51 protein-coding genes (1 of these 51 cut by a window edge) are annotated in these 57671 nt (G+C 30.7%); 24 read left to right on the forward strand and 27 right to left on the reverse strand.

From position 1 onward, the window contains the following. Positions 1-107 carry the end of a type IA DNA topoisomerase gene (locus BXY80_RS07795; RefSeq protein ID WP_120200701.1) on the forward strand. Its footprint begins 2206 nt before the window's first position, so the window shows 107 of its 2313 coding nt (coding positions 2207-2313); the start codon falls outside the window, past its left edge; the stop codon is at positions 105-107. Next, positions 94-681, forward strand: a complete 588-nt coding sequence (locus BXY80_RS07800; RefSeq protein WP_245977209.1) for a pseudouridine synthase — start codon at positions 94-96, stop codon at positions 679-681. The genes BXY80_RS07795 and BXY80_RS07800 overlap by 14 nt, the downstream gene beginning before the upstream one ends. Before the next feature lie 6 nt (positions 682-687). On the opposite strand, the gene BXY80_RS07805 is transcribed toward BXY80_RS07800, so the two are convergent. The 3 genes from BXY80_RS07805 to BXY80_RS07815 form a co-directional block, all read right to left on the reverse strand. Further along, a complete protein-coding gene (locus tag BXY80_RS07805) occupies positions 688-1146 on the reverse strand; it encodes a cold-shock protein (RefSeq protein WP_120200702.1) in 459 nt (152 codons plus the stop codon). Between the two features lie 177 nt (positions 1147-1323). Then, positions 1324-2016 (reverse strand): hypothetical protein, encoded by a 693-nt coding sequence (locus tag BXY80_RS07810; RefSeq protein ID WP_147376111.1) that lies wholly within the window; start codon positions 2014-2016, stop codon positions 1324-1326. 242 nt (positions 2017-2258) lie between these two features. Further along, positions 2259-3773, reverse strand: coding sequence for a DEAD/DEAH box helicase (locus BXY80_RS07815; protein WP_120200704.1), 1515 nt, complete (start codon positions 3771-3773; stop codon positions 2259-2261). 536 nt (positions 3774-4309) lie between these two features. On the opposite strand from BXY80_RS07815, the gene BXY80_RS07820 reads away from it, so the two are divergent. Further along, positions 4310-4873 (forward strand): ExbD/TolR family protein, encoded by a 564-nt coding sequence (locus BXY80_RS07820; protein ID WP_120200705.1) that lies wholly within the window; start codon positions 4310-4312, stop codon positions 4871-4873. On the opposite strand, the gene BXY80_RS07825 is transcribed toward BXY80_RS07820, so the two are convergent. The 3 genes from BXY80_RS07825 to BXY80_RS07835 are packed head-to-tail and all read right to left on the reverse strand — an operon-like array spanning position 4870 to position 7606. Then, positions 4870-5280, reverse strand: a complete 411-nt coding sequence (locus BXY80_RS07825) for a 3D domain-containing protein (protein WP_120200706.1) — start codon at positions 5278-5280, stop codon at positions 4870-4872. The two genes, BXY80_RS07820 and BXY80_RS07825, sit on opposite strands and share 4 nt — an antisense overlap. Positions 5281-5292: 12 nt before the next feature. After that, complete coding sequence (locus BXY80_RS07830) at positions 5293-5613, reverse strand: hypothetical protein (protein WP_120200707.1); 321 nt, start codon at positions 5611-5613, stop codon at positions 5293-5295. A gap of 4 nt (positions 5614-5617) precedes the next feature. Further along, positions 5618-7606: an alpha-ketoacid dehydrogenase subunit alpha/beta gene (locus BXY80_RS07835; RefSeq protein ID WP_245977212.1), complete on the reverse strand. Its 1989-nt coding sequence runs from the start codon at positions 7604-7606 to the stop codon at positions 5618-5620. Positions 7607-7775: 169 nt separating this feature from the next. Between BXY80_RS07835 and BXY80_RS07840 the strand changes: the two genes are divergently transcribed. The 5 genes from BXY80_RS07840 to BXY80_RS07860 are packed head-to-tail and all read left to right on the forward strand — an operon-like array spanning position 7776 to position 11726. Next, positions 7776-8726 carry an isopenicillin N synthase family dioxygenase gene (locus tag BXY80_RS07840; protein ID WP_120200709.1) on the forward strand — a complete coding sequence of 317 codons (951 nt, stop codon included), beginning with the start codon at positions 7776-7778 and terminating at the stop codon, positions 8724-8726. A gap of 7 nt (positions 8727-8733) precedes the next feature. Beyond that, on the forward strand, positions 8734-9063 hold the full coding sequence (locus BXY80_RS07845; protein ID WP_120200710.1) for a translation initiation factor: 330 nt from the start codon (positions 8734-8736) through the stop codon (positions 9061-9063). After that, positions 9064-10002, forward strand: coding sequence for a DUF1835 domain-containing protein (locus BXY80_RS07850; RefSeq protein WP_120200711.1), 939 nt, complete (start codon positions 9064-9066; stop codon positions 10000-10002). It abuts the gene before it with no gap. After that, the gene (locus tag BXY80_RS07855) at positions 9992-10861 is read left to right on the forward strand and encodes a nucleoside phosphorylase (RefSeq protein WP_120200712.1); all 870 of its coding nucleotides are present in this window, start codon (positions 9992-9994) and stop codon (positions 10859-10861) included. The genes BXY80_RS07850 and BXY80_RS07855 overlap by 11 nt, the downstream gene beginning before the upstream one ends. A 10-nt stretch (positions 10862-10871) precedes the next feature. Then, positions 10872-11726 carry a substrate-binding domain-containing protein gene (locus tag BXY80_RS07860; RefSeq protein ID WP_120200713.1) on the forward strand — a complete coding sequence of 285 codons (855 nt, stop codon included), beginning with the start codon at positions 10872-10874 and terminating at the stop codon, positions 11724-11726. A 310-nt stretch (positions 11727-12036) separates the two neighbouring features. Here BXY80_RS07860 and BXY80_RS07865 read toward each other — a convergent pair whose 3' ends face one another. Beyond that, positions 12037-12702, reverse strand: a complete 666-nt coding sequence (locus tag BXY80_RS07865; RefSeq protein ID WP_120200714.1) for a uracil-DNA glycosylase — start codon at positions 12700-12702, stop codon at positions 12037-12039. Positions 12703-12916: 214 nt separating this feature from the next. Here BXY80_RS07865 and BXY80_RS07870 point away from each other — a divergent pair, with 214 nt between their 5' ends. From BXY80_RS07870 to BXY80_RS07885, 4 genes are all read left to right on the forward strand, one after another. After that, on the forward strand, positions 12917-13357 hold the full coding sequence (locus BXY80_RS07870; RefSeq protein WP_120200715.1) for a DUF7000 family protein: 441 nt from the start codon (positions 12917-12919) through the stop codon (positions 13355-13357). Positions 13358-13647: 290 nt separating this feature from the next. Then, a complete protein-coding gene (locus BXY80_RS07875; RefSeq protein ID WP_120200716.1) occupies positions 13648-15813 on the forward strand; it encodes an endonuclease MutS2 in 2166 nt (721 codons plus the stop codon). Continuing rightward, a complete protein-coding gene (locus tag BXY80_RS07880) occupies positions 15810-16226 on the forward strand; it encodes a thiol-disulfide oxidoreductase DCC family protein (protein WP_120200717.1) in 417 nt (138 codons plus the stop codon). Before BXY80_RS07875 ends, BXY80_RS07880 begins: the two co-directional genes overlap by 4 nt. A gap of 384 nt (positions 16227-16610) precedes the next feature. Continuing rightward, positions 16611-18467 (forward strand): mucoidy inhibitor MuiA family protein, encoded by a 1857-nt coding sequence (locus BXY80_RS07885; RefSeq protein WP_120200718.1) that lies wholly within the window; start codon positions 16611-16613, stop codon positions 18465-18467. A 199-nt stretch (positions 18468-18666) separates the two neighbouring features. On the opposite strand, the gene BXY80_RS07890 is transcribed toward BXY80_RS07885, so the two are convergent. From BXY80_RS07890 to BXY80_RS07915, 6 genes are all read right to left on the reverse strand, one after another. Continuing rightward, the gene (locus tag BXY80_RS07890) at positions 18667-19824 is read right to left on the reverse strand and encodes a flavohemoglobin expression-modulating QEGLA motif protein (RefSeq protein ID WP_120200719.1); all 1158 of its coding nucleotides are present in this window, start codon (positions 19822-19824) and stop codon (positions 18667-18669) included. Positions 19825-19833: 9 nt separating this feature from the next. Next, positions 19834-20661 carry an N-formylglutamate amidohydrolase gene (locus BXY80_RS07895; RefSeq protein ID WP_120200720.1) on the reverse strand — a complete coding sequence of 276 codons (828 nt, stop codon included), beginning with the start codon at positions 20659-20661 and terminating at the stop codon, positions 19834-19836. Positions 20662-20665: 4 nt separating this feature from the next. Next, on the reverse strand, positions 20666-21496 hold the full coding sequence (locus tag BXY80_RS07900) for a sulfurtransferase (protein WP_120200721.1): 831 nt from the start codon (positions 21494-21496) through the stop codon (positions 20666-20668). Next, positions 21496-22533: a glutathione synthase gene (gshB, locus tag BXY80_RS07905; protein ID WP_120200722.1), complete on the reverse strand. Its 1038-nt coding sequence runs from the start codon at positions 22531-22533 to the stop codon at positions 21496-21498. Before gshB ends, BXY80_RS07900 begins: the two co-directional genes overlap by 1 nt. A 90-nt stretch (positions 22534-22623) precedes the next feature. Then, positions 22624-23688 carry a chorismate synthase gene (gene aroC / locus BXY80_RS07910; RefSeq protein ID WP_120200723.1) on the reverse strand — a complete coding sequence of 355 codons (1065 nt, stop codon included), beginning with the start codon at positions 23686-23688 and terminating at the stop codon, positions 22624-22626. 304 nt (positions 23689-23992) lie between these two features. Further along, on the reverse strand, positions 23993-26938 hold the full coding sequence (locus BXY80_RS07915) for an FAD-binding and (Fe-S)-binding domain-containing protein (protein WP_120200724.1): 2946 nt from the start codon (positions 26936-26938) through the stop codon (positions 23993-23995). A gap of 147 nt (positions 26939-27085) precedes the next feature. Here BXY80_RS07915 and BXY80_RS07920 point away from each other — a divergent pair, with 147 nt between their 5' ends. The 3 genes from BXY80_RS07920 to BXY80_RS07930 all read left to right on the forward strand — a co-directional run bounded on the left by BXY80_RS07920 (position 27086) and on the right by BXY80_RS07930 (position 31889). Further along, a complete protein-coding gene (locus BXY80_RS07920; protein WP_120200726.1) occupies positions 27086-27571 on the forward strand; it encodes a hypothetical protein in 486 nt (161 codons plus the stop codon). A 290-nt stretch (positions 27572-27861) separates the two neighbouring features. Continuing rightward, positions 27862-31509, forward strand: a complete 3648-nt coding sequence (locus BXY80_RS07925; RefSeq protein WP_120200728.1) for a DUF7149 domain-containing protein — start codon at positions 27862-27864, stop codon at positions 31507-31509. Positions 31510-31565: 56 nt separating this feature from the next. After that, the gene (locus BXY80_RS07930; RefSeq protein ID WP_120200730.1) at positions 31566-31889 is read left to right on the forward strand and encodes a hypothetical protein; all 324 of its coding nucleotides are present in this window, start codon (positions 31566-31568) and stop codon (positions 31887-31889) included. Positions 31890-31894: 5 nt separating this feature from the next. Here BXY80_RS07930 and bshA read toward each other — a convergent pair whose 3' ends face one another. The 13 genes from bshA to BXY80_RS07995 form a co-directional block, all read right to left on the reverse strand. Beyond that, the gene (bshA, locus tag BXY80_RS07935; RefSeq protein WP_120200732.1) at positions 31895-33031 is read right to left on the reverse strand and encodes an N-acetyl-alpha-D-glucosaminyl L-malate synthase BshA; all 1137 of its coding nucleotides are present in this window, start codon (positions 33029-33031) and stop codon (positions 31895-31897) included. Between the two features lie 113 nt (positions 33032-33144). After that, positions 33145-36063, reverse strand: a complete 2919-nt coding sequence (locus tag BXY80_RS07940) for a glycoside hydrolase family 3 N-terminal domain-containing protein (RefSeq protein ID WP_120200734.1) — start codon at positions 36061-36063, stop codon at positions 33145-33147. Positions 36064-36184: 121 nt separating this feature from the next. Then, entirely contained in the window at positions 36185-37519 is a 1335-nt protein-coding gene (locus BXY80_RS07945) for an HTTM domain-containing protein (RefSeq protein WP_120200736.1), read from the reverse strand. After that, positions 37506-38627, reverse strand: coding sequence for an imelysin family protein (locus tag BXY80_RS07950; protein WP_120200737.1), 1122 nt, complete (start codon positions 38625-38627; stop codon positions 37506-37508). The genes BXY80_RS07945 and BXY80_RS07950 overlap by 14 nt, the downstream gene beginning before the upstream one ends. Beyond that, on the reverse strand, positions 38627-40036 hold the full coding sequence (locus tag BXY80_RS07955) for a di-heme oxidoreductase family protein (protein WP_120200739.1): 1410 nt from the start codon (positions 40034-40036) through the stop codon (positions 38627-38629). Before BXY80_RS07955 ends, BXY80_RS07950 begins: the two co-directional genes overlap by 1 nt. 89 nt (positions 40037-40125) lie before the next feature. Continuing rightward, positions 40126-41292: an imelysin family protein gene (locus tag BXY80_RS07960; protein ID WP_120200741.1), complete on the reverse strand. Its 1167-nt coding sequence runs from the start codon at positions 41290-41292 to the stop codon at positions 40126-40128. Positions 41293-41525: 233 nt separating this feature from the next. Next, positions 41526-42749 carry a phosphoserine phosphatase SerB gene (serB, locus tag BXY80_RS07965; protein ID WP_120200743.1) on the reverse strand — a complete coding sequence of 408 codons (1224 nt, stop codon included), beginning with the start codon at positions 42747-42749 and terminating at the stop codon, positions 41526-41528. Positions 42750-42835: 86 nt separating this feature from the next. Beyond that, positions 42836-43321, reverse strand: coding sequence for an ABC transporter ATPase (locus tag BXY80_RS07970; protein ID WP_120200745.1), 486 nt, complete (start codon positions 43319-43321; stop codon positions 42836-42838). Positions 43322-43414: 93 nt separating this feature from the next. After that, entirely contained in the window at positions 43415-43630 is a 216-nt protein-coding gene (locus tag BXY80_RS07975) for a hypothetical protein (protein WP_120200747.1), read from the reverse strand. Continuing rightward, positions 43614-44405, reverse strand: a complete 792-nt coding sequence (locus BXY80_RS07980) for a (Fe-S)-binding protein (RefSeq protein WP_120200749.1) — start codon at positions 44403-44405, stop codon at positions 43614-43616. The genes BXY80_RS07975 and BXY80_RS07980 overlap by 17 nt, the downstream gene beginning before the upstream one ends. 24 nt (positions 44406-44429) lie before the next feature. Then, the gene (locus tag BXY80_RS07985) at positions 44430-45740 is read right to left on the reverse strand and encodes a 4Fe-4S dicluster domain-containing protein (protein WP_120200751.1); all 1311 of its coding nucleotides are present in this window, start codon (positions 45738-45740) and stop codon (positions 44430-44432) included. A gap of 13 nt (positions 45741-45753) precedes the next feature. Further along, positions 45754-46683 (reverse strand): MlaD family protein, encoded by a 930-nt coding sequence (locus tag BXY80_RS07990; protein WP_120200752.1) that lies wholly within the window; start codon positions 46681-46683, stop codon positions 45754-45756. A gap of 60 nt (positions 46684-46743) precedes the next feature. Beyond that, positions 46744-47868 (reverse strand): N-acetylmuramoyl-L-alanine amidase family protein, encoded by a 1125-nt coding sequence (locus tag BXY80_RS07995; RefSeq protein WP_120200754.1) that lies wholly within the window; start codon positions 47866-47868, stop codon positions 46744-46746. 111 nt (positions 47869-47979) lie between these two features. Here BXY80_RS07995 and BXY80_RS08000 point away from each other — a divergent pair, with 111 nt between their 5' ends. The 9 genes from BXY80_RS08000 (at position 47980) to BXY80_RS08040 (ending at position 57168) form a co-directional block, all read left to right on the forward strand. Then, positions 47980-50736, forward strand: a complete 2757-nt coding sequence (locus tag BXY80_RS08000; RefSeq protein WP_120200756.1) for a putative LPS assembly protein LptD — start codon at positions 47980-47982, stop codon at positions 50734-50736. Between the two features lie 11 nt (positions 50737-50747). Further along, the gene (locus BXY80_RS08005; protein WP_120200758.1) at positions 50748-51128 is read left to right on the forward strand and encodes a Rid family detoxifying hydrolase; all 381 of its coding nucleotides are present in this window, start codon (positions 50748-50750) and stop codon (positions 51126-51128) included. A gap of 108 nt (positions 51129-51236) precedes the next feature. Continuing rightward, positions 51237-52277, forward strand: a complete 1041-nt coding sequence (locus tag BXY80_RS08010; protein WP_120200759.1) for a GMP reductase — start codon at positions 51237-51239, stop codon at positions 52275-52277. 98 nt (positions 52278-52375) lie between these two features. Next, positions 52376-53011, forward strand: a complete 636-nt coding sequence (locus BXY80_RS08015; RefSeq protein WP_120200761.1) for a peptidylprolyl isomerase — start codon at positions 52376-52378, stop codon at positions 53009-53011. Continuing rightward, positions 53011-53715: a 16S rRNA (uracil(1498)-N(3))-methyltransferase gene (locus BXY80_RS08020; RefSeq protein WP_120200763.1), complete on the forward strand. Its 705-nt coding sequence runs from the start codon at positions 53011-53013 to the stop codon at positions 53713-53715. Before BXY80_RS08015 ends, BXY80_RS08020 begins: the two co-directional genes overlap by 1 nt. 3 nt (positions 53716-53718) lie before the next feature. Further along, a complete protein-coding gene (locus tag BXY80_RS08025) occupies positions 53719-54360 on the forward strand; it encodes a DUF4159 domain-containing protein (protein ID WP_120200765.1) in 642 nt (213 codons plus the stop codon). After that, positions 54357-54860 carry a TrmH family RNA methyltransferase gene (locus BXY80_RS08030; protein ID WP_120200767.1) on the forward strand — a complete coding sequence of 168 codons (504 nt, stop codon included), beginning with the start codon at positions 54357-54359 and terminating at the stop codon, positions 54858-54860. The genes BXY80_RS08025 and BXY80_RS08030 overlap by 4 nt, the downstream gene beginning before the upstream one ends. 21 nt (positions 54861-54881) lie before the next feature. Further along, positions 54882-55970, forward strand: coding sequence for an AI-2E family transporter (locus BXY80_RS08035; protein ID WP_120200769.1), 1089 nt, complete (start codon positions 54882-54884; stop codon positions 55968-55970). A gap of 7 nt (positions 55971-55977) precedes the next feature. Further along, positions 55978-57168 (forward strand): THUMP-like domain-containing protein, encoded by a 1191-nt coding sequence (locus BXY80_RS08040; RefSeq protein ID WP_120200771.1) that lies wholly within the window; start codon positions 55978-55980, stop codon positions 57166-57168. Here the strand turns inward: BXY80_RS08040 and BXY80_RS08045 are convergent. After that, positions 57149-57568: a hypothetical protein gene (locus tag BXY80_RS08045; RefSeq protein ID WP_120200773.1), complete on the reverse strand. Its 420-nt coding sequence runs from the start codon at positions 57566-57568 to the stop codon at positions 57149-57151. The two genes, BXY80_RS08040 and BXY80_RS08045, sit on opposite strands and share 20 nt — an antisense overlap. Positions 57569-57671: the final 103 nt, after the last annotated feature.

Consider the following 57671-nt stretch of genomic DNA (forward strand, 5'->3'; position numbering starts at 1 on the left):
AAAGCGGATGTGATTTTAAAGTTTCATTTAATGACATCAAGACTAAAGCAAATAATAAAAAACTTACTAAAGAATTAGTATATAAGATTTTAAGTGAATCCATCTAAAACAATACATCAACACTTTAAACTCTACAAACCTTATGGTTATTTAAGTCAGTTTAAGAGTAATGCTAAACATGAACTTAAAAAAAAGTTCTTGGGCGAGTTATATAATTTTCCTAAAAATACAATGGCAATTGGTAGGCTTGATAAAGATTCTGAAGGCTTATTGCTATTAACTACAAATGGAAAAGTAAGTTATGCTATATGTAATACATCTGTTGAAAAAGAATACTATGTTCAAGTTGATGGAGAAATCACAAAAGATGCTATTAACCAATTACAAGGTGGTGTTGTTTTAAGTTATGGCAAAACCAAATACACAACAAAACCTTCAAAAGTTCATAAACTAACAACTATTCCAGATTTTCCTAAACGTGGCCAAAAAATTAGAGACGATAGACATGGCGCTACATCTTGGGTCTCTATTACAATCAATGAAGGCAAATTTAGACAAGTGCGCAAAATGACAGCTGTTGTGGGTTTCCCTACATTGCGATTAGTAAGAGTAAGAGTTGGAACTATTACACTTGATGGATTAAATTCTGGAAATGTTATTGAAGTCAATAACTTAATCTAGTCGATGCTAGATAAGTTTAACGCGAACAGCATTCATACCTCTTTGCCCTTTTTCAAGTTCAAACTGTACTTTGTCATTTTCTTGAATCTCGTCAAGTAAACCACTTACATGGCAGAAATACTTTTCATTATCTTCTGTATCAATAATAAAACCAAATCCTTTTGAGTTATCATAAAATGACACTTTCCCTTTTCTGATAGGATCTATTTCTTCAATATTGCTATCATCACGTTTAGGAATGCCTATTTCTATAGATTCTGCTTTAACTTTAATTTTGTCTTCTGGATTTGGAGGTGTATCTGTTAAGTTTCCGTTATGGTCTACATAAGCAAATTGTATGCCTTGACCTCCAGATTCTTTAGCTTCAGCTTTACGAGCTTCTTTTTTCTTCTTTTTTTCTTCACGTTTTTTAGCACGTGCTTTTTCTTTTTCAATTTTGTTAAAAGTCTGTTGCGATTTTGCCATTAGGTAATTTAATGTGTTTTTATTTAATTTTTATGATGTACTAAACTAATGAATTGTAAAGGCAATTTTTAAAATTGAATTGTCGAAAGCTTGATTTAGTAGCTATATTTAATACAAATATAGACTTATAGATTATAATATAAAGAAAAAAATGAAATGCTGTTAGATTTACTTTAATTATTCTTTCTCAGGTTCTGTTTCTTTAGTGACTATTATTGTAGCTCTAACGCCTGTTAATAAGTTCCAACGTTTTGAAGATACTAAGTTGCCTTTATCATCATAAACCTGAAACTCAGCAGTGTTTGGTCCAGATTCACCTTGGTTTAATGCAATGAACTCTATTTTATTTATGCCTTCAGCAAGTGTAATATTAAACGACTTGTAGCCTCCAGTTAAAAGTAGCCTTGGTATTATAATATCTTCGTTAACACGAACTTGAACGATATCTCCATCTGGAAACTCATGGTCTCTACAAGAAATATTGACAAACTCTCCATTATTTTTATAACTACCAAGAAATTGGTCAGGCATTGATTCTAGCTTTAAACCTTGTTCTACAGCTTGTTTGTTTATCCTGTCTTCAAATAATTTTCCTGGATCTAAAAGCTTACTTTTATCAAACATAGAAAAACCTTCTTTTTCTTCTCTAATTTCTACTTTATTTTTATAGGAAATACCACTATAAGTGTTTTCATTCTTTTTTGTAATGCCTATGTTGCTTTTAGATTTAATTTGAAGTTTAGAAGGCGTAGAATCTTTTTCTTTTTTCTCTACTGCTGGAATTTTTAAACTTTTACTTTCAGAATCTGGTTGTGCATACATTTGAAATGTTGCAAAAAAGAAAATGAGATATAAATATTTAAAATTCATTAGTTGTAAATTTGTTTTTTGCCCTAATATTGTTTTGAGACGTCATTCTGAATTTATTTCAGAATCTCATCACTCAATAAATCAAATAATTACGATGAGAACCTGAAACAAGTTCAGGTTGACGAATACTTTTATGACTTATTAAGAAAAATCAACTTATTAATAATTGTCAATTTGAAAGCAAAAACTGTTCCTAAACTCGAAATAAACGTCATTTAATTTAAGAAATTTTAAATATTAAGTTAAAATTTGCCATTAAAACTGAGTCGTAGTTTACGTGTATACTCTTCAAACAGCCAATCTTTGTAGTTTTGAGTGCTATTCATTATACAATAACAGTATTGTTTTATTCTGTAACCTATATCATCTTGTAGCAGCTTTGCTAACTCTCTAGCTTCAAAAACATCTTCACTATTGTCTATACACATTTGTGAGTGTTGAGCAATTGAAACCTCAATAGCTTTCATAGATTTCTGACCTTGCCTTATGACGTCTTTATAGGTTTGTTTAATATCAAAATCTACATCTTTAGCTTTTTTAAATTTTTGACGCAATTTGTCTGGCATTACATAAACAAAATCGCGTTCTATATCTTCATCATTTCGCATATTCTCCAAATAATAATCTGGATTTTTAAATATATGCTGCCAATCTGTAGGTTGGCTCCAAGGTCCAAAACGTATAACATTGTTTCCTAAATCTACAACTAAAAAACTCTTTTTGTTATCTAGTATTCTAGAACCTCTTCCTATCATTTGAAAATAAAGTGTTAACGATCTAGTTGCTCTATTTAATATTATAGATTCTACTGTAGGCTCGTCGAAACCAGTAGTAAGAATACTAACCGATGTTAAAATTCCGTCAGGTGTATTTTTAAACCATTTTAAGATCTCTTTTCGTTCTTGCTTATTGCATGTGTTATCTAGATGCCTAACATTATAACCAGCTTTCTTAAAGGTATAGTATACTTCTTTTGAGGTGTTAATACCATTATTAAAAATTAAAGTTTTCTTTCCTTTAGATAGCTCTTCATAGGCATACAATAATTTGCCTTGCATTATTGAATTAGTATATAAAGCTTCAGAAGATTTTACAGTATAATCGCCATTAATACCAACTTTAAGTGTATTAAGTGATACATCATAATTATAAATTTCGGCAGTTGCTAAAAATCCATTTTTAATTAGTGTAGAAATATCATCACCAACTATTAGTTCTTTATAGTTGTCTTTCATTGGCAACTTAATGTTTGAACTTAAAGGTGTTGCTGTTACACCTAAAATAAAACATTTGTCAAAAAACTTAAATAACTTTCTAAAAGAATTATAATGTGCTTCATCAATAATAACAAGACCGATATCTTCTAGCTTAAGTTTATCATCATTAAGTCTATTGTTAAGCGTCTCTACCATTGCAACAAAACATTTGTATTGATCCTGGTCGGGCAACTCCTTAACTTTACTATTTATGATTTTATTTTTTACACCAAAACCAGAAAGCATTTTAGAGGTTTGCTTACACAACTCAATTCTATGCGTAAGAATAACAACTTTTTTTTGGTGTTTCTCGATATAACGTCTAACAATTTCAGAGAAAATAACAGTTTTTCCTCCACCAGTTGGTAACTGATATAATAAATTATAATCTTTAGGAGCCGTTTCTAATACATCAAATATGCGGTTTAGATCCGCAATTTGATAATCATACAAACGCTTTTTTGTGTGTTGTAAATTATCTATTTCAGTAATTTCCTGCATAGTGTTATAATCTGAAAAAAAAATTCTTACAAAATTAACCTTTTATTGAGTTATACATCACTAATGTTAAAAACATTTGAAAACTACACCCAAAATTGTTAAAGTCTGTTAAATTACTACTATGCAATACAAAGTACTGTAACAAATTTAATTTTATGTCGTCTACTTAGTAAACAGAAACATCAATCAAATTAAAAATCAAAAAATTATGAGAACTTTAAACAACAATCAATTAACAGGAACTTTAACAAATACGAAAAGTAACTCTTGGAACAGTAAAAGACGCTTTAGATAAAATATATTTAAAGTCATTCATCAATCAAATCAAAAAAAACAAATCATGAAAGCATTAACTAAAATTATCGACACGTCTCACAGTGTAAATGATGACTTAGACACTTTGAGATAAAAATTTTAATTCATCAATTAAAACAATCATTTGGAAGAAAAACCAATGTGTAAACCGCATTGGTTTTTTTGTTTATATATGGTATCATTTTTGTAACTACTTGCTAAACTATAAATATTCTTTTATTATGAAAACAAAACGTAACAGTGCTCCAGAAGTTAATGCAGGTTCAATGGCAGATATTGCATTTTTACTATTATTGTTTTTTCTAGTTTCAACAACCATTTCAATGGATACGGGAATTAACAGAAAGTTACCAGAACCTTGCCCAAAGAATGTTGATTGTTTTACAGAGATTAACGAACGTAACATTTTAAGAATAACTTTAAATGCTGAAAACAAAATTTATGTTGAAGACCAAGTGGTTTCGCTTGAAGATTTAAAGTTAATTGCAAAAGATTTTTTAGATAATAATGGCGATGCTACTTGCACATATTGCAATGGAGAAAAACAAGCTTCATCATCAGATAATCCATTAGATGCAGTTATATCATTACAAAATAACAGATTAACATCGTATAATTTTTATATTAAAGTACAAGATAAGTTAACCAAAGCGTATTATGAATTAAGAGCTAATTATGCGCATGAAGTACTAAAAAAGGATATAAATAGCTTAACTGAAGAAGAATTAAAGGACGTTAAAAAAGCATACCCTTTTATTTTATCTGAAGCTGAAACTAAAGATTAATCTTTAATTTCTGGCTTGACTTCTACTCTATATGTGATGGTTACTTTTTGGCGACCCCATTTTTTGGCTGCTTTAACATCTGTTCCCATATAGATATCTATGCGATTTTTCCAACGTTTATTCATTTTATCTTTAACAAGATAAATACCATCGAAACCTTCAATTTTTACTTGAGTGTTATGTTTTAAACCTAAGCTAAGTAAATCTCTAGATACAGCAATATATTTAAGACCAGGTTTTAAACTGTCACCAAAAGCTGTGATATGTGGGTTAGAACTGGTTTGATACGCTAAGGAATTATAAGCAGTGGCTGTAACTTCTATTGTCTCCCATTCAAAAATGTTTTCTTCTTTCTTGCAAGATATTATAAGAAGAATTATTGCTACAATAAAAATCTTCTTACTCATATGCAATTAGTTTTAGTTAAGGGATTTAGTTATATCCAAAATATTTGTGACTATTGTTATAATAAGCAGTATAATTAAAATGGAATTAACAACTAAACCAATTCCCTTTTTATAACTATTAGGGTCTTTTATTCCTTTTATACTGAAAATAAAACCAGCAATAGAGAAAAAGAAAATTAGCAAAATACAAACACCGCTAATTACTGAATATAAATTAAGACCAATAACTTCAGAATTTGCTAAACTTTGTAAAATAATAAACATCAAAATAAGTGCTAAACATAGTATAGCATATTTGAATCCTTTATTTGATTTTACTTGAGTTACACTCATAATATTAATATTCTAAAAGTGCTTTTAAAGCCTTTTCAAATTTCCCTTTAGCAAGATACTGATCTTCTAATTGATTTATAAACGGAATTGGAGTTTCCATACTAGCCACTCGTTTTACAGGAGCGTCTAAATGTTCAAAACAATGTTCCATTATTAAAGCAGAAATATCACTAGCAATACCTCCAAACAATGAGTCTTCTTGTAAAATAATTGCTTTCCCTGTTTTCTTTACAGAATTATAAATAGCTTCAGTATCTAATGGTTGTAAAGACCTTAAATCTATTAGATCTGCATTAATTTCTTTATTATTTTCAAGTGTATGTAATGCCCAATGTACACCAGCTCCATAAGTAATTATTGTAATGTCTGTTCCTTCTTTTAAAAGTGATGCTTTACCAAGAGGTAGTGTATAATAATCTGTTGGTACTTCTTGACGAATACTTCTGTACAATGCTTTATGTTCAAAAAACAGTACTGGGTTTGGGTCTTCAATTGCTGTTGCTAATAATCCTTTTGCATCGTATGGAAATGCAGGATAAATTACCTTTAAGCCTGGTGTTTTTGTAAACCAAGCTTCGTTTGTTTGAGAATGAAATGGTCCTGCAGCAACGCCTGCACCACAAGGCATTCTTACCACAACGTCGGCTTGTTGGTTCCAACGGTAATGCGATTTTGCTAAATAATTTACTACTGGATTAAATCCTGAAGTCACAAAGTCTGCAAATTGCATTTCTACAACAGCTTTCATTCCAGCTATAGATAAACCCATTGCAGCTTCAACAATAGCAGATTCACAAATTGGTGTATTTCTAACGCGTTCTTTACCAAATGCTTTAACAAAGCCTTCGGTGATTTTAAAAACACCACCATATTCAGCAATGTCTTGCCCCATAATTACCAAGTCATTATGTTTTTGCATAGACTGCTTTAAGCCTAAAGAAATAGCATCAATAAGTCTTAACTCTTGAGTTTTAGAATTTGCCTCTACATGTTTGTACTCAAATTGCTTATATACATCGCTCAACTCTGTAGCTTCATTTGCTGTTATTGCTTCTTCATCATAAGCGAGTTTTAAATTCTCATTTATTTCATGAACAATATCTTCTTTAATAGCTACTTCCTGTTTTTCAGTTAAAACATTTTCTTTTCTCAAATACTCTTGAAAATTTACAACAGGATCTTTTAAACTCCATGCATTTAGCAATTCTTTAGGCACATATTTTGTTCCGCTTGCTTCTTCATGACCACGCATTCTAAAAGTTTTAAACTCAACTAAAATTGGTCTTGGGCGTTTTCTAACACTCTCGGCTAATTTTGAAATTTTACTATAAACTTCAAGAATATTGTTTCCGTCTAAAATAAAAGATTCCATACCATAGCCTTTACCTCTATCTGCAATATCTTTACATCTGTATTGTTCTTTGGTTGGCGTAGAAAGACCATATCCATTATTTTCTACACAAAAAATCACTGGTAATTGCCATACAGAAGCTACATTAAGTGCTTCATGAAAATCACCTTCACTTGTTCCGCCTTCACCTGTAAAAACAGCTGTGACTTGTTTTTTGTTTTTAAGTAAGCTTGCCAAAGCAATACCATCTGCAACACCTAATTGAGGACCTAAGTGCGAAATCATACCAACAATGTTAAACTCTTGAGTTCCAAAATGAAACGATCGGTCACGACCTTTTGTAAACCCATTTGCTTTTCCTTGCCATTGGCTAAATAAACGATTTAAAGGAATTTTTCTTGTAGTAAACACTCCAAGATTTCTATGCATTGGCAAAATATACTCTTCCTTTTTTAAAGCCATAGTAACACCAACAGAAATAGCTTCTTGCCCTATGCCAGAAAACCATTTAGAGATTTTCCCTTGACGCAATAAAATAAGCATCTTTTCTTCAATCATTCGAGGCTTAAGCATATTCTTATACAATTGTATAAGCGTTTTATTATCAATGCTTTTTTTATCGTAGGTTATTGTACTCTTCATAGAGGTCAACATAGTATCGTTATGTATTGTATTTAAAAATCAAATGTAAATAAAAATTGAATGATTTATCGTCAAAGCCTATTTTTTTTAAGCACAATATAAACATGTGCATTTTAGTTATGTTTTCGTTACTTTTGTATTATTGTAGTTGAATTAAATACTTATTATAATGAATGTGATACCTAGCGTAAATCTTCAAGATTTTATTTCAGGAGACCCAAACAGAAAACAACAATTTATTGCAGAAATAGGAAAAGCATATGAAGAGATTGGCTTTGTTGCTTTAAAAGGTCATTTTTTAGACGATAAATTAGTTGACAACTTATATAGTGAAGTGAAAAACTTCTTTAGTTTACCAGTAGAAACTAAACGTAAGTACGAAATCCCAGGAATTGGAGGACAACGTGGTTATGTATCTTTTGGTAAAGAAAGTGCTAAAGGTAAAAAAGAAGGTGATTTAAAAGAGTTTTGGCATTTTGGTCAATACGTAGATGATGACCCAGAGCGCGCAAAAGAATATCCAGAGAATGTAACCGTTGAAGAATTAGAAAACTTTAATACTATTGGTAAGGAAACCTACAGAATGCTTGAAAAAACAGCAAAATATGTTTTGCGAGCTTTAGCCTTACACCTAAATTTAGAAGAAACTTATTTTGATAATTTTATCCATAATGGAAATTCCATTTTAAGACCAATTCATTATCCGCCAATTACCCAAGAACCAGATAATGCTGTTCGTGCTGCTGCACATGGTGATATTAATTTAATTACTCTGTTAATGGGAGCTCAAGGTCGTGGTTTACAAGTACAAAACCATAAAGGTGAATGGATTGATGCAATTGCTGAACCAGATGAGTTAATGATTAATGTAGGCGATATGTTATCAAGACATAGCAATAACAAGCTTAAATCTACAATACATCGTGTTGTAAATCCTCCAAGAGAACTTTGGGGAACATCTCGTTATTCAATTCCTTTTTTCATGCACCCAATAAGTGAAATGAAATTAGATGTACTAGAAAGCTGTATTGATGAAAATAATCCAAAAGCGTTTGATGATATTACGGCTGGTGAATTTTTAAATCAAAGACTTATTGAGTTAGGATTAGTTAAGAAATAGTTTTTCTATGGATTTACAAGATCAACTTAAAAACTTATTTCCAGATCACGTAGCAGAAGAAACCGAAACAAATCAAAATGTTTCGGATGATTTATGGTTACAAGATGACCCAATACTATGTAAATACGAAAAACGTAAAGGAAAACCCATTACAATATTAGAAGGTTATACAGGTGCCGCAGAAGACTTTAAAGCACTTGCAAAAGAACTTAAAAAGAAACTAAGTGTTGGTGGCAGTTTTAAGGATGATAAAATTATTATTCAAGGTGATTACAGAGATAAAATAATGCAAATCTTAGAAGATAAAGGCTTTGCTGTTAAGCGCGTTGGAGGATAAATGACTAAAACATTTCATATAACAAATGGGAGTAATCTTACCGAGTATTTACATGAGTTAGATGTAAAAGGAGACGTTTTAACATGGCAAGAAATGTTATGTGAAGGTCCGACCGAAGTCACTATTGATTCTGAAAGCTTTATAAACAAACGTAATACATTTTTAAATAATTATTACGATATTGAAATTAATGAAGAGGCGTTTAAAAATGAAATTAATAAACTAGATACAATACATCAATTTTCTGAAATTGTATTGTGGTTTGAGTACGATTTATTCTGTCATATTAATTTAATAGCGGTAATTAGTTTAATTAAACAAAAGCAAATAAAACTTCCACTCTATCTCGTTTGTAGCGGTAGAGTTAATGGCGAAAAAAACTTAAAAGGGTTGTCTGAGTTAACTCCAGAACAATTATTAAGTCACTATAAAAATAGAATTAAATTAACGAGCGAGGATATAGAAATTGCTACAACCTTATGGAAAACATATTGTGGTAAAGATCATAACTTGTTAAAGCCATATATTACTAAAAAGTCGTCTTTCGAATATCTTGGTTGCTGTTTAAAAGCACATTTAAAACGCTTTCCAGATTCAAGAACTGGATTAAGTACTTTAGAATTTAATATTTTAAACATTATAAATACATACGACATAAAATCTAAACACCATTTGTTGGGGTATGCTTTAAACTATCAAGGCTATTATGGTTTTGGTGATTTACAACTTGAAAGAATAATTGAAAATCTATCAGATTTTTTTGAAGAAATAGATGAACAGCTAACACTAAACAGGCTTGGTCACGAGGCTCTGTTGAGTCATTATAACTATTCTTCAAAAATTAATAATAATATGTATTTAGGAGGTGTTAACCGTTTAGATTTTCAATTTAATAAACAACAAAATAAACTTATAAAAACAATACTAAATGCCCATTAAAGCATCAGAACTTATATTAAATCCTGACGGAAGTGTATATCACTTAAACATTCGTCCAGAACATTTATCAAATACCATAATAACTGTTGGTGACCCTGACCGTGTTGATAGTGTTACTAAATATTTTGACACAATTGAATGCAAGATTAAAAAACGTGAATTTCATACGCAAACAGGGACTTACAAAGGCAAACGTATTACTGTAATTTCTACAGGAATTGGTACAGATAATATTGATATAGTATTTAATGAAGTTGATGCTTTAGTTAATATAGATTTAGAAAAAAGAGAAATAAAGAAAGACTTAACTTCACTTGATATTGTAAGGGTTGGTACTTCTGGTTCTATACAAAAGGAGATTCCTATAGATTCATTTTTAATTAGCGAATACGCTGCAGGTTGTGATAGTCTATTGCATTTTTATGATAGTGAGCATGTACAGTATAAAGCTATTTCTAATGCGTTAATAAAACACACCAACTGGAGTGCAGATAAATCTACACCTTACGTAGTAAAATCAAATCCAGCTTTGCACAAAAAATTAAGTTCAGATAAAACATATAATGGATTTACTGCAACTAATGTTGGTTTTTATGGGCCACAAGGTCGAATTTTAAGACTCCCTATTCAAGATAACAATCTAAATGATAAATTGGCAAGCTTTAATTATAATAATATGCCTATTACAAATCTAGAAATGGAAACTGCAGGCATTTATGGTTTAGCAGGACTTTTAGGTCATAAAGCTGTATCTATGAATGCAATTATAGCCAATAGAGCTACTGGAGAGTTTAGCAAAAACCCAAAAGGTATTGTTGATGAACTTATAAAATATACTTTAGAAAAACTTTCAGAATAACTAATAGCTTATGAAAACTATTAATATTGGAGGTGTTCCAGAACATTTTAATCTAGCTTGGTACTTAACATTAAAGAATGGCGAATACAAAGACGAAGGCATCAACCTACGTTGGAAAGATTATTTTGGAGGTACAGGTGAAATGTGTAAAGCTTTACGCGAAGGAGAAATTGATTTAGCAGTTATTTTAACTGAAGGTATCATTAAAGATATAATTGCAGGTAACCCAAGCAAAATTGTGCAAACATTTGTTCAATCACCTTTAATTTGGGGAATACATGTGGCAAACAATTCTAAATACCAAAACATAGAAGACATTAAAGGAACCAAAGCAGCAATAAGTAGATTTGGTTCTGGATCCCATTTAATGGCTTATATCAATGCTCAAAATAATAATTGGGATATAGATAAAGATCTAGATTTTGAAGTTATTAAAAATCTTGATGGCGCCTTAAAAGGGTTAAATAATGGTGTTGGAGATTATTTTATGTGGGAAAAATTTACAACTAAACCTTATGTTGACAAAGGAATTTTTAGACGTATAGATGAATGTCCAACACCATGGCCATGTTTTGTAATTGCTGTTCGCGATGAGTTTTTAGAGCACAACAAAGAGGATGTAAAAACCATACTAGATATTGTTAATAATACAACTGTTGAGTTTAAAGATATTCCTAGTATTGATAAAACAATTTCTAATAGGTATAACCAAAAACTAGAAGATGTTCAAGAATGGTTGTCATTAACAGAATGGTCTCAAGAACTTATTGATGAAAACACATTAAGTGTTGTTCAAGACAAACTTTTTGATTTAGAAATCATACCAAAAAAAGTAAACTACAATACTTTAGTTTCAAAAATTTAAGAATAAAAACAAATTACACAGTAGGAAAATTTACATCAAACTTGTTATAATAATAGTAATTAATTTTTTTACAGGTTTTTAAGTTTTTTCACTTAACTTTCTATATTTCAAAATTTTAATTACATTTGTCTTAACCAAATCGTCAATTTTTATTGACATAATCAGATAAGTATGATATTGACTATTACTCTAATTATCTCTTTTTTAATTGTAGTTAATTTTTTATTACTAATTTTTAGTTGTAATAAATCTACTCGAAAATCTACAAATCAAACACCTCAAATTGTTAAGAAAAAACAACCTAAAGTTGTTACCAATCAATTGGCTTCAAGCCAGCTTGCTCCAACAGGAAGTTAGACTTACTAAAACATTTATTACCAAACCAATATCCTCTATTCGCGCTTAATGGTGACGGATGACCAGATGTTAATATATGATGTTTAGTAGCATCAATATGTTTTGATTTCTTTTTAGCCAATCCTCCCCAAAGTAAAAAAACAATATTTTCTTTTTTTTTACTAATTGTATTAATAACAACATTTGTAAAAGTTTCCCAACCTTTATTTTGATGGCTACCAGCTTGGTGAGCTCTAACTGTTAAAGTTGCATTTAACAACAAAACACCTTGTTTAGCCCAACGTTCTAAATTGCCAGATTTTGGCATTATTATTTGTAAATCACTCTCAAGCTCTTTAAAAATATTTTTTAATGATGGTGGATGAGAAATACCATCGTTAACCGAAAAACATAAACCATTTGCTTGCCCAACACCATGATATGGATCTTGACCTATAATTATTACTCTTAAATCTTCGAAAGAACAGAAATCAAATGCAGAAAAAATTTGTTGTTCTGGAGGAAAACATTGCTGTGTTTGATATTCTTGTTTTACAAATTTTGTTAACTCTAAATAATATGGTTTCTCAAATTCATCTTGCAAATATTTTTTCCAGCTATGGTGAAAGTTAACAGTCATAATTTTATAAATACACGTAAAAATATAAACTAATGATTTATAATTATTAAGAAATGTTAATTTATTTATAGTCACACGTATAACATTACCTTGATTTTAAAAATTTAAAAACCTAACTTCGCTTATCGTATGATATAAACAATTAAAAAAATTCATATCTATAAAGTTGGCAGTAATGTAGCAATAGTTAACAGGATAATAAATATTAGAGGAAATGAATACATACAGTGAATATAAATGTCTCTCAAAATTTATAAATAACTTAAGGATTCATTTTATACACGAATACCCAATAAACTTTAAGATTGGACAAGTCTATAAAGGGAACAAAGAGATTAGCTTTTTCACTTTTACTCCAACTGTCTTACAACAGGAAAAATTGAAGATTGCGATTGTATTTAACTTTCAGAAAAATAGATTTGAAATTTGGCTAGCTGGACAAAATCGAAAAGTTCAAAAAAAATATTGGTCTATATTTAAGGACAGCGACTGGAATAAATATCACATTCCTGAAAACCCTAAAGAAGGCTTTTCCATTATTGACCATATTATAGTGGAAAATCCTGATTTTCAATATTCCGATGAACTTATTCAAACTATTGAAACCGAAGCAATGAAGTTTATAGACGATATTCGGAAAGTGTTTGAGGAATAAAATTATAAATTAAGTTATTGGTTAGTAAAGAATTAGTTAATGAAAACACTACTGCCAACAACGTGTATAGCTCATTGCGGCTGAATTCCTAATCGGAATTCCTCGCACTTTTACTATCTTAGTTTCTTAATCTGAAAATCCTCGCGGATTTTCACGCAACGAAACCATACACAAACACGATAAGCGCAACTTCAAAATTCCACATTTCAATTGTAATATGTAACTTTGCTCCCTTAATAAAACATTTTAGAAATTAATAAAAAGATTCCTGCCTTCGCAGGAATGACAAAATGATTAACATTCACGAAAAAACATTACAAGACTTAGAGTTTTTTACGGTATTAGACCAAGTTGCAGAACACTGCATTACAGACTTAGGTAAAACTCAAGTGCAAAAAATTGTTCCGTTTGCAAAGCAGGAAGATGTTCGTCGTGAATTACAACTTACTAATGAATACTTGTCTTCATTTTACAATGAAAACAGAATTCCTAATCATGGTTTTGAGCCTATTACTAAAGAAATAAAACTTTTAAATATTGAAAACTCTTTTCTGGAAGCTAGAAGTTTTAAAAAAATTGTTTCAATTTCTATTTCTGTAAATGCAATTCTAAAATTCTTTAAAAAGTTTGAAGAGTATTATCCTACATTACAACACTTCTCCACTCCTATTGCAATAACAAACGAACTTATAGAAAGTATTGATGCTGTTATAGATCGTTTTAGCGATGTAAAAGATAATGCGTCAGAGACTTTATACAGTTTAAGGCAATCTATAAACTCTGTAAAAGGAAAAATCAATCATAGTTTTACAACTGCTTTAACAACATATAGTAATCTAGACTATCTAGACGACATAAGAGAATCTGTACTAGAAAACAAACGTGTTTTGGCTGTTAAAGCCATGTACAGACGTAAAGTTAAAGGAAGTATTATGGGAAGTAGTAAAACCGGAAGTATTGTTTATATACAGCCAGAAACTACATTTCAGCATGCTAGAGAATTAAATAATCTAGAATTTGAAGAACAAGAAGAAATAACAAAAATTTTACGCCAACTTACTGAGCTTGTAAGACCACAACTTATATTATTAAAGCAATACCAAGGCTTTTTAACACTTTTAGATGTTATTTCTGCTAAAGCAAAATATGCAAAATCTATGAATGCTATTTTGCCAGAAGTAAATAACAACAAACAATATCTGGTTAAAGACGCCTATCATCCTTTACTCTATTTATCAAATAAAGTGCAAGGCGCAAAAACGTTTCCGCAATCTATTAAGCTAAATCCTGAAAATAGAATTATAGTTATCTCTGGTCCAAATGCTGGTGGAAAAAGTATTACTCTAAAAACCATTGGTATTCATCAAGTTATGTTACAAAGCGGATTGCTTATTCCTGTGCATGAAAAAAGTAGTGTCTGTTTATTTGATAGAATTATAAGTGATATTGGAGATAATCAATCTATAGAAAATCATTTAAGTACATATAGTTATCGCTTAAAGCAGATGAATTATTTCTTAAAAAAGTGTAATAAAAATACGCTGTTTTTAATTGATGAATTTGGTACAGGAAGTGATCCAGAACTTGGTGGTGCTTTAGCCGAAACTTTTTTAGAAGAGTTTTATCATCGTGAAGCCTACGGAATTATTACAACCCATTATTCAAATTTAAAAGTATTAGCAAATGAATTACCTTTTATGCAAAACGCTAATATGATGTTTGATGAAAAAAGTTTAGAGCCTATGTATAAACTTGCATTAGGTCAAGCAGGTAGCTCGTTTACATTTGAAGTTGCTCAAAAAAATGGCATCCCATACAGTTTAATTAACAGAGCAAAAAAGAAAATTGAACGTGGTAAAGTGCGTTTTGATGCAACAATAGCAAAGCTTCAAAAAGAACGTAGCAAACTTGAAAAAACGGAGCGTTCTCTAAAAGTAAACGAACAAAAAAAGCAAAGTGAAGCTGATAAACTAGAAGAAATAAATGCCAAAATTCAGAAAAAACTTGAAAGCTATCAAGAGTTGTATGATAGTAACCAACGCTTAATTTATCTAGGGCAGAAAGTAAATGATTTAGCCGAAAAGTATTTCGATAATAAACAAAAAAGAGAACTTATGGCTGAGTTGTTTAAACTTGTTCAGATAGAAAACTCAAAACGAAAAAAGATTTCTGCTAAACAAAAACGTGTAGAGAAAACAAAAGAAAAGCAAGTAAAAGCTGAAGCAGAGAAAAAGGTGGAAGTGATACGTAAAAAGAAAAAAGCAGCTAAGAAAAAAGAAGTGAAAGTTGAAAAGCCAAAACCAATTTTAAAAATTGGTGATCGCGTACGCATGCATGATGGTCGTGCTATAGGCAGTATCGATAAACTAGAAAAAAACAAAGCCATAGTTAACTATGGCTTATTTACAACTAATGTTAGCACAGATTTATTAGAATTAGTAGAAGCAAAAAAATGATTCAGTTACCTCAACATAAAAAATTAATCCTGTTTGATGGTGTTTGCAACCTTTGCAATACATCAATTCAATATGTTATTAAACATGATAAAAAGGATATGTTTCGCTTTGCTGCTTTACAAAGTGATGTTGGCAAACAGATTATTAGTGAGTTTAATATAGATGTTTCTAAAACAGATTCTATTTTACTTTATTCAAAAGAAAATGGTTTATCTGTTAAATCTACTGCTGCATTAAAAGTTGCTAAAGATTTAGGTTTTCCAAGAAATCTATTGAGTGGCTTTTTAATAATTCCTGTTTTTATTCGTAATTGGGTATACGATTATATTGCAAAAAATAGATATAAATGGTATGGAAAAAAGGCGTCTTGTATGATTCCTACGCCTGAACTTCAGAATAAGTTTTTAAACTAAAAAAGCCCTTTTTTATAAAGGGCTTTAATAATTAACAACTAATTAAAAACTAATTTAACTCTAAAAAAATATCTTCTAATCATTGAGGGATTATCTATCTAAAGATTTGATTAATAGCACATTATTTATAGTTTAAACTTACTTAATACATTAAAAACCAAGCAATTTAATCGTTGTAGGCAACAAAATATTTGATTAAAAAATCAGAAATGCAAAAAACATCTATAAGTTGCACACTTACACTTATTCTCTATTAAATTTATATCAAACTTCAATACTAAATCAAAATACCCGTTTACTCATCAATAGTATAGGTTTACTCAAACCGAGTTTTATAGCATAAAGTACATCTCTAATTTTATAGTGAATATAAAACCATTAACTATGAAATATCTAATACTTGCCTTATCCTTATTTACCATACAGAATTTTGCTAGCGGTAAAGAAACAGTTTCAAACATTAATGATGTTACTGTCTATTTAAGTGGTGCACAAATTACCAGAACTGCTAATATTAAACTTCCTATTGGTACAACAGAATTTCTGTTTAATGAATTATCACCTAATATTCAGGAAAGTAGTATTCAAATAGCTGGATTAAAAAACGCAACTATTTTATCAATAAACTACGGCGTAAACTATTTATCAAATAAAAGCAAATCTGCAGAAATTGAATTGCTTGAAGGTAACATTAAAACGCTATACGATGATATTCAGTTTGAAGACGATTTAATTTCTGGTTATAATGAAGAGTTGAGTCTTATTCAGACTAACAGGAAATTAGGTAATGACAATCAAGTGGTTAGCCTTGAAAAGCTTCAGCAATTTGCCAGATATTATAGAACACGAAGTACAGAGATTAAAAGTCTCATTTACAAATCAACTAAAAAGAAACGCGAGCACAATGCAGAAATAGCAAAAATTCAGCTACAATTAAATGAGTTAAATGCAGATCATAAAACACAAACAGGAGAAATAAAAGTTAAACTAAACACATCAATTCCAACGAGCTTGAATTTAAAGCTAACCTATAATGTAACTAATGCAGGTTGGTTTCCTATATATGATTTAAAAGCAGAAAAGATAAATACACCAATAGCTTTAGATTATAAAGCACATGTATATCAAAACACGGGAAGTAATTGGGATAATGTAAAACTCGTTTTATCTACAAATGACCCAAATACAAATAATATAAAACCAGAAGTAAATCCAAAATATTTAAATTTTATAAGTCGTTATAGTAACTACAATAGAAACAGAGCTACGAGACGTTATAATTACAAATATAATCCGTTAGTACAAACTGTTTCTGGTACCGTTTTAGATGAAACTGGCATACCACTTCCTGGTGTTAATGTAATTATAAAAGGAACAACAAATGGTACACAAACAGATTTTGATGGCAAATATTCATTAAAAATAAATAGAGGTCAAGAATTAAGTTATACTTATGTAGGAATGGTATCAGAAACGCTTCCTATACATTCTAGCTTAATGAATATAACTATGCAAGAAGATGCGTCGCAATTAGATGAAGTGATAGTTACTGCTTATGCTGTAAGAGGTTCTAGCTCTAGAATAAAAGAAGACAAAATTGAAACTATAGAACCTGAAGTGGTAGTAGAACAAGAAATTATCAATACACGTTTTGAAATTAAAAAGGCATATACAATACCTTCTGATGGTGATGTTACTGTTATAGAGATTGATAAGTTTTTGGTTCCTGCAACTTACAACTACTTTACAGCACCTGTAATCAACGAAAATGTATTTTTAACCGCAAAGATTGGCAATTGGGAACAGTATAATTTATTGCCTGCTGAAGCAAATATTTATTTTGAAGGTAGCTACTCTGGAAAAACAATGATTAATCCTCAAGCAACAACAGATAGTCTAACAGTGTCATTAGGTATAGATCCAAACGTAATTGTAAAACGAACGCAACCAAATAACTTTAAAAAGAACGCATTTATAGGGAACAATAAAATCATTAATAAAGCTTATGAAATAGAAATAAAAAACAATAAACAATCTGCAATAGACTTAGTATTAGTAGATAGAATACCAATAAGCCAAAACAAAAGTATTAAAATTGATAATGTAGAAACTGGAACGTCTAACTATGATAATAAAAAAGGTTTAATGACTTGGAAAGTAAAACTCAATTCTAACGACTCAAAGACCTATAAGTTTTCTTATACGGTTAAATACCCAAAATACAAACGAGTTAATTTATAAATATATAAAGTCTCAAAGCAAAACACTAGTTTGACCCTAACTTCTGTTAGTTAGGAATTAATCAAGCTCTTTTCATGTGGCATAGTCAAACACAAGATAAGTTTTCAATAAAAACAATTGATTAGGTAATATTAGCTTTGAGGCTTTTACTCGATAATCGAAATTTAAATCCTCCAAAGTTAGCTTACTCTAAAGCAGTTTACTTTAAACTCTTTAAAATAAAGTCTACAGTTTTGTTTGTGTTATTGTTTTTAAAATAAGAATCAGTAATATGCTTTGACGCAACTGCCAACCCCTTTTTATTTAAAAACTCAATCTCGTTACAATATTCTAATGCAATTTTTCCTGTAAGTAGGAGTTTTAAATCTTTACCAGATTGGTAATAATCGTACACTTTTTTGAGTCCAGTTAAGTACAAATAGTCTTTAGTAAAACCGCCACCTCTATGCGCTCTAACTGTAATATAGAAAGCTTTATCTCTATTTAAATCATATTGATTATGCAATAACCTAAAAGTTTTAGAGAATGAATAGCCCTTAGCTAAACTATCTACTGCAATTACACGATAAGCAAGCTCTTTTAAACGCTTTACCGTAAGATTATCACTCATATACTCAGAGAAAACAGCTAAGCCTTCTTGAGTTTCTTCGTAGTTAGGAAAGCCATGAGAAAATATTTTTAAGGGATGCAATTGTCCGTTCATGGTTGTAACCATATGTACACCAATTTCATGATTGGTAAGCACTGCAATTTCATTGTCAGAAAATGTATGGTTACTGTTTATCACTAATGTTTTAATATTATTTAAAACCATAGCAATTGCAGACATTTTATCTGAATGCTTTATTGTATAACTAAAATCGTATTGCTTAGAATAGTCTCTAAATAGTTGTTCTGTTTCTTGGGCATTATATTTAGGCTGAAACTGCTCATCGTTGTCACTCTCATCATCAAAATGAAGAATAAACTTAGCGTTTTCTACATCTTGTTCTGTTGGTGTACCAAAAGCATGTAAGCTGTTATAATAAAACTTTTTTCCTTCGCCTATATTTTCAATACACTGTATTAATCCTGAGTAAGCATAAATAATATCTTCATATAACTGTCTTACTTTATCATCTTCAATAGATTCAAGAGGTTGAGAAAACAATTCTCTATGTAATTTAAAGCGGTCAAAGTTTATCTCTGGATACTTAAAAATAGGATCTGTTAAATATTTAGTAGCAAAAAAACGTTCTTTTTCCTCTTCAATATTTGTAGGATTAACATAACTCAATAGCTCAATTTGTTTGACTAATTCGTCAATACGATTGTCAATTTTTAAAAGTGCTTTTGTGTCAGATTCAGTAGGATTCATATAAGAATTCTATTTATAAGTATTGTAAAATTCTAAAGCATGTTTGGGTAATCTAACCCTTAACTCTTGCTCTACAGCAGTTACAACTTCAGGATAATTTATTTGGTTATATTCATCACAATATACTTTTGCGATTTCTGTAGCCAAAACTAAGGTATTTTTAAAGTTTTGAGTAATATATTTTAAGAAATATCCGTTGCCTTGAAATGTGTCGTTAATTTTTGAAGTCGATTTAATATTGTTTGGCAATTGCATATCTCCTAAACTTTGTCGCCAAGACTCTACAGCATCTCCAAAACGCTTGTTATCAATATTTGATGTTCCTAAATTCCAGGTTGGCACTTCCCTATCCCAACGCTTCCAATTATAACTATGCATATCGTAGACTACACAAACACCAAACTTGCTTTCTAGCTTATTGATTAATGCATGTACTACTTTATAAAAATTCTCATGCTTTTGCAGGCTTTTAGTTTTCATTTCATTAGATAGTGGTTTGTGCCATAATTGTTTTCCCCAAGCAGTTTCAAATACTGCATGCTCTGGATCACGATTTAAATCGTACTCAAACCTAGAATCCATACTAGCTAAAACTATAGGATGTGAAATGACCATGCTTTTGGTTTCTGGGTCTTCTTCATACCAGCGTTCATATTCTGTATGTATACAGTTATCCCAAAGCTCTTTTCTAAACTGATGCCCATCATGTACTGCTGCACAAGTATAGTGCACATATTTGTCAATTTTAAGCGTTAATGAATAATCGTTAGAAACTGCATGAAATGTTTCTTCTGCTTCTATTTTTTTAATTATAGTTTCTATAGATAGTTTTTCCATATCTCTATGCTTTTATTAAACTTCCGTATTCTGTCCAAGAACCATCATAGACAGCTATATTTTTGTGTCCTGCAATTTCTGCTCCTAAAGCTAAAATGCAAGCTGTAATACCAGAGCCACAAGAAAACACGAGTTTTTTATCATTAATATTTAAGTCGTTAAAAATTAAATTTAATTCTGATTTAGATTTCATTTTACCATTATTAATAAGGTTTTGATAAGGTAAATTTATTGAATTTGGAATATTTCCGCTTCGCAAGCCTTTTCTAGGTTCTGCAACTATAGCATTAAATCTATCATTAGAACGCGCATCTAGTATTTGATACTCTAAATCTTTAGTTATTGATTTAATATCTTCAAAAAAACACATTAAACCTTGAGTATTTTTAGCAACAAAGTTTCCAATTCTTCTTAAGTGAACTTGTTTAGGTTCTATTTTAAAATTTTGCTGTTTCCATTCGGGAAATCCACCATCTAAAACAGCCACGTTATCATATCCAAATGCTTTAAACAACCACCAAGCTCGTGCGCTAGAATAAATACCTTCATCATCATAAATAACAATTGCAGCATCTTTATTTATACCTAAAACTCTTGCTTCTTCTTGAAATTGTTCTGTTGAAGGAAATGTTGTTGGGAAAACTGCAGATGTATCACTAAACTTATTTTTTAAATCAAAAAACCTTGCATTTGGGATTTGGTTTTCATTTTTTAATAAATTACTAGCTGTAATTTTTGTTATGGTCGCATCTAAAACAACAATAGTATCTGCTAAAAGATTAGTGTTTAACCAATCTACAGATACTATGGGTTTTTCTAATTTAATATAAGACATTAAGCGTCTTCTACAGTTTTTCTTAATCTTGAGCGTCTATCAAAAGCTTGTAAGTTATCGACCACTTTACTTTCTAGAAAATCAATAACACGCTCTTCTACTTTTATTTTCGCTTTATATACTTTATTAATATATGTAATTCCTCCAGGAGACATTACATTGACTTCTACAAGTTTGCCACCAATAACATCAATACCAACAAAGTATAAACCGTCTTTTACAAGCTTAGGCCCAATTTGTTTGCAAAGCGCTTTTTCTGCTTTAGTAAGTGTGTGTTTGGCTATACTTCCGCCTGCTGAAACGTTGGACCTATGATCATCACTACCAGGAATACGTTTCATTGCTCCTACAGGTTCTCCATTAAGTAACAAAATGCGAACATCACCTTGATCTGCACCTTCAATATAATCTTGTAAAATGACATAATTTGAACTTCCGTCAGAACTATTAATATAAAAATCTAATAATGAATTGATATTATTCATCGCAGATTTCTCTATTAATATCACACCAGAACCACCAAACCCATTTAGAGGTTTAATAATCATTTTATCTGCCTTAGATTCTTTAATCTGTTGTACTAAGTAGTTTTTGTTTTTAGATACGTGTGTATTTGGTATAATATTACTATGCGCATCACCAAAAGCTGCTGTATATAATTTGTTATTTGCTTCTCGCATACCTTGTAGCGAGTTTACAATAAACACATCGTCTTTTACCGAATCTAAAAAGTTTAGCATGATTGGGTCAAGCGGTGGATTTGCTCTAAAAAATATAGCATCAAAACCAGCAAGAGGTAACATTTCTTCACGTAACTTTGCTTTATTGTAAAATGCTTTTAAGGTTGTTGGAGTTTTCTCCATTCTGCCAATAACAGTACAAAATGCATTAGTTACACTGTCTCTAATGGTTAAATTTGCTGGTGTACACATTGCTACACCATGACCTCGTTTTACACATTCTCTAATTAGTGCTAAGCTTGTATCGTTTTCTGCATCAATGTCTTCCCATGGATACATTATAAAGCAAACATTCATATGTGATATATATTTTGGTTGGTTAGTGATTTAAAATTAAAGATTTTATTTTATTTACTTATACTATTTACTTCAATTTATTTACTAAGATTATAACTTACTCATTCTATCAAGCAATTGATAATCGGCTAATACTAAAGCAGCCATGGCTTCTACTATAGGAATTGCCCTAGGCACAACACATGGATCATGACGACCTTTGCCTTGCATTTCAACAATATTACCCGAACTATCTAATGCATCTTGTTTTTGAATAAGTGTTGCTACAGGTTTAAAGGCAACTCTAAAATAGATATCCATGCCATTGCTAATTCCGCCTTGAATACCACCAGAAAGGTTCGTTTTTGTACTGCCATCTTCATTAAACAAATCGTTATGCTCGCTACCTTTCATTTTTGCACCACAAAATCCGCTACCAAACTCAAAACCTTTTACTGCATTTATAGATAGCATTGCTTTACCAAGTTCTGCATGCAATTTATCAAAAACAGGTTCACCTAAACCAATAGGTACATTTTGCAATACACAGGTTACAGTACCACCAATGGTATCGCCTTGCTTTTTAATTGCTTTAATTTTCGCTATCATTTGCTCAGCTACAACATCATCTGGACATCTAACCGAATTAGTTTCTGTTTTACTGAAATCTAAATCTTGATATGGTTTTTCTAAAAACAAGTCTCCTACAGAAGATGTATAAGCATTAATTTTAACATCTTTTAAAAGTTGTTTTGCTATTGCACCAGCAACTACACGGCACGCGGTTTCTCGTGCAGAACTTCTTCCGCCACCTCTATAATCTCTTACGCCATATTTTTTATCATAAGTATAATCTGCATGACTTGGTCGATACACTTCTTTTATATGCGAATAGTCTTTAGATTTTTGATTTGCGTTTTTTATAACAAATCCCATTGGAGTACCTGTGGTTTTATTTTCAAAAATTCCTGATAAAAACTCTACAGTATCTGGCTCCTTTCGTTGTGTAACAATATTTGATTGCCCTGGTTTTCTTCTATTCAATTCATTTTGAATAGCGTCAAAATCTAAGATTAATCCTGCTGGACAACCATCAATTATACCACCAATAGCAATACCGTGTGACTCACCAAATGTGGTAAGCTTAAATAGTTTTCCGAAGGAATTTCCTGCCATAAATTCTTATTTTATGCTAATGTAAATTTATTATTAGAGAAACAAAAATTATAAACCTGACTTCGATTAATATTGTAAACACAGCTTTCCTTATTTTTAATTAGAAATTTTCTAAAATTTTTGAGAAATATCAAGATATTTTGAAGGGATTTTAGGAGGTTTATAGCAAAAAGAAGAAAGTCTTTTGTAAAAAAAGTTAGTATCACCTCATATTTACACCAAAAACCCTTTGCAATATCTCGATATTGCTTCAGGATTTTCAGTACAAATCTAAATCAATCCTAAACTTTCTGTGAAAACAATATTAATCGAACTCAGGTTTTAAGAGTGCATCTTTAAGTATCGTAATTGGATGCAGAGCTTCTCGCTGTGTACCATCTTTTATTTGATGCCTACAACTTGTTCCGTTTGCAGAAATCACACATTCTTTTGAAGCATTTCTAACCGCAGGAAAAAGTGTCTGTTCTCCAATTTTCATGCTTACATCATAATGGTCCTTTTCATAACCAAAACTTCCAGCCATACCACAACAACCACTTGGTATAATTGTAACTTTATAATTTACGGGTAGATTTAATACCTTAAAACTTGATAGTTGATTAGTAAGTGCTTTTTGATGGCAATGCCCATGAAACTTAATTGTTTTAGATTCTGATGTGAATTGAGACGACTTTATATAACCAGATTCTATTTCCTTTTGAATAAACTCTTCAATCAAATACGTGTGTTTGGCAATATGCCTTGCAGAAACTTTATCATCTGCCAATTTGAGGTATTCGTCTTTAAAAGTTAATATGGCTGAAGGCTCTATACCAATTAACGCAATGTCTTCAGAAATTAAATCTTTTAAGCTTGAAACATTAGTGTTAGTAATTTGCTTTGCTTCTTTTAAAAATCCTTTAGATAAATAACTTCTACCGCTTTCTAACTTTCTTAAAACAAACACATTATAACCCAATGCTTCGAGTAATACTTTACAGTCTAAAGCTAAATGAGATTCTAAATAATTGATAAACTCATCAACAAATAGAAATACTTTTTTAGCACTATTAATTGAAAAATTTGTTTTAGAATTTAGCCAATCTGAAGATGCATTTATTGTCGAAAAACTTTTAGAAATTTCAGGCAAACTTCTTTTAGGATGTATCCCTAAAATCTTTTTAATGATTGATGATGAAAACCTATTCTGAAACACAGCATTATAAAAGGATGGAAACCTTGATGCTATCTGGTTATACCTTGTTGAGTTAGCAAAAAATTTATCTTTAAACTTAAAACCATTGGCTTTCTGGTATTGGTACTGAAATTCTGCTTTTAAACTAGCAACATCAACACTACTTGGGCATTCACTTGAGCAAGCCTTACAGCTTAAACAAAGATCAAAAACAGTTTTTAATTCTTTGTGGTTAAACTTATTTGCTTTATCTGAGTTAGTTAAAAACTCACGTAAAGCATTAGCTCTAGCTCGTGTTGTATCTTTTTCGTTACGTGTTGCTCTATAACTTGGGCACATAGTACCACCAAATTCTGACAATTTTCTACAATCTCCAGAACCATTACATTTTTCTGCTTCACGCAATATACCTTGAGATGCAGAAAAATCTATAACCGTTTCTATTTCTGGTTCAACACGATTAGACTCATAACGCAAGGCTTCATCCATTGAAAACGCTTCAACTATTTTTCCTGGATTAAAAATATTTTCTGGATCAAAGGCAGATTTAATTTCCTTTAAAATAGTATAATTAGCATCGCCTATCATTAACGGAATAAATTCTGCTCGTACAATGCCATCACCATGTTCTCCACTAAAAGAACCTTTATATTTCTTAACTAAACGCGCAACATCTGTTGTTATTTTTCTGAATAAAACAAGGTCATCTTTTTGCTTTAAATCTAAAATTGGTCGTAAATGCAACTCTCCAGCTCCAGCATGCGCATAGTAAACCGCATTTTGATTATAGCTTTTCATTATTTTAGAAAACGCATTGATGTATTGTGCCAAATCTGGCAATGCAACTGCGGTGTCTTCTATACATGCCACAGCTTTTTTATCACCAACCATATTACCTAATAAACCTAAACCAGCTTTACGTAACTCATTAGCCTTGCTAATATCATCATTAATTAAAACTACGTTATCATAACTTAATTTAGTAAGCTCTAAAGCTTTAACCAAAGCTTTTATTTTAATGTTTGCATCATCTATAGTATCAGATTTTATTTCGCACATTAAAATTGCCTCTGGGTCTCCTTTTATAAATTGCCTATTTTTTTGCTGTGTTTTATTATGCTTGGTGAGGTCTAAAATAGTTTTATCTAGCATCTCACAAGAATGCAAATCATACTGCATTGCTGTGGAAACTGTATTTAAGCAATCATCAATAGAATTAAAATGAGCCACCAACATTACATTTTCTGAAGGTGGTAATAGATCAAGCTTTAGTGTAATTTGCGTTGTAAAGGCTAAAGTACCTTCACTTCCTGAAAGCAAATTACACATATTAAATGCTTCAGATGAACCTGAAAACGGTTCAGATTTAATAAGCTCATCTATTGCATAACCTGTATTTCGTCTATGGATTTCAGGCTTAGGAAATTCATCTCGTATTCTACGTTTAACTTTATCTAGATTTAATTCAGAATATATCGTTTTGTATATTTTTCCTTCTAAAGAATTTAATTCAGTTTTAGATTTAAATGCTTTTAAAGATAAATCAGAAAACAACACTTCACTTCCATCGCTTAAAATGGTCTGTAGTTCTAAAACCTTATCTCTTGTTACACCATATTTAATAGATGTTGTTCCTGAAGAGTTATTACCAACCATTCCGCCAATCATACAACGATTAGACGTAGATGTATTGGGCCCAAAAAACAAACCAAAAGGTTTTAAGTAATTATTTAACTCATCTCTAACAACGCCTGGCTGTACTGTAACTGTTTTTTCTTTTTTATTTACATCTAAAATTTTAGTAAAATACTTAGACACATCTACAACAATTCCTTTACCTACGCATTGTCCTGCTAAAGAAGTTCCTGCTGTTCTTGGTATTAATGAGGTGTTGTAATTTTTCGCAAAATGAATTAATTTTTTTATATCATTCTTGCTTTTTGGGTAAGCAACAGCAAGCGGTAACATTCTATACACAGAAGCATCGGTTGCATAAAGTGATTTCATTAAATCATCAAAATACAACTCACCATCAAGTTGAGAGTTTAATGCTAGCAAATGTGAATTTATATTCATTTATGAATAAGTATGTTTATAAAACTAAAAAGAAATCTAATATAAATTTAATTTTGGCGTTATTTTTGTAAATCCAAATAACTTATTAATACAAGTGACCTAAAAAAATGAAATGGGTCTTAATAAAAATGAACAAAATGTAATCTTATGAAAAAATTATTTTTAGTAGCAATTGCCTTTATTGGCTTTACAACATTAACTAATGCACAAGAAATTGCAGAAAACGCTATTGGTTTAAGACTTGGCGATAGTGATGGTTTTGGTGCAGAAATCTCTTACCAAAGAGGTTTAAGTGACAACAACAGGCTTGAGTTTGATTTAGGTTGGAGAAGCGGAACTAATTATGACGGATTTAAATTAGCTGGATTATACCAATGGGTTTGGCAGTTAGATGGTAATTTTAACTGGTATGCTGGTGCTGGTGGCGGAATAGGCTCGTATAGTTTTGATAATGTGCCTGCAGGTGTTGATGATAGTGATACATTTGTTTTTGCTGCTGGTGATATTGGTATAGAGTACAATTTTGATATCCCATTACTTATATCTTTAGATTTTAGACCTGAATTAGGTTTTGGTGATTTTAGAGACGATGTAGATTTTGATATTGCTTTAGGAATTAGATACCAATTCTAAGAACCAAATCACACATAAATTAACTAAGCCATTTTGTTTGAAATGGCTTTTGTTTTTTAAGTTTATTTCTAGTCTATGGTTGCGTTTTAAATACTATAAAAATTTATATCAATTTTTATATGCTTCACTTTATTTTTGTTAATTTAGTTCTAGTCAACAAAACACAACATATTATACTAAAAACCTGTTGCAAGCTATACTTAAAAGTAAAAGTGTCACTTTTTTTTACCAACGCTCGAATGGTTTGAAAAGAAAAAATTAAATAAAAACCGATAGAGAAAACACATTATATGGAATTAAAAATCTTGAAACCTCGAAAGGCAATCAATAAAGCTTTTTTAAAAATAAAACCTAATAGAACAAAAATTGAAAGTTTCAAGACGAATTTAATTCAATTACTTGACAGAACAAATGATAGAGAATCTGAAGAATTTCATAAAAATCTAGTATCAGACTTTTTAAAAAAAACCTACTACGAGCCAAATCATTTTATAAATACAAAAGGCAGAAACGACCTTGTAATACATAACGGAAATAAAGCAAAAAGCACTGTTGGAGTAATCATTGAAGCAAAAAAACCAACCAACAAAGCAGAAATGCTGACAAAAGAAAAAATTAATGTCAAAGCATTTCAAGAATTAGTACTTTACTATTTAAGAGAACGAATTACTCACAAAAACCTCGAAATAAAATATTTAGTCGCTACAAACATAAACGAGTGGTTTATTTTTGATTCTAACGTATTTGAAAAACAGTTTGCCCAAAACAAAATATTGGTTAAACAATTTAACGATTTTGAAAATGGACGATTAGCAGGAAAAACAACCGATTTTTTCTACAAAGAAATTGCAGAACCTTTTATTAACGATTTAAAACAAGATATTGAATTTACGTTTTTCGATATACGAGAATACGAAAAACCACTGCGTAACAACAACCCAAAAGACGACAACAAACTTATTTCCCTCTTTAAATTGCTCTCGCCAGAACATTTATTAAAACTACCTTTTGCCAATGATAGTAATAGTCTTGACAAAAAATTTTATGGAGAATTACTGCACATTATCGGACTTGTAGAAACCAAAGACGGAAGCAAAAAACTAATAGAACGACACAAAAAAGGCGAAAGAAACACAGGTTCGTTTCTAGAAAACGCTATAATACAACTTGACAGTTTAGATAAAATAAATAGACTAGACAACCCAAGCCATTTTGGAACAACTCAAGAAGAACGTTTATTTAATGTTGGTCTTGAATTAAGCATCACTTGGATTAACAGAATCCTGTTTCTTAAACTTTTAGAAGCGCAACTAAAAACCTATCATAAAGGAGACAAATCTTATGAATTTTTGAGTATTGATAAAATTCAAAACTATGATGATTTAAACAGTCTTTTCTTTCAAGTTTTAGCTAAACAACAATCAGAAAGAAATGAAGATGTAACCGAACTTTTTGCAAAAGTCCCTTACTTAAACAGTTCGCTTTTTGAGCCAACAGGCATTGAGCACGGCACGTTATTTATTAGCAATTTGCAAGATGATAAAACAATTCCTATTTATTCATCAACCGTATTAAAAAGTGAAAGCGGAAAAAAACAAACAGAAAATTTAAATGCTCTAGAATATCTGTTTGCATTTTTAAATGCTTACGACTTTAGTAGTGAAGGCAAAGAAGCCATTCAAGAAGACAATAAAACCTTAATTAACGCTTCTGTTCTCGGTTTAATTTTCGAGAAAATTAATGGTTATAAAGATGGCTCGTTTTTTACACCAGGTTTTATCACTATGTACATGTGCCGTGAAACTATTAGAAAAGCTGTAGTTCAAAAATTTAACGAAACAAAAGATTGGAACTGTAAAGACATCAACTCGCTTTACAATAAAATTGAAGACCGGCAAGAAGCAAATACTATTATAAACCGTTTAAAAATTTGCGATCCAGCTGTTGGTTCTGGTCATTTTTTAGTTTCTGCGTTAAACGAAATGATAGCCATTAAAAACGACCTTAAAGTTTTGCAAGACAGAGATGGTAAACGGCTTAAAGAATACCAGTTTGAAGTTGTTAATGACGAATTAATTGTAACCGACGAAGATGGAGAATTGTTTGAGTACAACCCAACAACTAAAGAAAGTCAACGCATACAAGAAGCCCTTTTTCACGAAAAGCAAACCCTTATTGAAAACTGCTTGTTTGGCGTTGATATTAACCCAAACTCTGTAAAAATATGCAGATTACGCCTTTGGATTGAGTTACTAAAAAATGCCTATTACAAAAATGAAAACGAATTAGAAACACTGCCAAATATTGACATTAATATAAAATGTGGCAACTCACTTATTAGCCGCTTTGAGTTAGATGCAGACCTTAAAAAAGCTTTAAAAAGTAGTAAATGGACTATTGATAGTTATAAAATTGCTGTAGACACCTATAGAAATGCTCAAAACAAAGAGCAAAAGCGAGCTATGGAAAAACTAATCGATGATATAAAAAACGATTTTAGAAGTGAAATATCGCTTAACGACCCAAAAGTTAAAAAACTCCATAAACTAAAAGGTGAAATTTTTGGTATGACCAATCAAACACAAATGTTTGAGCTAACCAAAAGAGAAAAAACAGCTTGGAATAAAAAACTAAAAAAACTTACAGAAGATTCTAAAAAGTTAGAAATAATAATAGAAGCCATTAAAAACAACAAAATTTACGAAGAAGCTTTTGAGTGGCGCTTTGAGTTTCCAGAAGTTTTAGATGATAACGGCAATTTTGTTGGCTTTGATGCTATTATTGGAAATCCGCCGTATATTTTTTCTCGTGAATTAATTACGAAACAAGAAAAAAAATATTTTTATGATAATTATAAATTAACACAGTTTAAACTAAATACTTATATCTTATTTTCTGAATTAGCTAGTAAAATAGCAAATTTTAATGGCACAATTGCATATATAATCCCAAATAATTGGCTAACGCTTCAATATAATTCTCAATTCAGAGAGTTTATACTAAACGAGTTTTCAGATATTAAAATCGTTAATGATAAAAACAAAACGTTTGAAGATGCAAGTGTAGATGCTTCAATACTTTTATTATCAAAAATAGGTAAAGGAAAAACCAAATCTTATGAGTTAACAAATACCGATTTCGAATTCATTTCTGAAACAGAAAATATTAATTATCTGAACGATACTGGCTCAATAATAAATTATGGCTTATATAGAAACCCAGAATTAGCTTTAATTTTAAATAAAATAAATAAACATTCTAAATTATTGAATACCGAGTTTATTGTCAAAAATGGTGTTCAAGCTTATACTGTTGGAGAAGGTGTACCTACTCAAACAAAAGAAATGAAAGACAGTCGAGTGTATCATAGCTTAACAAAAATAGATGATGATTGGAAAAAATATATTGACGGCTCTGATGTCTCAAGATATAGTTTTGATTGGAGCGGATTATACATTAAATATGGTAAAAACCTATCAAGAAGACGAACGCCTAATCTTTTTATTGGTGAGCGTATTTATGTAAGGCAAATACCTTCCAAACCACCATATGCAATAGTTTCAACACTTATAAACATCGATGCTGTATGTGATAATAATCATATGATTATCAAACCTAAAGACGAACTTTCTATAGCATTAGAATCTTTAATTGGAATACTTAACTCAAAATTAATTACCTTTTGGTTTGCTTCAACTTTTGGAAAACATCAAAGAAAATTATTCCCACAGTTTAAAGTCAAAGAATTACAAATATTTCCAATTCCTAAAAATAAAAGTAACTTACTTCAAAAAATACAAGAATTAGTTAAAACATTATCTATGGTATACGAAACAGAGATTAATGACAAAATAGATAGTCTAGTCTATGAACTTTATGATTTGAATAAAGAAGAAATTAAAATTATAGAAGATCATCTAAAAATAGCCAACGCATAAAGCCACACATAAATAATACCTCTAAACAACATTAAATACTTTAAACTACAAACACAATGTGGGAAAAACAACTTAAATTTTACGATAGCTTAGTTGCACAATGTCCAGACTTTGAGCGTAAAGGCAAAAAGATGATTTACACATCGGCAAATGGTTATATGTTTTCGTTACTAAATAAGGCTGGTGAAATTGGCATACGCTTACCCAAAGAGGTTGGCAAACAATTTATGAAAGACCATAATACTGGCATTTATAAATCTCATGGAGCCGTAATGAAAGACTATGTATTAATTCCTGAGCATTTGTATTTTAATACAACATTATTAGTAGAACATTTTAATAAAGCGTATCAATACGTAATGTCTTTACCTACAAAGTAACACTTTTATAGCACCAAACACTTTTTTAAAGTATCTTCATAAATTTTCTCGTACTGAGGAACAATTTGATGAATATCAAATTTTTGAGATTCTAACCAAGCATTGTTTTTAAACTCTTCTAATTGGTTTTTATCACCTAGAATATAAATAGCATTTTTAGACATATCGTCTACATCATTTACTTCGCTCAAAAACCCAGAAACACCATGAATATTAACCTCTGGTATTCCTCCTGTATTACTTGATATTACTGGTACTCCAGACACCATGGCTTCTAAAGCTGCTAAACCAAAACTCTCGGTTACAGATGGTAATAAAAACAAATCACTAAAACATAAAATTTTATCAATCTCATTACTATTACCAAAAAACACAACCTTATCACTTATACCCAATTTTTCACACAAACGCTCTGCTGGTTCACGCTCTGGACCTTCGCCAACCATCATTAGTTTTGCTGGCATTTCTTTTTGAATGTTATAAAACACCTTAATAACATCTGGGATTTGTTTTACTTCTCTAAAATTACTTATATGTGTAATTATTTTTTCATTTTCATTTGCCATGATATCGCGCTGACAATCTGTAAAATCGTGCTTATACTTTTCTATATCGATAAAATTTGGCACAACTTCAATTTCATTTTTTATATCAAAGAGTCGTAATGTATCTTCTTTTAAACTTTGAGAAACCGAAGTAACGGCATCAGACTTGTTGATACTAAATGTTACTGCTGGTTTATAGAATGGATGACTACCAACTAAGGTTATATCGGTTCCGTGAAGTGTTGTAACTATTGGCACATAAACACCTTCTTCTTGTAACATTTTCTTTGCCATATAAGCTGCATATGCATGTGGTATTGCATAATGCACATGAAGTACTTCTATTTTATGAAGCTTAACCATATCTACTAATTTGCTTGATAATGCAAGCTCGTATGGTTGATATAAAAATAAAGGATATTCAGGAACATTAACCTCATGATAATGCACATTATTGCTTAGCAACTCAAGGCGCACGGGTTGGCTATAGGTTATAAAGTGTATTTCGTGTCCTCGTTTAGACAATTCTATTCCAAGTTCTGTAGCTACTACGCCACTACCACCAAATGTTGGATAACAAACAATTCCTATTCTCATTTAAAAAATCACTTTTCATTCCCATGAAAATGGGAATTTTTTACTTTATATATTTTTTAAAGGTCTTATAATTCTTTGAGGTAATACCTCCTTTTAACTTTTATTTAAACTATCTACTCTATAATAGCTTCGTAGATTAAGCGTTGTATTTCTGTTCTAATATTTTCTCTTAGTAGTAGATTTTTTCCTGCTTTAGGATAGGTTCTATTGGCTAAAAATATATATACTATTTCTTCTTCTGGATCTGCCCAAGCATAGGTTCCTGTAAAACCAGAATGCCCAAAACTTGTCATAGACAAACAACCGCATGTTGGTCCTTCATCTCCCAATTGTGGTTTATCAAACCCAATACCTCGCCTGTTATCTTTGTGGCAATAATAGCACTTGTTAAATTTGGCAATAGTCTCAGTTTTTAAATAACGTTTACCACCATAAAACCCTTTTTGTAGGTACATTTGCATAATTTTAGCGACATCGTTTGCGTTACTAAAAATACCCGCATGACCTCCTACTCCATTTTGCATTGCTGCTCCCATATCATGGACATACCCATGAACCTTTTGGTATCTATAATAATCATCTATTTCTGTGGGAACAATATTACTATCGCTAAATTTAGCAGACGGATTATACGTTGTATAATTAGCACCTAATGCTTGGTAAAAGTGTTCCTGAGTTAATTGATCTAAAGGTTTGTCGTAATAGTTTTCAATATATGTCTTTAAAATATAATATGGTAAATCACTATAGCGATAACGTAGTCTAGATAGTAGTTCAGACTCTACAATTATTTTTTGAATAGAATCTGGATAATCTTTTCTTAAGTACAAATCTTCGGCAACCTTAATATTATATTTTGGGCTAAACTTTTTGCGATAGTATTTTGGGTCTGGTTTTTTAGTTACAGAATCTAAAGTAGCAGCGTAAAAAGGCACCCAAGGCTTTAGTTGTGCATAATGCGATAACATTTTTTTTAAGGTTATATTTTCTTTATTTGAACCTTTATATTCTGGAAGAATAGCAGACAACTTTGTGTTTAAAGACACAGCCTTTTTCTCTTCAAGTTCCATTAACAATGGTAATGTTGCTAAAATTTTGGTTAATGACGCCACATCGTAAATATCATTAAACTTTACTTTTTCTTTCCCTTTATAAGTATGCTTACCAAAGTTTTTATTGTAAATCACTTTTCCTTTACGTGCTACCAATAACTGAATACCTGGCGTCATGTTATTATTTACGGCATAATTTGCAATAGAATCAAGACGCATTAATTTTGCTGAACTCATACCAACACGTTCTGGCAAACCATAACTTAATGATTGTATCGCATTATATTCTATTCCGTCATCTACATTAAAATACTCGCCAGCAGAAACTGGCAAATGCCCTTTAGCTGCTACAGCTCCAAAAATTATTTGTGCAGATTTTTGTTGAGAAATCTCGCTGTTTTGATAACTCACAACAATGCCTTCAATATTCTCAATAGATTTTAAATCTATAAGTGTATAAGGTCTAGCAAATATGTCTAAAATAACAGTGTTTGTTCTAGCAATCTCATAAAGCCAAACTAACTCTTTATCTGTAAACTTATAGCTTTGCCAAGGGTTTTCGTTTGGTTTATGTAAACCAACTACTACTGTATTATAGTTTTGAAGTTTGGTAATAAGCTCATCTAATTGCTCAGCTTTTACTTGGTGTACTTTTGTGTATTTTTTTAGTTCGTTATAAAATATAGAACCATCTCTGTTACCTAATTCTACGTAGGCAATTTTTTTAGTTTCTAGATGTCTTAATGGTAAAATTTCAGATTTATTTTTAACAACAGTAACAGCACCTTCAATAAGCTCTTCGTATAATGCATCATCTTTTATACGGTTTAAATCTTTAAATAAACTAGCCGTACCAATAGGTTCGTAATTATTTAAACCTACTTTGTATTTAGCCATTAAAATCTTTTTTACCGAATGTGCTAAGCGTTCTTCTGTAATTTCGTTTTTATTATAAGCTTCAATAATTTTTTGAATGGCTTTTGGAATGTCTTCAGAAATTAATAACACATCATTTCCTGCCTTAAAAGCTGCTAAATCAATATCTCCTGGCGAGCTAAAGTTTGAAACACCTTTCATTTCTAAAGCATCTGTAAATATTAATCCGTTAAACTGAAGTCTTTCCTTTAAAATATCTGTTACAATATGTTTTGATAATGACGAAGGGAAACCAGACCGAGATTCGAGACTTGGAACATTTAAATGTGCCACCATAACGCTAGATAAACCTTCTTTAATTAATTGCTTATATGGATACAACTCAATAGAATCTATTCGTTTTTCATTAAAGCTAATTGTTGGTAATGTTTTATGAGAATCTCGTTCTGTATCTCCATGCCCTGGAAAATGTTTTGCATTTGCTAAAGTACCAGCATCTTGCATGCCTTTCATAAACGCCAAAGATTTTAAAGTGACATTATCTCTATCTTCACCAAATGAACGGTTGCCAATAATTGGGTTTTTTGGGTTTGTATTTATATCTACAACAGGAGCAAAATTAAAGTGTACTCCAATACGCTTGCTATGCTCTCCAATGTGGTAGCCAGCTTTTTCAACTAATTTATTATCTCTTATTGCACCAAGAGTCATATTATATGGAAAAGCATAGGTAGAATCTAAGCGCATGCTTAAACCCCATTCTGCATCCATACCAATTAATAATGGTGTTTTAGAAATAGCTTGATATAAGTTATTAAGTTTGGCTTGACGAACTGGACCACCTGTAGAAAAGATTAAACCTCCAATATGATGATAATTTATAAGCTTTGCTATTTGAGTTTCATTGCTTTTATTATTGTTAGAAAATGCTCTAACCATAAACAATTGACCTACTTTTTCTTTTAAGGACATTGTGCTATAAATACTATCCACCCATTTTTGCTGAGCTAGAGCATCATGAGATTGTAAAGGGTTAGTTGCATTTTGAGAAAATACTATTGTAGAAAAACAAATAATAGATAGTAGGGCAAAAATATGTCGCATATAATGTCAAGTCTTATGTGTATGAATTACTTATAAGTAAAAACTATGCCAAAATAATGTTTTAAAGGTAAGAATAAAAGACTTTAAGATAGATTTATAACCAAGGTAATTAACAATTGTATTATTGAACTAGAGGCAAAATATGATTATAAATTTCATCGGCAGATTTCAATTGTAAAAGATTAGTTTCAGGATTAATAAAAGTTTGTGACATTCTTCCGTTTAAAGACACTTTAGAATTTACATATATTGCTATGTTTTTTAATCCTTTACCTTTATAGGCTTTTTCTAAAAACTGTGCATATTGCCAAATCATGTCTGGCTGAAAACTCATTTGTTTCTCTTGTATTGCTGTTAATCTTTTTTTTGGGTATTCTTTCCATTGTTTACCAGAACTAGTATCTACAATTGTAAACTCTGTAAAACCATTTTTTTCCATGACCATAACATGCCAAGCAAAACGAAACCCATTTTCTGTCCACAATACATTATCTGTTAGTATATAATGACGAAATGGCAATATTGTTTGAATAGAAAAGAAAATGAATATAAATGGAATTATTAATCTTTTTGTTTTATATGAGTATGTTTGTATAGCGTTTGATTGTTTTATGTTAAAAATCTTTAAAATTTTATTCCATTCTTGATGAGTTATAAAAATTAAGCTTCCAAAAATCATTAGCCAAGGAAACATTCCTATATTAAACAACACATAAGTAAGTACATGAAAAATAATTACTAAAACATAGGCCATTGGGCGGGTTTGTTTTGTCCATAATAAAAAAGGAATTATTAAATCGTAAAGCATACCACTCCAACTAAATATAAATGGCATAAAATCATACTCAAACAACCAACCAATAAGCGGAATATCTGTTCTTGCTTTTAGCCATATTTTTAGAGGCTGCGCATTTAGTAACCAATCTGCTTTTAACTTAGCTAGACCACCAAACACATAAACTGTACAAAGTTGAAGTTTAAAAATTACGGTTGTCCAGTTAGGAACTGTATTTAGTTTCAATCTTGGAAATAGTTTTGAATCTATTGCATAACGCCTATTTGCTGGAACTAAAATAAGTAAAAAGGCAACTAAAGACACAAAGTAGTAATGATTAAGATACCAAGACTTCTCAATAAGTTCTAAATAAGTAAATGTAAAAAAAAATACTATTGTAGAAGCTCTATATAAAACCCCTAAACCTATACTAAGTGCACTAATAGCACAAACACTTACAATACTATACATTGTTAATGTATCAAAAGGTGTAACCCAATCAAAATATTGATATGTAAAATGAAATTTTGGTTTTATGTAACAGTCTTCTATCCAGCCGTTATACATAAACCTAAACATTGAAAAACACATTAAAAAACCAAATGTTATTCTAAAAACAACAAGAGGTAATATTGAGGTTTCTTTGGTTAAATATGCTGTCCAATTTTTAATCACCATCATTATCGTTAAACGTAATTGTAGACCCTAAAACATTAGCCATGTCAACTTTTATAAATACCAGCAATTGTGTGACTTCATTATTTAACTCTGATACTACTTCTGGATTTTCATTTAGCTGATCAACTAAAGGATTAGAAATGGCATCTATTTTACTAAAACAAGCTTCAAAACGATTTAATATATTTTGATTTAGGTCTTCATATCCATATTGGATCATAAAAGTTTTAAATCCTACTCGAAAAGGTGTTTGAGCAAAATCTCCTGTGTAGCATCGTTTTAACGCTATTAAATTTTGTTTAATAATTTTTAAAGACGTTTTACTTCTATAGGCTTCAAGCTCATCAATATCAATTACGCCACCATTATCTTCACCCAATGGTTTGCCAAGCTTATAAATTTTAATTTCTTCAAGCAGAGCTACCATTTGATTAATTACCAAGTTTTGACTTCCATCTAAACCATTTTCAACAGCTGATGTAAATTCAGTTTGATAATCAATCCAGAGTGTTTCTAGATTTTGTGCTGTAAGTTTTAAATTTTGCGATAACGCAACAAGATATTCTAAGCGTCTTTGATGGTTGGCATCAATTGTAAAACTATTAAGCGTTTCTTCGTTATTAGGTTTAAACAATAAATACTCTATTGCAGAAAGTCCTTTAGAAGAACCTCCTCTAGATTCTATATATGCATTGTTTATTATATCTGTACCATTAATAAATGTATTTATAAAATTGGTGTTAGTAGGCCAGAAATTAATTTTATAATAGATAAAGCTTGTGTCTATTGGTCCAATATTATAAAGTTCAATTTGTTTCCAAACCAATAATGCATCTTCCCATTTTTGCTGAGCTACTAATAAATTGTCTAATGTAGTTTGTTGATTAAATTCTACTACTACTTCATTAAGTGTACTTGCAAATTCTATAAACTCTGAGACCAATTTAGAAACCTCATTATTGTATATATTTGTTAATTGGTTTTGCCTGTAGAATTCAATTTCATATTGACTTTCAGGAATACCATTTTTATCACAACTCATTAAAGTTGTTACTAGTAAAGTTAGGGTTATACTAATAATGGATAGTGTTTTTTTTGTAGAATAATTCATTATAAAGAATTTATAAAATCAATAATTTTTTCTCTTTCAGAAGCATTTAAATTCATAAAGGCTAGTTTACTATCTTCAGCTTCGCCAGCATGCCATAAAATGGCTTCTTCTATATTTCTTGCACGACCATCATGCAAAAGATTTGTGTGATTATTTACTGTTTCAATAAGACCAATTCCCCAAAGTGGTTGTGTTCGCCATTCATTACCATTTGCATTAAAGTCTGGTCTATTATCTGCTAAACCTTCTCCCATGTCATGTAATAGCAAGTCTGTATAGGGTCTAATCGTTTGGTTTTCTAAAGCGGCAATACTATGATTTCCTGTTACAATTTTTGGAATATGACATGCAATACAATTTATTGAATTAAATAATTGCTTTCCTTCAAGAACACGTTGATCATCATGATTACGGCGGCCAGGCACGTTTAATACGCTTGCATAAGTTGCTACCTTATTTAGGTTTATATCACTAATCTCTGGTGAACCTCCATTTATAAAATTGTCACAATTAACGCCAGTTGGACAATTCTCATCAGGAAAAAGAGATGATGTAATCCCTAAGTCTCCAGAAAAAGCACCAGCAACCTGTTGTTTAATTGTTGGTGTATTTGCCTTCCAACCAAATCGACCAATAGTAATACTTTGCGTTTGAACATTCCATGCATAATTTGGTTTTCCAGAAATACCATCATTATCAGTATCAAATTCATCAGCAAAACTTAATAGTGTAGCTTCTGGTATGGCTTCTAACAATCCCAGACCTATCATTTGGTTTCCTACACGTGGTGAAATTTCAACATTAGCAGCCATTTCACCATAAGCTAGATTTGTAAAACTATAACTTGGTTTACGTAATGTTGTTTGAGTTCCGTCAGGGTAATTCACAACTACGTCACTATATGTAATTATAAATCCAGCTTCAGTTGTTGCGCTTAATATTGAATCATCCTGTAGTTGGCCTCCATATATTGGCTCAGGTAAATTTGCTCCTGTTGATGTAGTTCCTGGAACACTTAATCTCAATAACATACCATGAGACAGTTCTCCATTAAACAAAGGCGCTCTACCTCTACCATCTTTAAAATGACAACCAGTACATGAACGTGCATTAAAAAAAGGGCCTAAACCATCTCTAGCTGTTGTTGAAGCTGGAGCTGTAACCCAATTTTGTCTAAATAACGAATTTCCAACACCAAAGTCTGCATCTAAACTGTGATCTAAATTTGCAGCACTAAAACCAAAAGCCTCTGGTGACTCATTAAAAACAGTAGTTTCACCTCCTGAAAACTCTTCACCAATGTCTGGGGTTAAAGGTACATATTCATCAATATCATCACTCTTACAGGAAGATATGACTGTAATAATTAAACCCAAAAAAATTAATTTATTTTTTTTTAAATGAAGCATATTTTATAACAGTTATATTAAAATCTAAAGTCAGAGTTCAAAAAAAATTGAACTCTGACTAAAAATATTTATTTAGATAATTGGTTTGATTAAAAATTAATTGTAATGCCTAAAGCAGCAGCAGCTAAAACCAACTCATCACTAAAATCTTTTAAAGCTTGAATAGCTGTAGCTATTTTTACACTTTCAGTTGCGTCAGAAATAGCAAAATCAAAAGGTGTTCCTGTTGCATTTACTGCAGCTTCTGCAGTAGCTAATAAAGTTGAAACACTAGCTCCTAATGTTGGGTTTGCTTCTGCTATGAGGTCTTCTAATGATGAACCATTAATACTACCATAACTTCCTCTATATACGTTAGCAACACCATCTAGGTTTAAACGAATGTCTCTATGTGTATTATCACTAAAACATGAATGCTCGTCTTCTTGATTTACATTATTTAAAGCAACTTCCATACGCTCAACCGCTAACTCAGAACCAGAAAGCTCAGCAATAGATTTAAGCATGTTTTTTAAGGCTACATCTTGATCTAATGCTAGAAACGTAGATCTATATGCTCCATTAGTATTCCATTGGTCAATCATTACTTGCAAATGATCTGTTAATAAATCTGCACATACTGCAAGGTAATCACGACGTCTATTTTGATTAGATGCTGTACCACCATCTACAAAATCTGTATAGGGTCTCTGACCAGGCTGAAGATTTGATGGGTCTGTAGCATCTTGTCCCCAAAGCAAAAACTCAATAGCATGATATCCTATAGACACATTTGCTTCAGAATTATTAAAGCCATTTAAACCTACTAATTCTTCTTTAGAGATTGTTTTTGTTAAATCATTTATGATTCCTGAATTAGCATCGCCGTTTACATAATCAATAAACACTTCGTCTAAAGGCCAAGAGTTTAGATAACCTTCAATATCTTCTGTTGCACCAGTATCAATTGGTCCATCTGCAAAACGATAAGCTTCAGTTGGTCCGTAACTTTCTCTAGCAGTTCTCCAAGCAGTTTTTGTTGCGGCAAAGTTAATATCAGTAGGATCTGCAACAAAGGTGTTTATTGCTGTTTCTAAAGCTTGAGCATCTGTTATTGCTTCTTGATAACTAGCTATAACAATGTTTGCATAATTTTCGATTACAGCTGATTTTTGTACTGTGTTTGTAGGAGTAGAAGAATCATCATCACTTGAGCAAGAAGCAATTAAAAGTGATAATATTAATACGTAAGTTAGGTTGATAAATTTAAAGTTCATATTTTTTCTTATTTTTATTTAGATTTATTATAAATAGATTGCAAATATATTCCTCTTTTATAAAAAAACAAATTATTTAGATTAATTCTTAATAAAAATAATAGGTAGCTTTTGAAATGAAAATGAAGTTTATTATAAGTGAATGTATATCACGATTTTAATGGTAATAGTATTGTGATTTTTATTGAAATAAGTACTAAATATCAAGAACAATTTAAAGCGCTTACTAAAAGCTATTCTATTAAATCTATATGCCTGTCATGATAACCTAATAAATACAAGATGCCATCTAAGCCTATACTTGATATAGAACTTTGTGCATTATCTTTTACAGTTGGTTTTGCATGAAAAGCAATTCCTAAACCAGCAAGATTAAGCATTTGAAGGTCATTTGCACCATCACCAACTGCAATTGTTTGACTAATATTTATGCCTTCTTTTTCTGCTATTTGCTTAAGATATTCAGCCTTTTTATCGCCATTTACAATATCGCCAAGATAGTTGCCCGTTAAAACACCATCTTTAATCTCTAATTGATTAGCATACACATAATCAATACCTAATTCTTTCTGTAAATAATGTCCAAAGTAAGTAAACCCACCAGATAAGATTGCTGTTTTAAATCCATAACTCTTTAAAGTATCTATTAGTCTTCTTGCGCCTTTAGTAATAGGCAAATTTACAGCAACATCATGCAAGACTTCTTCTTTTAAGCCTTTTAGTAGTTTCATGCGTCTAATAAAACTTTCATTAAAGTTTATTTCTCCTTGCATTGCAGATTCTGTGATTGTTTTTACTTCATTTCCAACACCAGCTAATTCTGCTAATTCATCAATAACTTCTGTTTGTATTAAAGTAGAATCCATATCAAAACAAACTAGACGTCTGTTTCGTCTGTAGATATTATCTTCTTGAAATGCAATATCAACATCTAAATCATGTGAAATTTGCATGAATTTCTCAGTAAAATCAGTTTTACAATCGATTTTTCCTCTAATGGACAATTGAACACAAGCTCTAGGATATTCGTCCTTTTTTTCAAGAGACAAACGTCCTGTTAGTCTTTTAATAGAATCTATATTCAACTTTTTTTCTGAAATAACTTTAGTTACTGCAGATATTTGTTGTGCAGCAAGTTTTTCTCCTAAAATTGTAATTATGTATCTGTCCTTACCTTGAAGACCAACCCAATGCTCGTAATCATCAAGTGTAATAGGCGTAAACTTTGCAGTAATACCTAGCTCATAAGCCTTAAAAAGTAAATCTTTTTGTACAGCTGATGATTTTTCTCCAGATTCAATTTCAAACATTATTCCTAAGGATAATGTATCATGTATATTTGCTTGACCTATATCTAATACTTTAGCGTCATATTGCGCTAAAACACTTGTTAAACCAGAAGTTAGTCCTGGTTTGTCTTGTCCAGAAATATTTAATAGGAAAATATCCTTAGCCATAATTTTGCAGTCACGTTTTTATTTTAAGGCGGTAAAAATCAATATTCTACTTAAAATATGAAAGGATTTTTTGATTTAATGCTTTATTATTTTAAAAAACGACTATGCCAGCTTTCACTTGCAGGCACTTCCCAGTTTTCTTTAAACTCAGCAATATTATTAACTAAATTATTAAAGACAATTGTGTTTTTAGAAACCGCTTTGTCTTTTGCCATTTTTTTGAAGTCTGATAATGTTTTATATGCGATGTATTCTCCTTGTTTGTAAGATACATTCATTTTGTCCATTAAATCAACGTTATAGTCTTTTTCTAATTGTTGAATAAAATGTACTGAAGCATCTATACTACAACCTGTAGCGTTATTCAAGTTTTGATTTAGTCCAATTACTATAAATCGCTTATATACAATATTATATCCAGATTGTAAATCGCTTCCGTGAGCTGTCCAGTTTTCTATAAAAATTTCAAGTTTAGACTTAAGTTCATCTAACTCAACATCAGAAAATGAACGATTAGCTTGGTATATCCAAACACGTGATTCTTCTGGTAATGTATTAAAATCTACTAGCATTATTCTATTTATTTACGATTTAAGATTTTTGATTAGCGATTTATAATATTAGCAATAAATAAATTAAGCAAGCAGCGTAACTTCAACATCTTCTTATTTATTATTTTGCTTTTTAAAATTTCTATAAGTTAAAAATCCATACATTATTGTAGCAAACACAAAATAAAAGCCTAATCGTTTCCATGAAAAATCTCTTCCTAAAAAGTAATCGACAAGCAATACAATAAAACAGAAAATCACACCACCAACAAAAGCAGCTGTAACTACTCGTTTTTTATCAACTTTAGCCATATTATAAACCTTGTTCATTAGCAATAAGCTCGGCAACATCCATAACCTGTATGTCATTTTCTTTTTCTTTTGCTTTTACACCATCTGTCATCATAGTATTACAATAAGGGCAACCTGTTGCAATAATCTCAGGGTTTGTTTTTAAGGCATCTTCTGTTCTAAGAACATTAATATCCATATCTCCTTTTTCTGGTTCTTTAAACATTTGTGCGCCTCCAGCTCCACAACACAAAGCTGTTCCTTTATGCCGCTTCATTTCAACAATGGTTGCATTTGTTTTGCTAAGTACACTTCTAGGCGCATTATAAACACTATTAGCTCTTCCTAAATAACATGGGTCATGAAATGTGACACGTTTTCCTTTATAAGTGTTACCCTCAACGTTTAACCGTCCAGAGCTTATTAATTCTTCAATATATTGTGTATGATGCATAACGTCGTAAACACCTCCTAAATTTGGATATTCATTTTTTATGCAGTTAAATGAGTGAGGATCACATGTTACAATTCGCTTAACCTCATAAGCATTAAGCACTTCAATATTCATTACTGCTTGCATTTGAAACAAAAACTCATTTCCGGCACGTTTAGCAACATCTCCAGTATTACTTTCTTCTGTTCCTAAAACAGCAAAATCAACATTAGCTTTGTTTAATATTTTTACAAATGCTTTTGTGATTTTTTTAGCTCTATCATCATAACTGCCCGCAGATCCAACCCAAAATAAAATTTCTGGTTGTTTACCTTCTGCCATAAATTCTGCCATTGTAGGCACTTTTAATTGCTCGCTCATATATTCTAGCGTTTATGTTTAGAGTTATTCTTCTTTAGCCCAATTTAAGCGGTCCATTTGGTTGTAAGGCCAAGGCGCTCCATTGTTTTCTATATTGGTCATCATATTATTAAGTTCCATTGGAGCTGCGCTTTGCTCCATTACTAAATATTGGCGCATTTGCATAATAATATTTAGAGGGTCTATACTTACCGGACAAGCTTCTACACAAGCATTACACGTTGTACAAGCCCAAATTTCTTCATTAGTTATATAATCGCCTAATAATTGCTTACCATCATCTTTAAATTTGCCTTTATTAGCATCTATATTTTTACCAACTTCTTCAAGGCGATCGCGAGTATCCATCATAATCTTACGAGGAGATAGTTTTTTTCCTGTTTGATTTGCAGGACATTCACTTGTACACCGACCACATTCTGTGCATGTATAGGCGTTTAAAAGGTTTACCCAGCTTAAATCTTGAACATCACTAGCTCCAAATTTTGCTGGAATTTCATCTTCTGCTCCTTCAGGTGCTGCCGCAAAAGGGTCAGCTTCTGGATCCATCATCATTTTTACTTCTTTAGTAACAGCTTCTAAATTTTTAAATTGACCCTTAGGTTTTACGCTGCCAAAAAATGTATTAGGAAATGCTAAAAGAATATGCAAATGTTTAGAAAAGTATAGATAGTTTAAGAATACTAATATTCCTAAAATATGTAGCCACCAAGCGGATCTTTCAATAATATGTAATGTGCTTTCAGAAACACCATTAAATAATGGTGTTATATATTGGCTAATAACATTACCTGTGTTCATCTCTTGAAAATGAACATCTGTAGCATTCATAACCAAAAACAAGGTCATTAAAACCATCTCAAAATATAAGATAAAATTACCATCATTTTTTGGCCATGAAGTCATTTCTGCCTTCCAAAATCGTTTTATTTTAATGATATTACGTCGTATCCAAAATATAATTACTGAGATAAAAACTAGGACGGCCAATACTTCAAAAAAGCCAATTAAAAAACCGTAAGTACTTCCTATTGATGAGAATATACGATGTGTCCCAAATAAACCATCAATAATAATTTCTAGCACTTCTATATTTATAATGATAAAGCCAACATATACGATTATATGAAGAAATCCTGAAACTGGACGGCGTACCATTTTACTTTGCCCAAGTGCAATATTAATCATGTTTTTCCAACGCTGTGATTTATTATCACTAACATCTACATCTTGTCCAAGCTTAATATTACGTATAAGTTTTTTTACATTATTTGCAAAATACCCAAAGCCAATTATAAGTGCAATTGCAAAAAATATGTTTGGTAAGTAGTTCATAGTTTTTAGCTAATTAGTTTTCCTCTTTTTTATAAGGAATCTCTTTTTTAGATAGAATACGTCTATAACGAGCTGGATGTAATTTTATATCGCGTAAGAGTTCTTCCATTTCTCTAGTTGCCCCTTCTAAATTATTATATAGTTTTTCATCTTTAAGCAACTTACCTATTGAGCCTTGACCTTTATCAATTGATGCTAACATAGAGTTCATTGAGGCTAATGTTTTATCTAAATTGTTTATTGTTTTGCTGAGTTTAACATTTTTAAAATCGTCTGAAACAACAATTAGATTCTCACTAACTTTACCAAAGTTTTCTAATAGGGTAGAAATTTTATCATCATTCTTTTTTACTACATTCTGAAGAGAATAAGATAACTTTTTAAATGATTTTAATGTAGTATTAAGCTCTGCAATGGTACTCTTTAAACCTTGATCAGATTCATCTGTTACCAAATGATTAAGCCCTACTAATAACGTATCTGCAGATTGTAATGTGCGATCTAAATCTGTACTCAATCCTGAAAAGTTTTTTGTAAGACTAGAAATTAAACCAGGTTGCACTTCTGATGCTATAAACTCGCCATTTTTTGCATAGTCATTATCCTCCGCTTGAATAATTGCAAGCGCATTACCGCCCATAAGGCCAGTTTCATACAACCTAATAACACTATTTTTTGAGAATTTTAATTTTGGGTTTACACTAAATGAGACTTTAGTTTTTCCTGACTCAAAATCGTAAGTAATATCGTTTACTTTACCAACCGAGTTTCCTTTTATAGTAACAAGAGAAGACATTGTAAGCGCATTATACTCGAACTCTGTATAGTATGTGTTTTCATTAGAAAACACGCTTTCTCCTTTAAGGTAATTAAATAAATATATAAAAAGTAATATACCTGAAACAACTAATATTGCTGCTTTTACTTCTCTTGAGATTTTCAATGTATAAGTTATTTAGTTACTGACAAAATTAACAATAAATATATAAAGAATGCTTTTAATTTACTGTTGTTTTTCAAGATCCGATAGGTTAATTCGATTTCCATCTTTATAAGCAACTATAAAACAACCAGAATACCCTTTTTGCTCGGCTTTTTCCTGTAGACGTTTAGCTTCATTATAATTTGAAGTATTTCCATAAAAGTACTTATACAATTTATTCACCTGTTCTCTAGAAATATTTTCTAAACCTTTAAAATTATAAGATTTAGGCATTAACTTTCTTGAACTTGCGGCTATTTGTACTTTAAAAATAACATCTTTATAGATTAATTCAGGTTCTGAAGCTTCTGTATTATTTGATGCAATGTTGTTTTCGGCTTCTTCAAATAACTCTTCGCCTACATTTTGCTCTAATACAGATTTATATTTTAGAACTGCTTTTTCTATTGAAGCTGCTAATTCTGTTTGTCCTTTTTTAGAGTTTAGGTATTTGCCTTCTCGTGTATTGGTTATAAAACCTGTTTCAACCAAAACACTAGGCATAACCGTTTGATGTAACACAATAAATCCTGCTTGCTTTACACCTCTATTTTTACGTTTTAGTTTATATGTAAAATTATCTTGAATGTTTTTAGCTAATTGTATGCTTTGATCTAAAAACTCCTCTTGCATTAATGTAAGCCCTATTGCAGATTCTGGTGAGCTTGGATCAAAACCTTCATAGTTTTTCTCATGATTCTCTTCTAAGAAAATCACCTCATTTTCTGCTTTAGCAACATTAAAATTTGTTTGATTTCTATGCACACCCAAAACATAAGTTTCAGCTCCATAGGCTTGAGATGTATGCGCATTACAATGTACAGAGATAAACAAATCAGCATTAGCTTTATTAGCAATTCTTCCTCTAACAAATAAATCTACAAACACATCCTTTTTTCGAGTGTAAACTACTTTTATATCTTTATTCTTCTCTAAAGCCTTACCTACAGCTAATACAATTTTTAAAGCAATGTCTTTTTCTTTATAACCTGCTTTAGATGGTTTACCTGGATCTTTACCACCATGACCAGCATCTAAAACCACTACAAATTTGTCATTACTATTTTGAAAAGCTTGTACAGATGTTAAATTACTTGTAAATATTACAGCTATTAATACGAATATGAATTTAAAGTTCGTTCTCATAAGGGTTCAAACGGCTAAAAAACTAGATTTATTACTCAATCTCGTTTTGTAAAAGTTTATTTTAAAATTTTAATTAAATATTAAATTAATCACAAAAAAATATATGTAATTTTGGCAGTTCAAAAACCGAGCCATACTTTTACAAAAATACATTTAAAAGCATTGCGTACAAATAGCTTTCACATACTTTTACTGTTAAGTTTTACAGTGTTTATTAACACTTTTAGCTATGCTCAAGATTTGCCAAAGTCTACCGAACCTATTAAGCCTAAACCACAATCTGAGACGACTACCATAAAAATTGATTCGGTTATCAATCCTATTCCAGAAAACATTGTGGAATCAGATTCTATTGTAAACGACTCTATACCACTTAAAAAAGAATTCTTAAAAGATATTGTTAATTATAAAGCCAAAGATTACGTTTCAATAAATCAAAGACTACAGAAAATTTTTTTATATAATGAAGCTGAAGTCTATTATGGCGATATGGAAATTAAATCTGGAACTATTGTTATTGATTATAGTAAAAATTTAGTTTATGCTGGAAGACTAAAAGATTCTGCTGGAAATTATACGCAAGCTCCGGTATTTAAGCAAGGCGAAAATGTTGTAGAACCAGATTCGATTATTTTTAATACTGAAAGCAAGAAAGCTTTAATTTTTAATTCGCGTACCGAACAAAGTGGTGGTACCATTATTGCTGAACTTACTAAAAAAGAAAATGATTCTGTTTATTTTATTCAAAACGGAAAGTTTACTACTTCTGAAAATTTAGATGATCCCGAGTATTATTTTTTAATGCGAAAAGCAAAAGTTGTTCCTGGCAAAAAAGTTGTTACAGGACTCACAAACTTATTTATTTATGATGTACCAACGCCAATAGGTTTGCCTTTTGCATATTTTCCTATGTCAAAAAAACAAACTTCAGGAGTGATATTTCCTAGTTTTGGAGAGCAAAATGACAGAGGTTATTTTTTGCAAAACGGAGGTTATTATTTTGCCATAAGTGATTATTTTGATTTAGCAACCCTTGGAGATTATTATACCAATGGTAGTTATGGTTTACGCTTAGAATCTAACTATGCTGTTCGTTACAAATTTAGAGGTAATTTAAGTTTTAGATATGAAAATTTACTAAATGGCGAACGCGGTTTTCCTGGTTTTACTCAAAACACCATTTACAATTTAAGATGGACGCATAGTCAAGACGCAAAGTCTAATCCAAACTCTCGATTTTCTGCTTCAGTAAACCTTGGTAGTAGTACGTATTATCAACAATCTATTAATCAGTTAAACATTCCAAATTCTCAAAATAACACCTTATCATCATCGGTTTCATATTCTAAAACCTTTCAAGGAGAACCACAGGTGAATATGAGTCTGACCGCTACACATTCTCAAAATACTAATACAGAAATTATAAATATGACGCTACCTACATTTCAAGGAAGTGTTAGCAGGGTTTTCCCTTTCGAGCCAAAAACGGGATCAAAAAAAGGAATCATTCAAAATATAAATTTTCAATATAACGTTAGAGCAGAAAACAGAATTCAAACCACAGATTCACTATTCTTTAAAAAAGAAATGTTTGATGATGCACGTGTTGGCGCGAAACACTCAATCCCGATCGCAACAAACTTTAAAGCATTTAAGTACTTTAGTATAAGTGCTAGTGCAAATTTTGAAGAGAATTGGACCTTAAACACTATTAATAAATATCATGACGAAATAAACGATGAGATTATTACCGAAGATTTAAATGGCTTTGATCGTTTTTATACCTATAACTTTAGTGCAAATATAGGCACGACAATTTATGGTTTATTTGATTTTGAAAAAGAAGGCAAAGATCCAAAAATTAAAGCTATACGTCATGTTATGCGACCTTCTATAAGTTACAATATAAACCCAGCTTTTGACCAATATTATGATTCGTTTGAAATTATAGATGCAAACGGAACAACTAGAGAAGAATACACAAGGTTTCAGGGTTCAATTTTTGGCGCACCTAGCAATCAATTCTCTAGTTCTTTAGGTTTCTCTTTAGGAAATAATTTTGAAGCTAAAGTTAGAGATAAAGATAGTACTGCTACTGAACCAAAAAAAATTATATTATTAAATAATTTGAATTTTTCTTCTTCATATAATTTTGCTGCAGATTCTTTAAAATTTAGCTCTGTTAAGGTTACTGGAGGTACTCAAATATTAAATGATAAAATGAGTATTAATTTTGGAGCCGAGTTAGATCCTTATGCTTTAGACAATAATAATAGACGAATTGATAAGTTTAATATCAATAATGGTGGTAGTTTATTTAGGCTTACTTCTGCTAATATCAATATGAGTTATACACTGTCAAGCAAAAGCTTCGATGGCAATGATAAATCTAACGATACAGCAATAAATGAATCTTTAAGAAGTGGTGGACGTGCAGATGATTTATTTGGAAGACCCGAAGATTTTGCTGATAAACGATTAACAGATGATGATGGCAAAGAAAAAGATGAAAAACCTATTGACCTATATAATTATAAAATTCCATGGAATTTACGCTTAGCATATGCTGTTAATTACACAAATAGAATAAGACAAAATGAAATATCATCGCACTCACTAATGTTTTCTGGTGATGTTGAGTTATCACCTCGATGGTCCGTTGGAGCATCATCAGGTTATGACTTTAAAAACAAAGGGTTTACATTAACACAATTACGTTTTGAACGTGATTTACTTAGTTGGCGTATGAATTTTAGCTGGGTTCCTTTTGGAACCTATGGGTCTTGGAACTTTTTTATTGGTATTAAATCAAGTCTACTTAAGGATCTTAAATATGATAAGCGTAGACAACGTGATCAACAATTATAAAATAAATTGTTATGAGAAAAATTATCTACACATCTAAAGCACCTGCGCCAATAGGCGCATATAGTCAAGCCGTTTTAAATGGAAATACCTTATATACTTCTGGTCAAATCGCTATTAATGTTGATACTGGAAACTTAGTTTTAGATTCTATAACTGAAGAAACAAAACAGGTCATGGAAAACCTTAAAGCTGTTTTAGAAGCAGCAGAAATGACTTTTAACAATGTAATAAAAACTTCAATTTTTATTAGTAACATGCATAACTTTGCTCAAATAAATGAAGTTTATGCTCAATATTTTGACGAAGCATTTGCTCCAGCTAGAGAAACAGTTGAAGTTGCTAATCTACCAAAATTTGTCAATGTTGAAATTAGCATGATAGCTGTAAAATAATTCATCTATATTAATGAAATTCAATTACTGTTAACAACTCTTAAAAACATTTTTTTATATCACCTGTACTATCACTTATTTTTGATGGTAACCAAATTTTCTTGACACATGAGAATAGAATATGATATAAAATTAGGCTTTAAAGATGTTATGATTCGTCCTAAACGATCAACACTAAAAAGTAGGTCTCAAGTAAGTTTAGAGCGCAAATTTACTTTTTTAAATAGCAAAGTTGAGTGGAACGGAATCCCTATAATGGCAGCAAATATGGATACTGTTGGCACTTTTGAAATGGCAACAGCACTCGCACAACAAAAGTTATTTACAGCAATTCATAAACATTATTCTATTACAGATTGGAATGTGTTTTCTTCAAATGCACCTGAAGGCATTGAAAACCATATTGCAATTAGCACTGGTACAGGACTCCAAGATGCCGAGAAATTGGCTTCAATATTTCAATTCAATCCACATTTTAAATTTATATGTATTGATGTTGCCAACGGTTACTCTGAGCATTTTGTAAATTTTGTAAAGCAAACTCGAGAGAAATACCCAGACAAAGTTATTATTGCTGGTAATGTAGTAACAGGAGAAATGGTTGAAGAACTTTTACTTTCTGGAGCAGATATAGTAAAGGTTGGTATTGGTCCAGGTTCTGTTTGTACAACCCGAGTAAAAACCGGTGTTGGTTATCCTCAACTGTCTGCAATTATAGAATGTGCAGATGCAGCCCATGGTCTAGGCGGTCAAATAATTAGTGATGGAGGATGTGCTATTCCTGGTGATATTGCTAAAGCATTTGGTGCTGGAGCTGACTTTGTTATGCTTGGCGGCATGCTTGCAGGTCATAATGAAAGTGGTGGCGAATTGGTAGAACGTAACGGAAAACCCTATAAACAGTTTTATGGTATGAGTTCTCAAACAGCTATGGAAAAACATGTTGGAGGCGTTGCAAAATATAGAGCTAGTGAAGGCAAAACTGTCGAAGTTCCTTTTAAAGGTAATGTTCAACATACACTTCAAGATATTTTGGGAGGTTTACGAAGTACGTGTACTTATGTTGGAGCCGAACGACTAAAAGAATTAACTAAACGAACAACTTTTATTAGAGTAGCAGAGCAAGAAAACCGCATCTACACTAAATAATATAAGTTATAAACAATCAATTCTTAAAAACTTAGTTTCGCTTATGTTTTGTGATAAGCGATTCCTACTAAATTTGAGCAAAACCAGAAATTAACATTATGCTTAAATCATTATTATTTATAATTTCATTATTAGTTACAACAGCTACGTTTTCACAAAAAAGAATAGAAAAAGTATTAGATACAATAAAAACAGAAGCTCAAGCTACTTCCTTTTTAGAAAAGAATTCAAAAAAAGGAAAACTAATAACTTTTAATAAACAAAAGCATAATACACGCCTTGCTAGCGATTTGTTTAAACTTAGCAAAGGAGGAAAAAAAATATATAGAACAGATACAAGAAAAACCTATTACAAAGTCATTGATAAAATTGAAATCCCTTATCATAAAGTGAGTTATATTTTATTAGATGGTACGAAAAAGACTCCAAAAGAAATCAATTCGCTTCGCAATAAAATAATATCTAAATTCAATGAAGGTTATAGGTTTGAAGATTTAGCAAAACATTATTCTATAGATGAAAATGCAACAAGAGGTGGAGATTTGGGATGGTTTACACAAGGAGACATGCATCCAGATTTTGAAACTCCAATAATACATGGCAATTTTAATGTAGATGATATTTTTACAATAGATGTCCCAGAAAGTAATAGCTATTACGTAGTTTTAAAAACTGAAGACACCAAATTGATTGAAGAAATTAAAGTACTAAAATACACAGAGCCCGTTAAATAATGCAGCTTTTTTATAATTCTGAAATTTTAGAAGATACACCTCAAATTCATTTCTCTAAAGAAGAAAGTAAACACATAGTTAAAGTTTTACGCAAATCTGTTGGCGACTTATTACATATAACTAATGGAAAAGGATGGCTATTTACTGCCGAAATTATTACAGCAGAAATTAAGCATTGTACCGCAAATATAAAATCTAAAGCCTTTCAAGAAAAAAAACCATATGAGTTACATCTCGCAGTAGCTCCAACAAAAATGAACGACCGTTACGAATGGTTTTTAGAAAAAGCAACAGAAATTGGGATAGACAGTATTACACCCATAATATGTGACAATAGCGAAAGAAAAGTTGTTAAACCTGAGCGTTTAGAAAAAATATTGCATTCTGCCATGAAGCAATCTTTAAATTACTATTTACCAAAACTGAATCAAGCAACCACATACAAAAATTATATAAATCAAACATTTACTGGTCAACTGTTTATTGCCCATTGTGAGGATACAGACAGAAAATCATTAAAGCAAGAACTAACTCCAAACAAAAGTGTTACAATACTTATTGGTCCTGAAGGTGATTTTAGTGTTAAAGAAATTAAAAGTGCAATACTAAATGATTTTATTCCTGTAACTTTGGGAAAGACAAGGTTACGAACAGAAACAGCAGCTATAGTAGCTTGTCATAGTGTTGCATTTAAAAATGAATAATTAATGAGATTACTTTTTTTAATTTTATTCTGCATCTTTTCTATTTCATTATCTGCTCAAGATTTGGCTATAGTAAAATATAAAGGTGGTGGAGATTGGTATAGTAACCCAACTGCTCTACCCAATTTAATTTCTTTTTGCAATGCAAATATTAACACAAAAATAAGTGTAAAACCAGAAACTGTAGACGTTGGTAGTGTTGATATTTTTCAGTACCCACTACTCCACATGACGGGTCATGGCAATGTGTTTTTTAGTGATAAAGATGCAGAAAACCTAAGAAACTATTTAACTTCTGGAGGATTTCTACACATCGATGATAACTATGGGATGGAACCTTATATAAAAAAGGAACTAAAAAAAGTATTTCCAAATGCAGAATTATTAGAGCTTCCAACAACTCACAAAATTTTTAGTAGTGCATTTAAATTCCCACAAGGCTTGCCTAAAATACATGAACACGACGGAAAAAAACCTCAGGCATTTGGCATTTTTTATAAAAACAGGCTTGTAGTGCTTTTCACTTTTGAAAGCGATTTAGGAGATGGTTGGGAAGATCAAGAAGTGCATAATGACCCAGATGATGTAAGAGAAAAAGCTTTAAAAATGGGAGCTAATATTATTAAATACGCTTTTGAGAATTGAAACAACTCGATCACTACAATACCAATTTTAAATCCAGACAATTCCCAATTACATTAATATGTGAGCAAGTAGCAAATGCTCCAAATATTGGTAGTTTGTTTAGAACCGCAGATGCTTTTGGAATAGAAAAACTTATCTTTTGCGGAGAACACATTCCTTTAGGAAGAAAAATGACAAAAACGTCGCGATCTACAGAAAAGGTTGTCGATTTTGAAATTATTAGAGATGCTTCAACACATGTTAAAGTTCTTAAAAATGAAGGTCATCTGGTTATTGGCTTAGAAATTACTAATAATAGCCAAGCAATAAATTCTATTTCATTTACTAACAAAAAGTCAATAGTACTTATTGTCGGTGGTGAAAACTTTGGGGTATCAAAAGAAACTTTACAATTGTGTGATGTAATAATGCATATCAATATGTTTGGGCAAAATAGTAGTATGAATGTAGTTCAGGCTACAACGATAGCTTTGTACGAAATGACAAAACAAATGTTATAACAGATTTTTTATCTTTACTATATGAATTCAAAAATCATCGCTAACGGGATTTTAAGAGCCATAGGTATTTTACTAGCCGTTTTTACAATCCTCTTCTTTTTATATAAAATACAATCTGTTATTGTATACATTGCTATTGCAGCAGTTATTTCACTTATAGGTAGACCAATTGTTTTATTTTTAAGAAAAAAATTAAAGTTTAATAACACAATAGCAGTAATTGCTACAATGTTATTATTTATTATACTATTAGCTGGTCTTGTTGGCTTATTCATTCCTCTAATTGCAGAACAGGGACAAAATTTATCACTTTTAAATATTGACCAGCTTCAAAGTAATGCTGAAAATCTCTATACTGAGATAATGAATTACTTCAATTTAAAACAAATTGATGTAGAGAAATCTTTAAAAGATTCTAATCTGCTTTCAAAGCTTGATTTTTCTATGATTCCAAATTTTTTAAATTCTTTTGTAAGTGGTTTAGGTAGCTTTAGTATTGGCTTATTCTCTGTGCTTTTTATTTCCTTTTTCTTTTTGAAAGATAGTCGGCTTTTTGAAAATGGAATTATGACATTTATCCCAGATAATAAAGAGTCTAGATGGAAAATTTCAACAACAAAAATTAAAGATTTACTATCAAGGTATTTTGTTGGTTTAATTTTTCAAATTCTAATTCTTTTTATCATTTACACTGTTGTTTTATTAATTTTTGGGATAGACAATGCCATTGTAATTGCATTTTTATGTGCGCTTTTAAATCTAATTCCTTACGTAGGTCCATTAGTAAGTGCCGCCTTAATGATAATACTAACCATGTCTAGTAATTTAGGAGAAAGTTTTAGTGATGTAATTTTACCAAAAACAAGCTATGTAATGATTGGGTTTATTATTGCTCAATTGGTAGATAATTTTTTTAGTCAACCCATTATATTTTCAAAAAGTGTAAAATCGCATCCACTAGAAATTTTCTTAGTAATCATTATTGCCGGACTTCTTTTTGGTATAATAGGAATGATTGTAGCAGTACCATCTTACACAGCCTTAAAGGTGATTTTAAAAGAATTCCTTTCAGAATATAAAGTAGTAAAAAAGCTTACCAAAAATTTATAGATTTTCTTTGAACAAAAACATACTAAATAGTGATATTCAATATTTTATAGATGAAAATTTAAATTCAGACATTAATAATCTTCTACTAAAAAGATTACGTTTTAATAATATTGAAACTAGAGAAGTTATTGAGCAAATTGAAGCAAAAAAAAAATGCCTTAACAAACTCCCTACATGGTTTAATACCAAAAATATTTACTACCCAAATAAGTTAAATATTGAACAAACATCCTCAGAGATTACAGCAAAATATAAAGCACAATTAGTAAAAGGAGAATCAATTATAGACCTCACTGGAGGCTTTGGAGTAGATTGTCATTACTTCTCAAAGCATTTTAAAACTGTTACACATTGCGAAATAAATTCTAATCTATCAGATATAGTTACATACAACTCCAAATTGCTTAACAATTCAATTACAACAATAAATGATGATGGCATAAACTATTTAAAATCTAAAAGCACAAAATACGATTATATTTATATTGATCCTTCTAGAAGAAACAAACAAAAAGGAAAAGTCTTTTTTTTAGATGACTGCTTACCAAATGTTCCACAACATCTTGAACTACTATTTAAGCACACCAATAACATTATGATTAAAACCTCTCCTCTACTAGACATAAGTATTGGGCTAAAAGAATTAAATCATGTTAAAACTATTCATGTTGTAGCAGTAAACAATGAAGTAAAAGAACTATTATGGATTTTAGAAAAAGGTTTTAATAAAAATGTTAGTGTTGCAACTATAAACATTGTAAATACAAAGCAAGAACTTTTTAATTTTTTAATAAAGGATGAAACTAATCTAAACATAGAGTGTGGCATACCTCAAAATTATCTCTACGAACCTAATGCAGCAATTTTAAAATCGGGAGCGTTTAAGTCCTTAGCAAAACACACTAACACTTTAAAATTACATACAAACTCACACTTATATACACATAGTAAAGCTATCAATTTTCCAGGAAGGCAGTTTAAAATTGAAAAAATCTTGCCTTACAATAAACAACTCCTAAAAAAGGAGTCGTTTACTAAAGCAAATATTTCTGTTAGAAATTTTCCAGAAACGGTTCAGCAAATTCGAAAAAAGTTCAAAATTTCTGATGGAGGCAATCTTTATCTTTTTTTTACTACAAATTCTAAAAATAAGAGAATTGTAATTGTTTCATATAAACTTAATCAGCATCAGATATAATTAACTCATTATTTGAATCAATTTCTAATTCCAAATTATCACATAACTCAAGATTTAATTCAATTTTTTGACCGTATATCGTCGGATTATTTGCAACGACAACAACATCTAAAACAGATAATTCAATCCAACCTGTATGATTATTTACTAGTATTCCTCCTTGGGAAGCTAACAAAACTGAGTCAAATCCTAAAATGGATACGTCAAATACGTAAGTACCATTATTTGTTAATTTTATTTTTGGTAAATCGCCAGCACATAGATTATCACTATCTGAAGAAACAGATAATTCTGTTGCAGTTTGATTATTTTCTAATTGATTGTCTGTTGGTTCTACTGAACAATTATAGCACGAAAAGATTACCATTGCCATAGCAATAGTTTTAAGTAGGTTTTTCATTTGTTTGGGGTTTAATGAAAATTATGTGGGCTAATATATGTTAAAATTACAAGCAAACAATAAAAAAATGCGATAAAAAGCATTTTTATTCGATAAAGTGCGG

Source organism: Ichthyenterobacterium magnum, assembly GCF_003610635.1.
GTDB classification, from domain to species: Bacteria; Bacteroidota; Bacteroidia; order Flavobacteriales; family Flavobacteriaceae; genus Ichthyenterobacterium; species Ichthyenterobacterium magnum.

Bases quoted from the DNA above. Each gene is read 5' to 3' on its own strand.
- BXY80_RS07805 (WP_120200702.1), bottom strand. From the start codon at position 1,146: ATGGCAAAATCGCAACAGACTTTTAACAAAATTGAAAAAGAAAAAGCA.
- BXY80_RS07810 (WP_147376111.1), bottom strand. From the start codon at position 2,016: ATGAATTTTAAATATTTATATCTCATTTTCTTTTTTGCAACATTTCAA.
- BXY80_RS07815 (WP_120200704.1), bottom strand. From the start codon at position 3,773: ATGCAGGAAATTACTGAAATAGATAATTTACAACACACAAAAAAGCGT.
- BXY80_RS07820 (WP_120200705.1), top strand. From the start codon at position 4,310: ATGAAAACAAAACGTAACAGTGCTCCAGAAGTTAATGCAGGTTCAATG.
- BXY80_RS07825 (WP_120200706.1), bottom strand. From the start codon at position 5,280: ATGAGTAAGAAGATTTTTATTGTAGCAATAATTCTTCTTATAATATCT.
- BXY80_RS07830 (WP_120200707.1), bottom strand. From the start codon at position 5,613: ATGAGTGTAACTCAAGTAAAATCAAATAAAGGATTCAAATATGCTATA.
- BXY80_RS07835 (WP_245977212.1), bottom strand. From the start codon at position 7,606: ATGAAGAGTACAATAACCTACGATAAAAAAAGCATTGATAATAAAACG.
- BXY80_RS07840 (WP_120200709.1), top strand. From the start codon at position 7,776: ATGAATGTGATACCTAGCGTAAATCTTCAAGATTTTATTTCAGGAGAC.
- BXY80_RS07845 (WP_120200710.1), top strand. From the start codon at position 8,734: ATGGATTTACAAGATCAACTTAAAAACTTATTTCCAGATCACGTAGCA.
- BXY80_RS07850 (WP_120200711.1), top strand. From the start codon at position 9,064: ATGACTAAAACATTTCATATAACAAATGGGAGTAATCTTACCGAGTAT.
- BXY80_RS07855 (WP_120200712.1), top strand. From the start codon at position 9,992: ATGCCCATTAAAGCATCAGAACTTATATTAAATCCTGACGGAAGTGTA.
- BXY80_RS07860 (WP_120200713.1), top strand. From the start codon at position 10,872: ATGAAAACTATTAATATTGGAGGTGTTCCAGAACATTTTAATCTAGCT.
- BXY80_RS07865 (WP_120200714.1), bottom strand. From the start codon at position 12,702: ATGACTGTTAACTTTCACCATAGCTGGAAAAAATATTTGCAAGATGAA.
- BXY80_RS07870 (WP_120200715.1), top strand. From the start codon at position 12,917: ATGAATACATACAGTGAATATAAATGTCTCTCAAAATTTATAAATAAC.
- BXY80_RS07875 (WP_120200716.1), top strand. From the start codon at position 13,648: ATGATTAACATTCACGAAAAAACATTACAAGACTTAGAGTTTTTTACG.
- BXY80_RS07880 (WP_120200717.1), top strand. From the start codon at position 15,810: ATGATTCAGTTACCTCAACATAAAAAATTAATCCTGTTTGATGGTGTT.
- BXY80_RS07885 (WP_120200718.1), top strand. From the start codon at position 16,611: ATGAAATATCTAATACTTGCCTTATCCTTATTTACCATACAGAATTTT.
- BXY80_RS07890 (WP_120200719.1), bottom strand. From the start codon at position 19,824: ATGAATCCTACTGAATCTGACACAAAAGCACTTTTAAAAATTGACAAT.
- BXY80_RS07895 (WP_120200720.1), bottom strand. From the start codon at position 20,661: ATGGAAAAACTATCTATAGAAACTATAATTAAAAAAATAGAAGCAGAA.
- BXY80_RS07900 (WP_120200721.1), bottom strand. From the start codon at position 21,496: ATGTCTTATATTAAATTAGAAAAACCCATAGTATCTGTAGATTGGTTA.
- gshB (WP_120200722.1), bottom strand. From the start codon at position 22,533: ATGAATGTTTGCTTTATAATGTATCCATGGGAAGACATTGATGCAGAA.
- aroC (WP_120200723.1), bottom strand. From the start codon at position 23,688: ATGGCAGGAAATTCCTTCGGAAAACTATTTAAGCTTACCACATTTGGT.
- BXY80_RS07915 (WP_120200724.1), bottom strand. From the start codon at position 26,938: ATGAATATAAATTCACATTTGCTAGCATTAAACTCTCAACTTGATGGT.
- BXY80_RS07920 (WP_120200726.1), top strand. From the start codon at position 27,086: ATGAAAAAATTATTTTTAGTAGCAATTGCCTTTATTGGCTTTACAACA.
- BXY80_RS07925 (WP_120200728.1), top strand. From the start codon at position 27,862: ATGGAATTAAAAATCTTGAAACCTCGAAAGGCAATCAATAAAGCTTTT.
- BXY80_RS07930 (WP_120200730.1), top strand. From the start codon at position 31,566: ATGTGGGAAAAACAACTTAAATTTTACGATAGCTTAGTTGCACAATGT.
- bshA (WP_120200732.1), bottom strand. From the start codon at position 33,031: ATGAGAATAGGAATTGTTTGTTATCCAACATTTGGTGGTAGTGGCGTA.
- BXY80_RS07940 (WP_120200734.1), bottom strand. From the start codon at position 36,063: ATGCGACATATTTTTGCCCTACTATCTATTATTTGTTTTTCTACAATA.
- BXY80_RS07945 (WP_120200736.1), bottom strand. From the start codon at position 37,519: ATGATGGTGATTAAAAATTGGACAGCATATTTAACCAAAGAAACCTCA.
- BXY80_RS07950 (WP_120200737.1), bottom strand. From the start codon at position 38,627: ATGAATTATTCTACAAAAAAAACACTATCCATTATTAGTATAACCCTA.
- BXY80_RS07955 (WP_120200739.1), bottom strand. From the start codon at position 40,036: ATGCTTCATTTAAAAAAAAATAAATTAATTTTTTTGGGTTTAATTATT.
- BXY80_RS07960 (WP_120200741.1), bottom strand. From the start codon at position 41,292: ATGAACTTTAAATTTATCAACCTAACTTACGTATTAATATTATCACTT.
- serB (WP_120200743.1), bottom strand. From the start codon at position 42,749: ATGGCTAAGGATATTTTCCTATTAAATATTTCTGGACAAGACAAACCA.
- BXY80_RS07970 (WP_120200745.1), bottom strand. From the start codon at position 43,321: ATGCTAGTAGATTTTAATACATTACCAGAAGAATCACGTGTTTGGATA.
- BXY80_RS07975 (WP_120200747.1), bottom strand. From the start codon at position 43,630: ATGAACAAGGTTTATAATATGGCTAAAGTTGATAAAAAACGAGTAGTT.
- BXY80_RS07980 (WP_120200749.1), bottom strand. From the start codon at position 44,405: ATGAGCGAGCAATTAAAAGTGCCTACAATGGCAGAATTTATGGCAGAA.
- BXY80_RS07985 (WP_120200751.1), bottom strand. From the start codon at position 45,740: ATGAACTACTTACCAAACATATTTTTTGCAATTGCACTTATAATTGGC.
- BXY80_RS07995 (WP_120200754.1), bottom strand. From the start codon at position 47,868: ATGAGAACGAACTTTAAATTCATATTCGTATTAATAGCTGTAATATTT.
- BXY80_RS08005 (WP_120200758.1), top strand. From the start codon at position 50,748: ATGAGAAAAATTATCTACACATCTAAAGCACCTGCGCCAATAGGCGCA.
- BXY80_RS08010 (WP_120200759.1), top strand. From the start codon at position 51,237: ATGAGAATAGAATATGATATAAAATTAGGCTTTAAAGATGTTATGATT.
- BXY80_RS08015 (WP_120200761.1), top strand. From the start codon at position 52,376: ATGCTTAAATCATTATTATTTATAATTTCATTATTAGTTACAACAGCT.
- BXY80_RS08020 (WP_120200763.1), top strand. From the start codon at position 53,011: ATGCAGCTTTTTTATAATTCTGAAATTTTAGAAGATACACCTCAAATT.
- BXY80_RS08025 (WP_120200765.1), top strand. From the start codon at position 53,719: ATGAGATTACTTTTTTTAATTTTATTCTGCATCTTTTCTATTTCATTA.
- BXY80_RS08035 (WP_120200769.1), top strand. From the start codon at position 54,882: ATGAATTCAAAAATCATCGCTAACGGGATTTTAAGAGCCATAGGTATT.
- BXY80_RS08045 (WP_120200773.1), bottom strand. From the start codon at position 57,568: ATGAAAAACCTACTTAAAACTATTGCTATGGCAATGGTAATCTTTTCG.